The sequence below is a fragment of the Paenibacillus sp. 23TSA30-6 genome (genome assembly GCF_014858585.1).
GTDB lineage: Bacteria > Bacillota > Bacilli > Paenibacillales > Paenibacillaceae > Paenibacillus.
On the sequence record NZ_SLTL01000028.1, the window covers coordinates 1 to 57671 of the forward strand.

The 57671-nt window shown below is 43.8% G+C and carries 52 protein-coding genes, 3 tRNA genes and 3 pseudogenes (1 of these 58 running past the window's edge); 12 read left to right on the top strand and 46 right to left on the bottom strand.

Translation table 11 applies throughout. The features are described from left to right. Positions 1-257: 257 nt before the first annotated feature. The 11 genes from tkt to E0698_RS21015 form a co-directional block, all read right to left on the bottom strand. Positions 258-2270, bottom strand: coding sequence for a transketolase (gene tkt / locus E0698_RS20965; protein ID WP_192512842.1), 2013 nt, complete (start codon positions 2268-2270; stop codon positions 258-260). 54 nt (positions 2271-2324) lie between these two features. Beyond that, positions 2325-3683, bottom strand: a complete 1359-nt coding sequence (locus E0698_RS20970; RefSeq protein WP_192512808.1) for a PTS ascorbate transporter subunit IIC — start codon at positions 3681-3683, stop codon at positions 2325-2327. A 15-nt stretch (positions 3684-3698) separates the two neighbouring features. Beyond that, positions 3699-3980: a PTS sugar transporter subunit IIB gene (locus E0698_RS20975; protein WP_044647107.1), complete on the bottom strand. Its 282-nt coding sequence runs from the start codon at positions 3978-3980 to the stop codon at positions 3699-3701. Then, the gene (locus E0698_RS20980; protein ID WP_192512809.1) at positions 3977-6022 is read right to left on the bottom strand and encodes a BglG family transcription antiterminator; all 2046 of its coding nucleotides are present in this window, start codon (positions 6020-6022) and stop codon (positions 3977-3979) included. The genes E0698_RS20975 and E0698_RS20980 overlap by 4 nt, the downstream gene beginning before the upstream one ends. Before the next feature lie 417 nt (positions 6023-6439). Continuing rightward, positions 6440-7579 carry a 5-methyltetrahydropteroyltriglutamate--homocysteine S-methyltransferase gene (locus E0698_RS20985; protein ID WP_192512810.1) on the bottom strand — a complete coding sequence of 380 codons (1140 nt, stop codon included), beginning with the start codon at positions 7577-7579 and terminating at the stop codon, positions 6440-6442. A 123-nt stretch (positions 7580-7702) separates the two neighbouring features. After that, positions 7703-8605 carry a LysR family transcriptional regulator gene (locus E0698_RS20990; protein ID WP_192512811.1) on the bottom strand — a complete coding sequence of 301 codons (903 nt, stop codon included), beginning with the start codon at positions 8603-8605 and terminating at the stop codon, positions 7703-7705. A 178-nt stretch (positions 8606-8783) separates the two neighbouring features. Continuing rightward, positions 8784-10193 (bottom strand): glycoside hydrolase family 1 protein, encoded by a 1410-nt coding sequence (locus E0698_RS20995; RefSeq protein ID WP_192512812.1) that lies wholly within the window; start codon positions 10191-10193, stop codon positions 8784-8786. Between the two features lie 76 nt (positions 10194-10269). After that, positions 10270-12129: a beta-glucoside-specific PTS transporter subunit IIABC gene (locus E0698_RS21000; protein WP_192512813.1), complete on the bottom strand. Its 1860-nt coding sequence runs from the start codon at positions 12127-12129 to the stop codon at positions 10270-10272. 183 nt (positions 12130-12312) lie between these two features. Beyond that, on the bottom strand, positions 12313-13170 hold the full coding sequence (gene licT / locus E0698_RS21005) for a BglG family transcription antiterminator LicT (protein WP_192512814.1): 858 nt from the start codon (positions 13168-13170) through the stop codon (positions 12313-12315). A gap of 212 nt (positions 13171-13382) precedes the next feature. Beyond that, entirely contained in the window at positions 13383-13718 is a 336-nt protein-coding gene (locus tag E0698_RS21010; protein ID WP_192512815.1) for a carboxymuconolactone decarboxylase family protein, read from the bottom strand. A gap of 68 nt (positions 13719-13786) precedes the next feature. After that, positions 13787-14173 (bottom strand): tautomerase family protein, encoded by a 387-nt coding sequence (locus tag E0698_RS21015; RefSeq protein ID WP_134910385.1) that lies wholly within the window; start codon positions 14171-14173, stop codon positions 13787-13789. Positions 14174-14284: 111 nt separating this feature from the next. Here E0698_RS21015 and E0698_RS21020 point away from each other — a divergent pair, with 111 nt between their 5' ends. After that, positions 14285-15160, top strand: coding sequence for a LysR family transcriptional regulator (locus E0698_RS21020; protein WP_192512816.1), 876 nt, complete (start codon positions 14285-14287; stop codon positions 15158-15160). Between the two features lie 158 nt (positions 15161-15318). Here the strand turns inward: E0698_RS21020 and E0698_RS21025 are convergent, their stop codons facing one another. The 4 genes from E0698_RS21025 to E0698_RS21040 all read right to left on the bottom strand — a co-directional run bounded on the left by E0698_RS21025 (position 15319) and on the right by E0698_RS21040 (position 19958). After that, a complete protein-coding gene (locus E0698_RS21025; protein ID WP_192512817.1) occupies positions 15319-17247 on the bottom strand; it encodes a PTS fructose transporter subunit IIABC in 1929 nt (642 codons plus the stop codon). Between the two features lie 67 nt (positions 17248-17314). Then, positions 17315-18226 (bottom strand): 1-phosphofructokinase, encoded by a 912-nt coding sequence (pfkB, locus tag E0698_RS21030; protein ID WP_192512818.1) that lies wholly within the window; start codon positions 18224-18226, stop codon positions 17315-17317. 2 nt (positions 18227-18228) lie between these two features. Next, a complete protein-coding gene (locus tag E0698_RS21035; RefSeq protein WP_044647095.1) occupies positions 18229-18975 on the bottom strand; it encodes a DeoR/GlpR family DNA-binding transcription regulator in 747 nt (248 codons plus the stop codon). A gap of 311 nt (positions 18976-19286) precedes the next feature. Further along, positions 19287-19958: an O-methyltransferase gene (locus E0698_RS21040; protein WP_192512819.1), complete on the bottom strand. Its 672-nt coding sequence runs from the start codon at positions 19956-19958 to the stop codon at positions 19287-19289. Positions 19959-20120: 162 nt separating this feature from the next. On the opposite strand from E0698_RS21040, the gene E0698_RS21045 reads away from it, so the two are divergent. Together E0698_RS21045 and E0698_RS21050 are read left to right on the top strand one after the other, a co-directional pair. Beyond that, the gene (locus E0698_RS21045) at positions 20121-21260 is read left to right on the top strand and encodes an IS4 family transposase (RefSeq protein WP_192512820.1); all 1140 of its coding nucleotides are present in this window, start codon (positions 20121-20123) and stop codon (positions 21258-21260) included. An 81-nt stretch (positions 21261-21341) separates the two neighbouring features. Then, positions 21342-22292, top strand: coding sequence for a LysR family transcriptional regulator (locus tag E0698_RS21050; RefSeq protein ID WP_238354089.1), 951 nt, complete (start codon positions 21342-21344; stop codon positions 22290-22292). Here E0698_RS21050 and E0698_RS21055 read toward each other — a convergent pair. Next, positions 22205-23115 (bottom strand): annotated as a pseudogene (locus E0698_RS21055) (ankyrin repeat domain-containing protein). The gene E0698_RS21050 and the pseudogene E0698_RS21055 sit on opposite strands and share 88 nt — an antisense overlap. 127 nt (positions 23116-23242) lie before the next feature. On the opposite strand from E0698_RS21055, the pseudogene E0698_RS21060 reads away from it, so the two are divergent. After that, positions 23243-23536 (top strand): annotated as a pseudogene (locus E0698_RS21060) (DNA alkylation repair protein); the annotation flags it as partial. 121 nt (positions 23537-23657) lie between these two features. Next, positions 23658-24029, top strand: coding sequence for a DUF4183 domain-containing protein (locus E0698_RS21065; RefSeq protein WP_223264173.1), 372 nt, complete (start codon positions 23658-23660; stop codon positions 24027-24029). 124 nt (positions 24030-24153) lie between these two features. Here E0698_RS21065 and E0698_RS21070 read toward each other — a convergent pair whose 3' ends face one another. The 5 genes from E0698_RS21070 to lpdA all read right to left on the bottom strand — a co-directional run bounded on the left by E0698_RS21070 (position 24154) and on the right by lpdA (position 29518). Continuing rightward, positions 24154-25848 carry a methyl-accepting chemotaxis protein gene (locus E0698_RS21070; protein ID WP_192512821.1) on the bottom strand — a complete coding sequence of 565 codons (1695 nt, stop codon included), beginning with the start codon at positions 25846-25848 and terminating at the stop codon, positions 24154-24156. A 329-nt stretch (positions 25849-26177) separates the two neighbouring features. Then, a complete protein-coding gene (locus E0698_RS27100) occupies positions 26178-26831 on the bottom strand; it encodes an ABC transporter substrate-binding protein (RefSeq protein ID WP_238354090.1) in 654 nt (217 codons plus the stop codon). A gap of 95 nt (positions 26832-26926) precedes the next feature. Further along, positions 26927-27457 carry a helix-turn-helix domain-containing protein gene (locus E0698_RS27105; RefSeq protein ID WP_238354091.1) on the bottom strand — a complete coding sequence of 177 codons (531 nt, stop codon included), beginning with the start codon at positions 27455-27457 and terminating at the stop codon, positions 26927-26929. Positions 27458-27472: 15 nt separating this feature from the next. Beyond that, entirely contained in the window at positions 27473-28012 is a 540-nt protein-coding gene (locus E0698_RS27110) for a hypothetical protein (protein WP_238354092.1), read from the bottom strand. A gap of 120 nt (positions 28013-28132) precedes the next feature. After that, positions 28133-29518, bottom strand: a complete 1386-nt coding sequence (gene lpdA / locus E0698_RS21080) for a dihydrolipoyl dehydrogenase (RefSeq protein ID WP_192512822.1) — start codon at positions 29516-29518, stop codon at positions 28133-28135. Between the two features lie 196 nt (positions 29519-29714). Between lpdA and E0698_RS21085 the strand changes: the two genes are divergently transcribed. Next, positions 29715-30281, top strand: a complete 567-nt coding sequence (locus E0698_RS21085) for a TetR/AcrR family transcriptional regulator (protein WP_134910392.1) — start codon at positions 29715-29717, stop codon at positions 30279-30281. 144 nt (positions 30282-30425) lie between these two features. Here E0698_RS21085 and E0698_RS21090 read toward each other — a convergent pair whose 3' ends face one another. Beyond that, positions 30426-31304: a radical SAM/SPASM domain-containing protein gene (locus tag E0698_RS21090; protein ID WP_192512823.1), complete on the bottom strand. Its 879-nt coding sequence runs from the start codon at positions 31302-31304 to the stop codon at positions 30426-30428. Positions 31305-31503: 199 nt separating this feature from the next. Here E0698_RS21090 and E0698_RS21095 point away from each other — a divergent pair, with 199 nt between their 5' ends. From E0698_RS21095 to E0698_RS21105, 3 genes are read left to right on the top strand one after another with little or no spacing between them, the layout of a single operon-like run. Beyond that, a complete protein-coding gene (locus tag E0698_RS21095; RefSeq protein WP_192512824.1) occupies positions 31504-32259 on the top strand; it encodes a helix-turn-helix domain-containing protein in 756 nt (251 codons plus the stop codon). 17 nt (positions 32260-32276) lie between these two features. Further along, positions 32277-32927 (top strand): GNAT family N-acetyltransferase, encoded by a 651-nt coding sequence (locus E0698_RS21100; RefSeq protein ID WP_192512825.1) that lies wholly within the window; start codon positions 32277-32279, stop codon positions 32925-32927. Next, the gene (locus E0698_RS21105) at positions 32924-33928 is read left to right on the top strand and encodes an alpha/beta hydrolase family protein (RefSeq protein ID WP_134910396.1); all 1005 of its coding nucleotides are present in this window, start codon (positions 32924-32926) and stop codon (positions 33926-33928) included. The genes E0698_RS21100 and E0698_RS21105 overlap by 4 nt, the downstream gene beginning before the upstream one ends. Here E0698_RS21105 and E0698_RS21110 read toward each other — a convergent pair. The 11 genes from E0698_RS21110 to E0698_RS21160 all read right to left on the bottom strand — a co-directional run bounded on the left by E0698_RS21110 (position 33915) and on the right by E0698_RS21160 (position 45840). Continuing rightward, entirely contained in the window at positions 33915-34850 is a 936-nt protein-coding gene (locus E0698_RS21110) for a GNAT family N-acetyltransferase (RefSeq protein ID WP_192512826.1), read from the bottom strand. The two genes, E0698_RS21105 and E0698_RS21110, sit on opposite strands and share 14 nt — an antisense overlap. Before the next feature lie 146 nt (positions 34851-34996). Next, positions 34997-35263 (bottom strand): CD3324 family protein, encoded by a 267-nt coding sequence (locus tag E0698_RS21115; RefSeq protein ID WP_071640172.1) that lies wholly within the window; start codon positions 35261-35263, stop codon positions 34997-34999. A gap of 326 nt (positions 35264-35589) precedes the next feature. Continuing rightward, positions 35590-36441, bottom strand: coding sequence for a sugar phosphate isomerase/epimerase family protein (locus E0698_RS21120; protein WP_192512827.1), 852 nt, complete (start codon positions 36439-36441; stop codon positions 35590-35592). A gap of 92 nt (positions 36442-36533) precedes the next feature. Beyond that, positions 36534-38075 (bottom strand): MFS transporter, encoded by a 1542-nt coding sequence (locus E0698_RS21125; RefSeq protein ID WP_134910400.1) that lies wholly within the window; start codon positions 38073-38075, stop codon positions 36534-36536. Positions 38076-38102: 27 nt separating this feature from the next. Continuing rightward, the gene (gene bglB / locus E0698_RS21130) at positions 38103-39203 is read right to left on the bottom strand and encodes a beta-galactosidase BglB (protein ID WP_337916420.1); all 1101 of its coding nucleotides are present in this window, start codon (positions 39201-39203) and stop codon (positions 38103-38105) included. A 244-nt stretch (positions 39204-39447) separates the two neighbouring features. Beyond that, complete coding sequence (locus E0698_RS21135) at positions 39448-40737, bottom strand: ABC transporter substrate-binding protein (RefSeq protein WP_192512828.1); 1290 nt, start codon at positions 40735-40737, stop codon at positions 39448-39450. Between the two features lie 74 nt (positions 40738-40811). After that, positions 40812-42365 (bottom strand): response regulator, encoded by a 1554-nt coding sequence (locus E0698_RS21140; RefSeq protein ID WP_134910403.1) that lies wholly within the window; start codon positions 42363-42365, stop codon positions 40812-40814. Positions 42366-42369: 4 nt separating this feature from the next. Next, on the bottom strand, positions 42370-44043 hold the full coding sequence (locus E0698_RS21145; protein WP_238354093.1) for a cache domain-containing sensor histidine kinase: 1674 nt from the start codon (positions 44041-44043) through the stop codon (positions 42370-42372). 148 nt (positions 44044-44191) lie between these two features. Further along, positions 44192-44506 (bottom strand): L-rhamnose mutarotase, encoded by a 315-nt coding sequence (gene rhaM / locus E0698_RS21150; protein ID WP_007429712.1) that lies wholly within the window; start codon positions 44504-44506, stop codon positions 44192-44194. A 364-nt stretch (positions 44507-44870) separates the two neighbouring features. Beyond that, positions 44871-44949, bottom strand: a tRNA-Thr gene (locus E0698_RS21155). Between the two features lie 6 nt (positions 44950-44955). After that, complete coding sequence (locus E0698_RS21160; RefSeq protein WP_192512830.1) at positions 44956-45840, bottom strand: SDR family NAD(P)-dependent oxidoreductase; 885 nt, start codon at positions 45838-45840, stop codon at positions 44956-44958. 208 nt (positions 45841-46048) lie between these two features. Here E0698_RS21160 and E0698_RS21165 point away from each other — a divergent pair, with 208 nt between their 5' ends. Together E0698_RS21165 and E0698_RS27115 are read left to right on the top strand one after the other, a co-directional pair. Next, complete coding sequence (locus tag E0698_RS21165; RefSeq protein ID WP_134910407.1) at positions 46049-46510, top strand: MarR family winged helix-turn-helix transcriptional regulator; 462 nt, start codon at positions 46049-46051, stop codon at positions 46508-46510. 68 nt (positions 46511-46578) lie between these two features. Next, positions 46579-46725, top strand: a pseudogene (locus E0698_RS27115) (PD-(D/E)XK nuclease family transposase); the annotation flags it as partial. 232 nt (positions 46726-46957) lie between these two features. Here the strand turns inward: E0698_RS27115 and E0698_RS21170 are convergent. The 3 genes from E0698_RS21170 to nrdR form a co-directional block, all read right to left on the bottom strand. Continuing rightward, positions 46958-47030: transfer RNA gene (locus E0698_RS21170), tRNA-Lys, on the bottom strand. A gap of 11 nt (positions 47031-47041) precedes the next feature. Continuing rightward, positions 47042-47117, bottom strand: a tRNA-Ala gene (locus E0698_RS21175). A 123-nt stretch (positions 47118-47240) separates the two neighbouring features. Beyond that, positions 47241-47708, bottom strand: a complete 468-nt coding sequence (gene nrdR, locus E0698_RS21180; RefSeq protein WP_013309614.1) for a transcriptional regulator NrdR — start codon at positions 47706-47708, stop codon at positions 47241-47243. Between the two features lie 106 nt (positions 47709-47814). On the opposite strand from nrdR, the gene E0698_RS21185 reads away from it, so the two are divergent. Further along, positions 47815-48039 carry an alpha/beta-type small acid-soluble spore protein gene (locus tag E0698_RS21185; RefSeq protein ID WP_134910408.1) on the top strand — a complete coding sequence of 75 codons (225 nt, stop codon included), beginning with the start codon at positions 47815-47817 and terminating at the stop codon, positions 48037-48039. A 136-nt stretch (positions 48040-48175) separates the two neighbouring features. On the opposite strand, the gene E0698_RS21190 is transcribed toward E0698_RS21185, so the two are convergent. The 10 genes from E0698_RS21190 to pnpS all read right to left on the bottom strand — a co-directional run. Further along, complete coding sequence (locus E0698_RS21190) at positions 48176-48739, bottom strand: lytic transglycosylase domain-containing protein (RefSeq protein WP_134910409.1); 564 nt, start codon at positions 48737-48739, stop codon at positions 48176-48178. Continuing rightward, positions 48736-49332 (bottom strand): dephospho-CoA kinase, encoded by a 597-nt coding sequence (coaE, locus tag E0698_RS21195; protein ID WP_192512831.1) that lies wholly within the window; start codon positions 49330-49332, stop codon positions 48736-48738. The genes E0698_RS21190 and coaE overlap by 4 nt, the downstream gene beginning before the upstream one ends. An 11-nt stretch (positions 49333-49343) precedes the next feature. Then, the gene (gene ytaF, locus E0698_RS21200; RefSeq protein ID WP_149095386.1) at positions 49344-50036 is read right to left on the bottom strand and encodes a sporulation membrane protein YtaF; all 693 of its coding nucleotides are present in this window, start codon (positions 50034-50036) and stop codon (positions 49344-49346) included. A gap of 112 nt (positions 50037-50148) precedes the next feature. Continuing rightward, a complete protein-coding gene (gene mutM, locus E0698_RS21205) occupies positions 50149-50979 on the bottom strand; it encodes a DNA-formamidopyrimidine glycosylase (RefSeq protein ID WP_192512832.1) in 831 nt (276 codons plus the stop codon). Positions 50980-51050: 71 nt separating this feature from the next. Continuing rightward, complete coding sequence (gene polA, locus E0698_RS21210) at positions 51051-53705, bottom strand: DNA polymerase I (protein WP_192512833.1); 2655 nt, start codon at positions 53703-53705, stop codon at positions 51051-51053. Between the two features lie 177 nt (positions 53706-53882). Beyond that, complete coding sequence (gene phoU / locus E0698_RS21215; protein WP_192512834.1) at positions 53883-54542, bottom strand: phosphate signaling complex protein PhoU; 660 nt, start codon at positions 54540-54542, stop codon at positions 53883-53885. A gap of 40 nt (positions 54543-54582) precedes the next feature. Beyond that, the gene (pstB, locus tag E0698_RS21220) at positions 54583-55341 is read right to left on the bottom strand and encodes a phosphate ABC transporter ATP-binding protein PstB (protein ID WP_149095382.1); all 759 of its coding nucleotides are present in this window, start codon (positions 55339-55341) and stop codon (positions 54583-54585) included. A 127-nt stretch (positions 55342-55468) separates the two neighbouring features. Continuing rightward, a complete protein-coding gene (locus E0698_RS21225; protein WP_192512835.1) occupies positions 55469-56593 on the bottom strand; it encodes a methyl-accepting chemotaxis protein in 1125 nt (374 codons plus the stop codon). Between the two features lie 161 nt (positions 56594-56754). Next, entirely contained in the window at positions 56755-57486 is a 732-nt protein-coding gene (locus tag E0698_RS21230) for a response regulator transcription factor (protein WP_010349065.1), read from the bottom strand. Between the two features lie 128 nt (positions 57487-57614). Then, positions 57615-57671: the end of a two-component system histidine kinase PnpS gene (gene pnpS, locus E0698_RS21235; protein WP_192512836.1), read on the bottom strand. 1746 nt of this gene lie beyond the right edge of the window; only the last 57 of its 1803 coding nucleotides appear in the window; the start codon falls outside the window, past its right edge; its stop codon occupies positions 57615-57617.

Genomic DNA, 57671 nt, shown 5'->3' on the forward strand with positions numbered 1-57671 from the left:
TTGTGGTGAGTTACCCTTTATTACCCGATTTGGCGGTTGAAGTGAATTTGGTAGCTTATTAATTGCGTTCTATATAGCGAAAAATATTGTTAAAGAGATTTTAAACAATGAATAATGACACGCACGCATATGTGGTTCAGTTACATCGTGTAGAAACATATCAAAAAAGCCGCTCATCAGATTGATCTAATGAACGACTTTTTTTGCGTAACTGCTTAGTAGCGTGTTTGCACCTTTTCAGTGTTTCTAATTTCTTATCATTTCCTTAATTCAGCAAGTACCTCTTTCGCTAAAGCAACGATATTGGCTGCGTTAAAGCCAAAGGCTTCTACAACTTCAGTTCCTTTACCGGATGCGCCAAAACGATCAATGGCTAACATCTTTCCGTCCAGTCCGATATAGCGTTCCCAGCCAAAGCTTGCCCCCATTTCAATGCCGACGCGGGCACGTATTGCTTTGGGCAAGACTCTTTCTTTGTAAGCTTCGTTCTGCTGATCAAAAGCAGATGTGTTCGGCAAGCTTACGACAGATGCTGAAATGCCTTCGTTTTCCAAGATACTCTGTGCTTCGACAGCCAGCTTCACCTCTGAACCACTTGCGATTAACAGCAAATCTGGTACTTCTTTGGAAGCAGGCGCTAAAACATATCCGCCTTTTTTCACACCTTCCAACGCCTTTTCAGAGCTGCCTGCAAGGATCGGCAGAGCCTGACGTGTAAGGACAAGTGCTGTCGGTGTTGAAACTGATGAGATCGCCATATGCCAGGCAGCGATCACTTCATTGCCGTCTGCGGGACGGATTACATTTAAATTCGGCATCGCACGCAATCCTGCCAGTTGCTCGATCGGCTCATGGGTAGGTCCGTCTTCTCCTACGATAATGGAGTCATGGGTTAGTACGTAAATCACCGGAAGTTGCTGAATGGCCGCCAAGCGTATAGCTGCTTTTAAATAATCGGAAAATACAAAGAAAGTTCCTCCATAAATCTTTAATCCACCGTGCAGTGCTATGCCATTCATTTCAGCTGCCATCGCAAATTCACGTACACCAAACCAAATGTTACGTGCTGCTGGGGCTGATTTAGAAAAACGTTCATCTCCTGCAATTAATGTCTTATTGGAGCTCGCTAAGTCAGCTGAACCTCCAAAGAAATAAGGGACTCGCTGTGCAATCAAGTTCAAGATGTCGCTGCCGGTATCTCGTCCTGCTTTACTTGAGCTTGCTTCGTAATCAGCCAATGGTTTTTCCCAATCAACGGGCAGTGTATTGGTAAAGCTGTCATGAAACTGTTTAGCCAGTTCTGGATAACTTTCCGTATAATTCACCATTAGAGCCTGCCATTCAGCCTCGGCTTTGGCACCACGAGCTGCTACTTTTTCACGAAAAAGGGTATAAACTTCCTCTGATACGGTAAAAGCCGGTAGTTCCCATTGATAGCTCAATTTTGCCGCAGCCGTTCCTGCTTCTCCCAGAGGTGAACCATGAACTTTATGCGTACCGGCATGCGGTGAGCCATACCCGATCACAGTCTTCACTTCAATAATTGTAGGTTGTGTATGATTTTCTCGTGCCAAGTCAATCGCTGCAGTAATCTCGGTAAGATCATTACCCTCTGTAACCAGGATATGTTGCCACCCACTGGACTCAAACCGCTGTTTTATATTTTCTGAGAAAGAATGACTCAGTTCTCCATCCAGCGATATGTCATTGGAATCGTATAGCATGATTAATTTATCCAATTGCTCATGGCCGGCATGAGAGATCGCTTCATTAGCCACGCCCTCCATTAAATCACCATCTCCGCACAAACAATACGTGTAGTGATCCACAATCGGAAAGGACTCCTTATTATATAAACCTGCTAAATGCCGTTCTGCCAATGCCATGCCAACAGCCATCGCCACCCCTTGTCCCAAGGGTCCCGTCGTCGCTTCCACACCGTCGGTGTGTCCGACTTCTGGATGCCCGGGCGTTCGGGAACCTAACTGCCGGAATTTCTTCAAATCTTCAATCGTCACATCAAAACCGGATAAGTGAAGCAGACTGTAAAGGAGCATGGATCCATGGCCAGCAGACAGAACGAACCGATCCCGATTTTCCCATCGCGAATTTTTGGGATTTACAAGTAATGCCTGTGACCAAAGAGCATAAGCCATAGGTGCTGCACCTAAAGGTAATCCGGGATGCCCGGAGTTTGCTTCATCAATCGCGTCTAAAGATAATGCTCGGATGGCCATAACGGCTTGAAGGTCTTGCTGGTCAAATCTCATAAAGTTTGTCCTCTCTTCCTGATCCTCGTTTTTTATAGTGTTCATTTATATTGTTTATTGCGCACTGCTTTTCGGCTTTTTCAGGCTTACCAAAATCATAATAAGCAGCACCAAACCGATCCCGATCATCGTTATCGTTTTTCCACCCATCTGGTTTAGTGCGCTCAAGAACAGCCCCACTACACCAAAGTCGGAATCAGAGAAGGTTGCGTTGGCTAACCCGAGATCCCCTAAAACAGGTATTAATAGAATGGGCATGAAACTGATGAGCACTCCGTTCACAAATGCGCCTAAAATGGCGCCACGCACACCGCCCATGGTATTTCCAAACACTCCTGCTGCTGCTCCTGTGAAGAAGTGCGGGACAACCCCAGGTAAAATAACAATCCCGCCGGATAAAACCAGAATGAGCATGCTGACAATCCCCCCCACAAAACTGGAGAAAAAGCCTATCAGTACCGCGTTCGGAGCATAGGTATAAACAATGGGGACATCCAGCGCCGGTTTGGAATCCGGTACAATTTTCGAGGAAATCCCTTTAAATGCCGGTACAATTTCAGCCAAGACCAGACGTACACCCGACAAGATGATAAATACGCCTGCAGAAAACAACCCTGCCTGAAGTAGCGCAAATAAAATATAGTTTTTCCCGTTACTCAAGTGACTTTCGACATAAGCCGGACCTGCAAAAAGGGCTACAATGATGTAGAAGACCGCCATCGTTAACGCAATACTGACCGTACTGTCCCGCAGAAAGCCGAGTCCTTTAGGGAAATTGATTTGTTCAGTGGATACAATGTCTTTCTTGCCTTTCACTGCCATACCTACCAGCCCGCCAATAGCAAAGCCGACCGCGCCAGAATGCCCCAAAGCCACATTGTCATTGCCCGTTAATTTACGGACAAATGGCTGCACAACGGCTGGAGAAAGCGACATGAAAATACCTACAGTCAGCGCTCCAAAAAGGATAAGGGAGACGGATGTGAAACCACTCACTGATAAAATGATAGCAATCATACATGACATATATAGCGTAATATGACCTGTTAAAAAAATGTACTTAAATCGTGTAAAACGAGCAATCAGCAGGTTCACAATCATACCGAAAAACATAATCAGTGCAGTGGAGGAACCATACTTACTCACGGCAAGAGCCACAATAGCTTCATTATTTGGAACGATACCGCTTACATGAAACGCTGCTTTAAACATATCGCCAAAAGGTGCAAGAGCTTGCTGCAAAACACCTGCGCCTGCGCTGATGACAAGAAATCCTACAAACGTTTTGGTCGTTCCCTTCAGGATATCCGAGAGATTTTTCCGCTGAGCCAGCAACCCTACCAAGGCAATCAACGCAACTAGCACAGACGGCTCACTCAAAACGTTAATGAGTATATTCAAAGCTTTATTCATATGGGCCAATTCTCCTTACAATAGATTTTTATCTTGTAAGACTGCTGTTAGTTTTGTGCGTAATTCCTCGAGATCGATAATGTTTTCCAGAACGACCACATCACCCAGGCTCGCTCCGCCTTCAGCAATGTCTCTGGCAAGAAAAAACACATCTGCGCTCCCAGGCGTAGCGGAGCCCAGATCGGAATGATCTACTTCCACACCCTCTACACCCATCTCATTCAATAGCTGCTTAATATTCATTTCCACCATAAAGCTTGTTCCCAGACCAGAACCACAAACTGTTAAAATTTTCATTTTTTATCGTCTCCTTTTTTTTGCATCATGGCTATAATTTCGTCCGCTGTTGTAGCTTCTTTCAAACGGTTTAACGAATCGTCGTTGACCAGAAACGAAGTCAATTCCGTCAGCGCCTTTAAGTGCAACTTATTGTCAATCGCCGCTAGGCAAATAAACATATCAATCGCATGCTCCGGCTGATCAAGCAGCAACACCGGTTTTTTCACTCGCAACAGCGACATCCCCAATTTCTGCACACCTTGTTCCGGCCTTGCATGTGGGATAGCAATTCCTTTGCCGACATGAATAAAAGCACCGATTTCCAAAACTCTGTTAATCATTGCCTGTGTGTAGTCAGGCGTAATATAGTTCTGTTCCTCTAATGGTTTGGCTGCTAGTTGAATCGCTTCCTTCCAATCCAGGGGAGCATCCGTGAATCGAATTTTATCTACAGTTAAAAGCTCGGACAACATAGGGGAATGACTCCTTTCAATTGAACGCATCTGTCGTAAATGATTTGTTAAATCTGTATAAAGTGCTTTTTCGCTTTTAATCGTGGCATGTTTCCGTATGGTAGCCATTAATTCATCTATGGGCACCGCAGAAGGTACAGGCAGATCAAAATCAGCAGCAACAGCTTGTTGCAAATAATCTTCTTCTAATGCGGTTAATAATGGGCGAGTCAAGTAAACAGGTTTGGATGATTCCAAATAAATAGTAGAAAAAATCATGTCATAGCTATCCGGAGATATCTGTTTTAATTCCGCAACCGAATGTGATTCCGTAAAATGCACGCCCGGAAATAGCTGACACAATTGCGTCCGTAACATCATGGAGGAACTGATCCCGTTTGGACATACAATTGTAGCCCGGTATACTTTAGGTTCAGGTTCTAATCTGCGGACATGCCCTCCGAACAAAATGGTAAAGTATCCAACCTCTTCATCCGAGATCCACTCCCCTGTAAAATCAGACAATGGCTTCAACGCTTGCTTGACCAGTTTGAACAGGGCGTCATGTTCTGCTTTGATAGTGTCAATTAAAGGATTAGATAAAGGCACTTCACACATAATCCTAAAGTAAGCCGGTACCAAATGCTTGTACAAGATCGATTGCAAAATAGGTTTTTCTTTAAAGGGTACTAGGGTCAGGCGTTCTACTTCCCTGATAATTTCGTCAGATACATAACTCAGCTCTTCACTGGGATAAATATGGGGCACGCCCTGCGTAGCTGACAATAATTGAATCGTTAGATATACGATCTCCATCTCATGCACTTCATTAAACAAATAAGCGGATAATTTCTTGCCCATCAGAAAGAGTGGTTGTTGTTGTATTAACTCTGTTTGCTTAACGGGCAAAAACAGTGCATTACGCCCATAGCGGAATTGCAGAAACAACAGCTCATAAATAAGTTGATCCAGCCTGTTGCCCACAAAGACGACCTGATACTCATGAGCCATATCGGTTAATTGCTGCTTGATCGTTGTACTCGTATCTTCATATTTCCAACTATCCATCACCTGCTTGATACCCGGGCGTCCCATCGGCAGCTGTAATAGTGTCCCAATACATACCGATGCAAATCGCCGCTTGTGACGCTCTTCTCCCTCCAATTTAAAACCGTCCGTTCGGTTATAATCTAATTTGACACCTTCTCCCTGACAAAGCGCACGTAGCTTTTTGACATCTGCCAAGGCCGTATTCCTGCTTACCTGGAGCAAAGACTGATAATGAACGATCGAAATCGGCTCCCGCCGGATATACGTGTATAAATAAATCAAATACAGTCGTTCATTCTCTTGAAAAACCAGTTGCTTGCGACCAAGTGACAATTCCTCATTTTTCCAGTATTTCTTAACTCTTTCGTCAATCTTAAACCCCATTTCAATTACTTCAATCTTCGGTAAATCCAACTCAATTAGTCCGTCATTTAATTTATTCAGCGTATATTCAAACTGTCGAGGCGATAAATTCAATTGAAGTCTCAACTCCGGAATTGACAACTTCGGATAGTTAACCATCTGAGTTAGCAATTGCAATGACTTGTGGTCAAACATCTTATGAGCCTCCTTGTGCTTATTATAAATGAAAATTATGAGCCATATCATAGCTGTTGAATCCAATCTTTGTTGTGATGTTGGCAGGTGTATTGGACTGAAATGTCATCCTTTACTTACATGCGAAAGGCAAGAGGCTCCTGTAAAATCAATAGTGTGACTTGTAGAGGGGAAGGCAATAATTCTACAAAACAGGTATGCCCTCTACAGGGTGCGCTCAAACGCAAGAAATAAATGGGGATATGGATTATACACCAAGTCATGTGCTATCTGAGCGGAATAAAACTATGGGAATATTAATTAAGAAATGAAGCTAAGTCACACGCCAAAATAAAAAAACACGCCCCAAGTGGCGTGTTTTTTATGATAACGGGATCTTTAGTTTAAAGAACCTACCCAATCAATTCCCCTAAACCCTTACTTCCAAATCTCGTCCGCAATCTCTTTAATGAAAGCAAGCTTCTTCCACTGTTGCTCTTCCGTCAAGATATTGCCCTCTTCTGTCGAAGCGAAGCCGCATTGTGGGCTAAGGCAGATGTGGTTGATGTCCACGAATTGAGTTGCTTCTTTAATACGGTTAATGACCGTCTGCTTGTCTTCCAGCTCACCCGTTTTAGAGGAAACGAGGCCCAGTACGATCTGCTGCTGGCCTTTCAGATGCTTCAGCGGTGTGAAATCGCCTGCACGGTCGGTATCGAATTCGAGGTAGTAGCCGTCGATGTTGTCGATGCCGAACAGGGTTTCAGCAACCGGCTCGTAGCCGCCAGAGGATGCCCAGGTGGAATGGTAGTTACCACGGCATACGTGGGTTGTAACGACCAAATCGGCTGGAAGATCATTCACGGTTTCCTGATTCACGCGGGCGAACAGCTTTTTGGTATCTTCCACATTCTCACCCGCATGCTGTCTGGCTTCCCAATAGTTTTTATCGCAGAGCATGCCCCATGTGCAATCATCCAGCTGCAAGCTGCGGCAGCCCTCATTATAGAATGCTTGAATTACGGATTTGTAAGCTTTGGCGATATCCGTCACCAGCTCATCCAGATTGCTGTAATAGGTATCGGTTGTTTCTTTATTTTCTCCTCGCAGCAGCTCGGCCAGGAACTGTGCTGGTGCCGGAATGGTTTGACGTGCAATCGCATCCTCACCCGCTACTTGCTTCAGGAATTTGAAATCTTCAATGAAAGGGTGACGGGAGTGACCGATTTTACCAGTCAAGCGTGCGGTTTCCGCTCTTGTTTCCACGCCTTGGAATTGGTAACCGTTCGAAAGCTCTACCTTTTCCACGCCATCCAGGCCCCACATAAAATCAAGATGCCACCAAGAGCGTCTGAATTCACCGTCTGTCACGGCTTTAAGTCCTACGGATTTTTGCTTTTCTACCAGCTTGATAATTTCGTTGTCTTCAATCTTTCTCAATTCGTCCGCAGAAATTTCGTTATTTTGAAATTGAATTCTAGCGTCTTTGATCGCTTGCGGACGCAGAAAGCTGCCGACCATATCATGTCTGAAAGGGGTCACTTTTCGTTGGGATGCATTGTCAAGGATGCTGCTCATTAGGGTTATCTCCTTTTTCGCTTCTGTAGTGAAGTTCTTGTAAGAAAGATAACATACATTTTCAGTTATAATGTAACTCCAATAAACTATAGCTAGTTATAGCCTAAAGCTATACCAAACTTTTTACTCGCCTATCGCCTCATGCAGCGCTTCTACATAGACGGAAGCCAGCTTGGAGAGCGCAGCATTTTTATGACAAATCCATCCCACATTAATAGACTCCTCACATTCCAAAGGTACGGAAATAATTTCGTTACCGTTCAGATCCGCACTGATCACCCCGGTAGAAATGGTATACCCGTTCAGGCCAATCAGCAGATTGAAAAGGGTCGCCCGGTCATGGACACGAATGCTTTTCGGATGCGACAACGTACTGAGAATTTCCTCAGAAAAGTGAAAGGAATTGTACTCCCCTTGCTCAAAGGACAGATACGGATAAGGATGAAGCTGGTCAATGGTCACGATGGACTGCCGGGATAGCGGATTTTTGGCACTGATAAAAATATGCGGCTTGGCGATAAACAGGCTGTTAAATTGCAGATTTGCATCTTTTAGCAGCTTATTAATCACCTTGGCGTTAAATTCGTTGATATACAAAATTCCAATTTCGCTGCGCAAGCTTTTGACATCCTGTATAATTTCATGGGTTTTCGTCTCCCGCAAAGCCAGCTCATACTCATCCTGTCCATATTGATTCACCAGATTCACAAATGCATTTACAGCAAAAGCATAATGCTGCGTGGACACAGCAAAATGCTGTGGTGAAGGCTTGGCATCCAGGTAGCGACTTTCCAGCAGCTCCGCCTGTTCGACGACCTGACGCGCATAACCGAGAAACTCCACACCCTCCTTGGACAAAGAAATGCCTTTATTGGTGCGGTCAAAAATCGTGATATGAATTTCTTCCTCCAGATCCCGAATCGCGTTCGACAGACTGGGCTGGGAAATAAACAACCGCTTTGCCGCCTCATTCATGGAGCCACGATTGGCAACCTCGATGACATATTTTAATTGTTGTAAGGTCAATGCATGATGTCCTTTCCGTTTGTGTTTCTTCTATTATATAATACATAATCACACTTCTGGAAAAGGGATAATTGTTGCTTAAATGAAATCAGCCTCTCCCCTAAGGTTTAAAAAATATAAACACCTCCCTAAATGGAAATCTTCCATTTAGGGAGGTGCTCTAGTTACGATACTTTAATTAACGAATTTTACCATTCGTGGCGATCAGCTTTTGATACCAATAGAAGCTTTGTTTACGAATACGGCGCAAATCTTTGAGATCAAACTCCTCACGATCCACATAGATAAACCCGTAACGCTTGCTGGAGCCCTGATGGGTGCTAACAAGATCAATCGCAGACCATGGACAAAAGCCGAATACTTCTACACCGTCTGTAATAGCCAGTTGAATCTGCTCGATATGTTTGTTGAAAAAGTCAATCCGATAAGGATCATTCACTACATCGCCTTCTTCAAGCTTGTCAAAAGCGCCCAAACCATTCTCCGTCACGATGAGAGGCAAATGGTAGCGAGAATAAATTTGACGCAGCGTGGATCTAAAACCGACCGGATCAATCTCCCATCCAAACTCCGTCGTTTGCAGATTGGGATTCACCGAGCCTCTGTATGCTCCAGGCTCACCCACAATTTCATGCTGATCTCCTGTATGTGAAAAATCATTTCCGTCATCCAAGCTTTCTCCTACGGTTTGAGAGGTGTAATAATTAAAGGCGATAAAGTCCGGATTTCCCTTCGCTAATATGTCCATATCGCCCTCTTCAATGACAGGCTCATATCCTTTTTCGACCAAATAGCTCCAGGCAATGTGATTGTATCGACCAAATACCGCCATATCCAGATAGAGCCAGTTGCGAATGGCTGCATAGTTATCAGCCGCCAGTGTATCTTCTGGCTTGGAACTGGCTGGATAGATAACCCCGATATTCGGCGCTGGTCCAATTTTCGCGTCAGGTAGCATTTCATGGCACAATACCATCGCTTTCGCCTGCGCGACTAACATATGATGGTTTTGTTGGTACAGTACCTTTTGCGGATTTTCCAGACTTGTATCTAATGTGCCAATAGAACCGGGATGGAGAATCAGCATGTTCTGCTCATTAATGGTTAACCAATGTTTCACCCTGTCTCCAAAGTTCTCAAACAATGTTTTGGCATACTGTTCGAAGGCGTCAATCGTCTCCCTCTTCGACCATCCGCCTTGTTTTTCAAGAGCATAAGGCAGATCAAAATGATACATAGTAACAATCGGTTCAATACCATATTTAATGAGTTCGTTAATTAATGAGCTGTAAAACGCGATTCCCTTCTGATTAACTTCACCTGCGCCCTGTGGATAAATACGTGTCCAGGCAATAGAGAAACGGTACGCTTTAAAGCCCATTTCAGCCATCAATGCTACGTCTTCTTTGAACATATGGTAATGATCACTGGTTACCTTAAAATCAGTGACCCCTTCGACGTGATTAGCCATGTCAATGACAGAGGGTCCTTTTCCATCTTCGTCCCATGCACCCTCTACTTGATAAGCGGAAGTTGAACCTCCCCAGAAAAAATCTTCGGGAAATGCCTTCAATTGATTATGTTTCATGATATAGTCCCTCCAGTTATAGTTAGATCCTTCTGATGTTCACAATCCATGTATGTGATGGTGACGCTTTCCTGTATCACACAACCAAAGTTAACAATACTTCGTTTTTCTGAACCTGCTCCTGATTTGTCTCGAATACGTCCACTTTATTTTTAGTAAGTGTGACGATGACAGGCGTCACGATTTCGTATCCTGCTTCTATGATCTGTTCCCTATCAAATTGGATTAACAAATCGCCCTGTTTCACGCTGTCGCCCTCTTTAACCACTGGATTAAAATGCTTCCCTTTCAGCGCAACGGTGTTAATTCCGATATGAATTAATATCTCTGTACCCGCATTTGAAGTCAAGCCTATCGCGTGTCCTGTGGGGAACAGCGAGGTTACAACTCCATCTATCGGCGCTACGACCTCACCGACAGACGGTTCAATGGCTAACCCTTTTCCCATGGCCTCTGTAGAAAATGCAGAATCATTCACTTGGCTCAGTGGTGTAGTCTTGCCTGTGATCGGGCTGTATATCGTTTCTTTCTTGATGTCGACGGCCACGGGTTCTTCTGTTTTCACGGATTCATCCATTTCCGGGGCCTCCCCCTTAACCTTGCTTTCATACCCAAAAATAAGGGTTAGTACCGTTGCCGCCGCGAACGAGCATGCAATGGCGATAACATAAATTAAGGTTGGCGTATATACTGGAATAGCAAAAATATTGTGAAAAACATAAGCCGTCATTTTTACCCCAAAATGTCCATTTATGGCTCCGCCTAGAGCGCCTGCGATAATGACAATCGGAATGACACGTTTAAAACGAAGCACCAGACCATACACAATCGGCTCTGTCACACCAGCCAGCAATCCTGTAATACTCGTGGAACCGGCAAGAGTTCTAAGTGTTTTATCTTTTCTCGCCTTCAGGAAGATACCAAATGCGACACCAATTTGAGCAAATACAGCTGCTGCAGCCATCGCCTCAATCGGATCACCTCCAACACCGATATTTTGAATCGTGATGGGTGTAAAACCCCAGTGAAGTCCGAAGACGACCATAAAGGTCATAAAACCGCCAAGAACAATCCCTGACAAAATGCCACTTACACCGATTAACCATGTCACACCTGAAGAAATCCAATCTCCTACCCCTGTACCGAAAGGTCCGAAAGCCATCGCAGATAGCGGAACCATAATCATTAATGCCAGCATCGGAACTAAAAAAAGCTGTAGATCCTTAAGAAGGATCTTCTTCAAAAACTTATCCACCAACGCATATATGCTAATGGATATGAAAATCGGGAAAACACTGGCCGAGTAGTTCATCATGACCACCGGTATTCCTAAAAACGATACATCAGAGCCTTTGTCCATCAGCCCCGTAAAGTTAGGTTCCATGAGGGCCGCACCGATGACACCGGCTACATAAGGATTCGCCTTCAGCTTTATACCAAGCGTGATCCCAAGCAAAATCGGTAAGAAGTAAAACACAGCATTCCCCGCAGCGGACAGGATCAGATAGGTATCACTTGTCGCAGACATCCACCCCAGCAAGGTCAAAACCGTCAGGAGTGCTTTTATCATCCCCGAGCCCGCCATCGCCGGAATCAGCGGGGAGAAACTGCCGGAAATAACTTCAAAGATTGTAGATATGACCGATGTCTTCTTTCCGCTTGATTCACCAGCCGCAGGAGAGTCCGATCCAAAATCCCTGTTTTTCATGATCTCCGTATATACATAGGCAACGTGGCTCCCGATAACCACTTGAAACTGCCCTCCGCTTTCGACAACAGTAATGATGCCCTCATGCTTCTCTAGCGTTTCTCTTTCGGCTTTTCTTGAATCTTTCAGGTCAAATCTGAGCCGTGTAGCACAATGGACAAGCCCATTGATATTTTCTTCTCCTCCAACGAGACGTACGATGTCCTCGCCCATTTTCTTATGGTCCATGTTCATTCTCCTTCTGGGCAGATTGTCTGAAAACAAAAAAATACCTAAACGAAAGGCCTGTGTAATCAAAGAAAATGATCACTGCCATTCATTTAGGTATCGCCTGCTTAACCAGTAACAATCCTTATATTTAAGTTGTGAGCCTACTATAAATCACTTAGAAATCGTTTGCAAGCTTTTTTTCTAAGAAGTAACCATATCGTTTCTGGAGGTTACACGCTGTATATGAATCGTCAAGTACACTTTTTCGTCAATCGACATAGCACTTTCATGCTTTAATTCCAAATATTGATTGATTAATTGGGTGCATTGAAAAGCCTTCGTGTATTTATCTTTGACTTGGTCATACAAGAAATTATCCCCTGAAGCTAGTTGTGCTTGTTCATTGCTCAGCAATCGTTGGGCAAAGTACTGCAAATGAGTAATAAACCGGGAATAATTGAACGAAGTTTCATCCAGTGTAATCTGATAGTAATCGGTTACAATGTTGAAAATGTCATCAATGACCTCGGTAATCTCAACCGTTTGTTTCATTCCTTGACCGTCTTGTCTTGCATTTACAAAATGCATAGCAATAAAGCTTGCTTCATGCTCATCCATTTGGATGCCAAATTGAGCATGGATGATGTCCAATGCATTCATTCCGATCATAAATTCTTTTTTGTAAAATTTTTTAATTTGCCATAACAGTGAATTTTTAAGTCCCACGGATTTTCTGTACCGAGAGATGGCAAATTGAATATGGTCAATCAGAGAAATATAGATATTGTCACTAAAAATATCTCCCATTTCCTTTTTTGCGCTGCCTACAATTTCATCCGCCACCTTTAAATACTCTACAGATGTTTCCCCAATAAGATCTATTAATTTTTGTGGAATTTTATCGGACTTTAATACAAAGGTTTTTTCTATTTTTTCCTCATCGACCCTCTGACCATTTTTCTTTTTAAAGCCCAGACCATTCCCTATGACGACAAATTCATGACCCACCTGATTTTCGACTCGAATAACATTGTTGTTAAAAATTTGCCGGATGATCATTTATCTGCTCACCTCATTGATGTAATGACAAAGTTTGTAATAACAAAAAAACCAAATAACGACTAAATCAATTAGTCATTATTTGGGTATCGCCTGCTTACCAGTAACAATCCCGAAGGTTACTTGCCCCTTCATTCAATTACTTTTACTATAACGCTTTCAAACCAGAATAACAATACAATCATGATGAAAAAACCTTTTTAGGTTCATGCTTAACTCTCTTTTCCTCCCCGAAATACGTCTTTGGCGATTTGAATAGCTGAGGCGGCTCGGGGCCATCCTACATAAAAGGCAAGCTGTGTGATTACCTCGACCAGTTCTTCTTCCGATAATCCGTTATCCTTGGCCAAATTCAGATGATAGGGAAGCTGACCCCCATGCTCACCCGCTACCAACGCGGAAATGGTTATGAGACTCCGTTCTCTGAGAGATAGCTCGCTTCTTCTCCATACATCGCCAAAAAGAACGTTCTCCGTATAGTTCACAAAAGCGGGCGCAAAATCCCCAACCTTTTCCCGTACACTCGATGTGATTAATTTATGCTTCATTTTTTCAACACTTCCCTTCGTTCCTGATGTACGGTTATGCAGATCGTATGCAGATGTGCAGTTTCCAGCTATAAAATCATCTGGGCAAGCCCGTTGCCAAAGGACCAATCCTCTAATTCCGTTTCCACCAGTGTTACAAATACATCCTCCGGCCTGATCTTGCATTCGGTGGATAAGAGTTCGGCTACCCTTTGGTAGAAGCTCTTTTTTTGTTCCGTACTTCTGCCTGATCCGAGCGTAATTTGGATATAGAGCAGCTTGTCTGTTCTCGGTACCTGTAAATAATCCGGACTGTAATAAAACTCGCTCTGCTTATGAGCATGAAAAACCTGAAAATAATCTTTTGCCGGCACCTGAAAATGTTCGATCAAAGCGTCCATGATACAGCGGCTAATCCCAGGTAGCTCCTTCTCTGTGTATTGATCCTCCATGTAACCTACTCGTACAAATGGCATGTTCATCTCTCCTGTCCGTCTGGATAAGATGATTTTACCTCATCCTTTTTCATCTGTATAATTGAAAATAATCATAAATATATTCATTTTTACCGATGGAGATGAGTGTTCATGGATCTGAAAGAGCTAACCACGTTTCGTACCATTATTGAAGAAGGAACCTTCTCAAAGGCTGCCGCCAAATTAAACTACGCACAGTCTACAGTAACCAGCCAAGTTCAGAGACTGGAGAAGGAGCTGGGATTTCAGCTTTTTAAAAGAGGATGGGATGCGGAATTAACCGCTGCGGGTAAATGTTATGCAGAAGAGGTAGATGGACTTATTCAGCATTGGAATTATGTATTGGATCAGGCTAATTCTCTGAAAAAAGAGGAAATCGGCACCCTGCATATCGGGGTAATTGAAACGGTAGCGGCTACCGTGCTGCCCGAGGTTCTGCGTCAGTTTCGGGAGCATAAGCCGAATATGACGTGCCATTTTACAGTAGGAAACACGGATGCACTCGCAAATGCTTTGATGGATGGTAAGCTGGATTTTGCAATCTCTGGGGAACCTCACTCAATTCCTTCCCTGCACTTTGAACCTGTGTATCACGAACAGATTGCTTTTATCGTATCCCGTGATCATCCCTTTGCGGCCAAAAGCGAGCTTCATCTAGAAGACCTGTACGAATACCCGCTGATCGTTGGAGGGAAGAACTGCCTGTATCATATTCGGCTGGAAAAAGAGCTTTCGCGCTTTCCGTCGATGCCGTTTTTTTATATTGTCAGTCAAATCTCATCCATACCATCATTTGTAAAAGCAATTCCTTCGGTCGGAGTAATTCTATCGTCGTTACCTGTGTCGGAAGAGTTCATCACGATTCCACTACAGTTAACAGACCCGGCTATTCCCGTTGGACTATTACACAGCAGCCAGCACCAGCAATACATGTCTTCGGCGCGAAAGCTGCTGATGCAACTAGTTAAGGAGCTTTATATGCGATAGCTCCAATGCAAAAACTACTAATAAGCTATATGCGCAAGCCAACTTAGCATAAAGAAAAAGCCGCCAAACACTCAGAAATCTGGTGTTTAGCGGCTTTACTATTATGAAAACCAGAGGGAGTGTGTCCCTCTTCTTATTTCTTTATTTTGTGATGCCAGTTATTTCGCTTCGAGCGGTTTTTTCCACAGTCCCAGAATGAACGCGGAAATCACAGAGCCAATCGCCACTGCAAGCAAGAACAGCAAAGCATGATTGGCAAGAGCTGCTACAAAAATGCCGCCATGTGGAGCTGGGAGATTGATTTGCCAAAACTGCGTCAGACCACCAGCAATCGCTGAGCCTACAATACAAGAGGTTAGGACACGCAGAGGGTCAGCAGCTGCGAATGGAATTGCTCCTTCCGTAATGAAGGACAACCCGAGTACATAGTTCGTCAAGCCAGACTTGCGCTCTTGCTCAGTAAATTTATTTTTGAAGAACGTTGAAGCTAATGCGATCGCCAGCGGAGGTACCATACCGCCCGCCATAACAGCAGCCATCATAGCTCCGTTCGTGTTACCGCTGGAAGTAAAGACACCGATCGAAAATGCGTATGCCGCTTTGTTGAAAGGTCCACCCATGTCAATCGACATCATTCCACCCAGGATCAGACCCAGAATAACCGCATTACCTGTTCCTAAATTGTTCAGAACATTGACAAGCCACGTATTAATACCACCGAAAATCGGATCAAACAGGTAGAACATAATCGCGCCTGTAATTAGTAGTCCAAATACCGGGTATAACAAGATTGGCTTTAAGCCATCCAGCGTTTTCGGCAGACCTGCAAAAGCTTTACGCAGGAAGATAACCACATAACCAGCCAGGAAACCTGCTGCCAGACCGCCAAGGAAACCTGCATTGGAGTTTACAGCCATCAGACCACCAACCATACCTGGCATTAGTGCCGGGCGGTCTCCAATACTCATCGCGATAAATCCGGCCAGTATCGGAATCAGGAAGTGGAACGCACCTGTTCCGCCGCCAATCGTTTGTAACAGTTGGAAGAATACATTATCTTCTCCCGCTACCTGTTCAATCAAGAAGGAAATTGCTAGCAAAATCCCCCCGCCTACAACAAATGGCAGCATATGAGAAATACCATTCATTAAATCCTTATAAATTTTACTACCGACGCTGCCCTTCTCCGCTTTCGACTCTTCTGCGCTGCCATTACCTTCACTACGATAAATTGGCGCATCGCCGTTCAGCGCTTTGCGGATCAGTTCTTCGGATTTACGGATACCGTCACTTACCGGTCTTTGCAATACAGGCTTGCCGTCAAAGCGGGCCATTTCAACCTTCTTGTCGGCTGCGACGATTACACCTTTGGCACGACGAATTTCATCCGGGGTCAGTACGTTTTGCGCACCTTCCGAGCCGTTCGTTTCTACCCGGATATTTACACCCATCTCTTTCGCTTTCTTAATGAGAGCGTCTTCAGCCATAAACGTGTGCGCGATACCCGTAGGGCAAGCGGTAACCGCAACCACAAACTCGTCAGAATCCGGGTTGCCAACGATAACATCTGGCGTTTGCTGTGCCTTGGCAACTTCTTTCTTCGCCTCTTTTGCTTGCTTGGCTGCTTCTACTTCGGCCTGCTTGGTATCAAACAGCTCAGATACTTCATCCGGTGTTTGCGTATTCATAAGCTTACCGATGAAATCGGTATCAATTAATAACCGGGAAAGTGCCGCCAGTGTGCGAAGATGCGTATTTGCTGCTCCCTCTGGAGCTGCGATCATGAAAAATACGTTCGCTGGCTCTCCATCCAACGATTCGAAATCTACACCTTTACTGCTTTTTGCAAAAACGACAGTCGCTTCATTCACAGCTTTGGTCTTGGCATGCGGCATTGCAATGCCGCCGCCGATTCCGGTGCTGGATTCTGCTTCGCGTTTGTAAATCATTTCCTTGAACAATGCCCGGTCATTAATGCGCCCGCTGGCTTCAAGACTGGCGATGAGTTCCTCAATCGCTCCGTCTTTTGTCGTTGCCTGCAAGTCCATGATCATCGTTTCTTTAATCATCAGGTCTGTTATTCTCATTTTTCACACTCTCCTAAGTTCGATCAGCGTGTCGACACACGCATAATAAGCTCATGATGTAGCTGGATTACCATTTTGAAATCGTGACTTGCGGCCGTAATTGTTCAATTTTCTCTCTTGTAGCCAGATCATCGGAGAACGCAGTTGCGCTTCCGGATGCCACACCCGCACGGAATGCTTCGATCGGATCGCCATGAAGGGCCAGCGTACCCACAAATCCAGCAATCATGGAATCACCTGCGCCTACAGAATTTTTAACCGTTCCTGCCGGTACATTAGCGTGGTACACTTCATTTGCCGTAATGAGCAAAGCGCCTTCTCCTGCCATGGAAATCAGTACATTCTTAGCCCCTGCCTCCAGTAGCTTACGGCCGTAAGTGACAATCCCCTCCTTGGAGTTAATAGTAACGCCAAACAACTCAGCCAGCTCATGGTGATTCGGCTTGACGAGCAGCGGCTTATGAACCAGTGCCTTCATCAGCGCTTCACCTGTGGTGTCGATGACAAATTCAGCCCCGGTCTGCTGGCATACGCTAATCAACCGATCATAGAAGTCTCCCCCTAGTGACGGCGGGATGCTTCCAGACAAGACGACAATGTCATTTTTCTGGAGACTCGACAGCTTTTGCACTAGCCCATCTGCCTCTTGCTCATGTATAGCAGGTCCCAAGCCGTTGATTTCCGTCTCATCGCCATGCTTGAGCTTAATGTTGATCCGTGTATCATCTTCGATGATTACAAAATTAGTTTTAATGGATTCTTCCCGCAATGTATCGTTGATAAACCTGCCTGTGAATCCTCCGAGAAAACCAATCGCCGTGCTGTCTGCTCCCAACTGATTCAACACGCGCGATACATTAATCCCCTTGCCGCCCGGCAGTTTCAAATCACGTTTCATCCGGTTCAAATCACCTAGCTTCAAGTCGTCAACTTCCACGATATAATCAATGGAAGGGTTCAGCGTTACTGTATATATCATCGTTATCCCTCGATTATCTTAGTTTTCTGAGCAATGGATCGGCGTGATCGTTCAGGCACCGATTCTGTAATAAGGATAGCTTCCTTCAGTTCGAACAACTTGGCAAAGGTAACTTCACCAATCTTGCTGGAATCGGCCAACACATACGTTTTGCCTGATAGCTGATGGGCACGCCGTTTAATCAGCGCTTCTTCGGGATCAGGAGTCGTATACCCCATTTCCACATCTACCCCGTTCGTTCCTAAAAAGCACTTGTCGAACCGAAAATTGTCCATATTCTGCAGAGCAATACTCCCGATTACGGCCTTGGTATGAATTTTCATCATCCCTCCCAGTAGATAGCTTCTGATTCGTTTGCTTACCAGTGCTTCTACGTGGGATAGGCCATTTGTCACGACCGTCACGTCTTTAGCTTCAATGTAAGGAATCATCGCCATCGTTGTTGTTCCCGCATCCAGATAAATACATTCGCCATCCAAAATTTCTTTGGCGGCCATACGGGCGACTGCGTTTTTCTGTTGAACGTTTTTGAATGCTTTTTCTTCCATGCCAGGTTCCTGACTTTTCTGATTCAGCAAGGAAGCCCCGCCATGAATCCGCTTTAGCAACTGACGGGCTTCAAGATCGATTAAATCACGCCGAATCGTTGATTCAGAAGCGCCCAACAGATCGACCAATTCCTGCAACTTTACAACACCGCGTTCTTGTAAGCGCTGTATTATTAACTTGTATCTTTCTTCCGTCAGCATCTTCATTCCCCCAACTTGTTCATATCGTACCATAAACCTCACAAAAAACAATCATTTTTCTTCAAAAAGATTCAAAAAACTTCATTCCAACTTCATTTTTTTACAAAATGGTGAATTCCTGCTCCAATCATCATGATTACGTTTACATTTTAAAGAAAATTCATCTACTTTTATGTAAATTCATTCTTCTTACATAGGAATTCAGCAGTAAACGTTCAAAAACGTTCTGATGCTTCCATCAGCATCATTTTACCACAACAAAAAAGCTAAACACTCGGGTTGTCCCCCTGTGCTTAGCAGATTTTCGCCAATTAACCATTTACGATTCCGATCACGAAACCATCATAGCCTTTGCTCCCTACCGTCTGAATGGCTGTAGCTGTAATCCTCGTTTCTTCAGCCAGCAAGTCGTAGAACTTCCTTACCCCCTGTACACGAGGGTCCGTACTGAAGGCTTGAATGACTTCTCCTTCCCGGATGACGTTATCGCCAATAATCACCGTGCCAGGATGCGAAAAACGGAGTGCCCAAGCTAGATACGATGGATTATTCGGTTTATCTGCATCAATAAAGATAAGATCAAAGGGGGCAACGTGTTCTTCCTCCATCTGTGCTAACTGTTTCAACGCGTCTCCCTCACGAAGTTCGACCATTCCATCCAATTGGGCCAATGCTATGTTGGACCGGGCTGTTTCAGCATGAAGCGGATTGGCTTCCAGCGTAACAATTTTTCCGTCCTTCGGCAACGCCCTTCCCAGCCAGATTGTACTATATCCTCCCAAAGTACCGATCTCCAGCACGCGTTGTGCACCTTGCATTTGAGCAAAGATATTTAACAGTTTTCCCTGATTGGGTGATACATCATACGGAGGCAATCCCGCTTTTTGATTAGCAGCCAATACCTGTTCCAGAACAGCATCATGCGGAATGAGACGATCCGAAATATACTGGTCTACTTGATCCCATGTGTTCGTTTGATTCATTTGCTCCACTCTCCTTTGGATTAACTTACATTTTGATTGTAAATGAATTATTATTATAAAAATAATCACACCTGTTGATTAACCACTAAATGGTAGAAAAAGAGCCGTCAACTCGGTAAAATGTTTGTACCCCTACAAACTTAACCGAAAGGTGACGACTCCATGAAAAAGTCTATCACGATCCCATTCATCCTTCAATCTATTCTGACACCGGAAGAAGTGCAAAGCGTTGCCAAGGAAACAGACTATGAAGACAAAGCCCGTAAATTCACGGTAACCCACTTACTTCGATACTGGTGTGTAGCTGCCTTAGAACAATGGGACAGTTATCGTTCCGGTGTGGATCTTGCCGTTCGCAGTGGCTTACCTAAGGTTCATTATTCGTGTTTTTCCACCAAAGCGGCCGAAGTCCCCTTTGCTATATTTAAGGAGCTTTTTCATCGGGTCATTCACAAGTGTAGCCGAGAAACACGCCGAAAACTTACGTTTCCCAAAGAATTACTCCTCATCGATTCGACCACCATGACGGTGGGAAAAACACGACTACCCTGGGCTCCTTATCACGGGGAGCGTGCAGGTATTAAACTTCATGTCGCTTTACAAGCCCAAAATGGGCAACCCCTTCAGGTGGTCGAAACGCTGGGTTCCAAGCATGATGGCCCCATGAGTGAAGCGTTGGCTCAACCGGACTACATTTTGGTGATGGACCGTGCTTATGGGAAACTGGAGCGTCTGGATGACTTCAAAATCCAAGGACAATCCTTTGTCATTCGGCTTCGTGACAATGTCCATTTGGAAAAACCTCATGCACTATCCCGTCTCAAGCCATCGGATTCAACTATCCTTCGAGATATGACTTGCCAGCTAGGAACATCGCAGTGTCGTTCCAAGCAACGTCATCGTGTCGTCATATTTCGAGATTTTGAAGGTCGGGAAATTCGGGTGGTAACAGATTTAATGCAGGTCACGGCAGAACAAATCGCACAGATGTATAAAGCTCGGTGGCAGATCGAAGTCTTTTTCCGTTGGATCAAGCAACATTTGAATATTCCAACGTTATTTGGCACGACGGAAAATGCGGTCTATGGGCAACTATTCTGCGCTCTCATTGTCTATGTCCTGCTCAAATGGCTATTTGATGCTGCTCAAACAACGTGGCCCAAACATGCCATTCTTTCCTTTGCCCGATTTTCTCGTCTTTTTCTTCTGCAAAAACTACCAGTGGAATGGCTGATCCAGATTCAGCATGTTCTTCTTAAGCGTGTCTCTGCTTCTATAAATCAAATTACTTATTCTGGTTAATCAACAGACGTGAAAAATAATATATGTTTTTGCTCTATTTATAATCTGAATGTATGAATGATCGAAAAGGAGAGTTCTACAATGAACCTGCATGCGTTCCGTTTATTCCATGTGGTCGCCTCCACCGGAAGTGTGACACGAGCCTCTGAACTATTAAATATCAGCCAACCTGCTATTACCGCTCAAATTAAAAAATTTGAAAAAGAAATATCCCTCACACTGCTCATGCCGCTGGGAAGAGGAATTGCCTTGACCGATGCTGGTGAAAAGCTTGCTTTACTCGCTAAACGGCTCTTTGCCGTTGAACAGCAAATCGAACAATTCTCACAGGATTATCGTGATGGAACCCATGGGCATATCCGGCTGGCTGCTACTTATTTACCGGCTCATTTTCTAATTCCGACCTGGATTGCGAAGTTCAAGCAACAATATGAACACGTTGAAATGACGATTAACACAACCAATTCCAATGATGCATTGAAGCAGCTATTAAATATAGAAGTGGACTTTGCCGTCTATGGGGGACTACCGGAACAACACCCGGATACGATTGAGACAGAAGAATTGTTTCGTGATGAGCTATGGTTTGTCGTCGCACCGGATCACCGATACGCTAATCAGCAGGTCACTTTATTAGAGATGATGCATGAACCCTTTGTTATGCGTGAAAAGGGAAGCTCGACACGGGAGCGATTGTTTTCCTTATGTCGAACCTACAATGCTCCAGCTCCCCAGATCACCCTGAACTTCACGGGATTGCATGAGGCCATTACCGCAGTTATTGCCGGATACGGTGCGAACTTTGTGTCTTCGTTGGTCGTGCGCGAATATGTAGAACGCGGCGAGCTGTGCCGGGTATACGTCGAAGACATCCAGCTTCATAATTCAATCGCCATCTGTACCCGCAAAAATGAACCTCTATCTGCCGCTGCCCTGAACCTCATTCAGCTTATTCGCAGCAGCTCTTGCCGCCCCACCTTCATTTCGATGGTATCTACCAATGAGAAAAATTCAACAAATCCAATATCATAATCATTTTCAGGTACATTCACACGAAGCTGGTCACCCGTCAGGAAGGTCTCAAGGTCCTTAGGGAGCTTGTAGCTTTTTAAGGCATGTCGTTTATTTTCCAGGCTATGAAATTCCGGAGGCTCCACAGACTTTAAATACTCTGCCGTCTCCGTGTTTTTATTAGATATGGCAATCGTATATGCTCGTTCTCCGTCTTTTTCCGTCAGCGTCACATCAGCGCCTTGCTCGACCAGATACTTCACCATCGCAAAATTATTATCTCGGGCCGCTACGGTTAAAGGCGTGGCTTGATAAGGATATACCATATTAGGAGCATTGAAATTAATATCTACACCATGCTCCAACAGAAAAGCTACCGTTTTTGAGTCATGCTCACTAACCGCATTTCGCAGCGTTGCTCCACCATGCTGCTTGATATCCAGGCCAAGCTCATGAATAAGCGGGATATTCTTTTTATTACCGTAGTAAGCTTGTTCATAAACACCTGATTTCACATGATTTTTCCCGTTCAGCTTGGCACCATGGGCAACCACATAGCGCACGACCTCTTCTGTACCATAGCGAACAGCCGTCAGGAATGCCGGATTGCCTTTCACATTGAGTTGAACCCCCTGTTCCACCAGCAGCTTCAACACATCCAACTGCCCGGAGATAAGCGTAATATCCAATGGACTAACGTGGTATATTTGCTGAGTACGATGCCTTGTTCAATATCCCAGCCTTCGGTCAGCGCTTGACGTAAAGCAGATATATTGCCTTCAACGATATGCATTACAATCTCGGGAAGAATGTCAAAATTACCGATATCTTTTAATTTGACCATCATCAAGCCTTCTTTCTGTATGTATCTCGTAGCTATATCTCTATTTTATACCATCCCCTCTTTAACATAAAATCGCCCGATTCTCCAAGCGTCATACCCTTCTACTTTATAAACAAGTGAGCATTAGGAGGCCAAAGCTCGTCGTTTTGCCATCGAGTCGACTCGACCACAAGGTGTTTGGGCCAAGCATATTCCGGAATTAAAAGAACACCCGGAGCTGGCACTTCCACTTTTGGAAGTAGTCCAATCCGATCCTGCCAAATATGTTCAGGACTCTGTGGGCAATTGGCTGAATGATGCCAGTAAAACCAATCCCGAATGGGTGCTTCAAGTGTGTGCTGCGTGGCTGGAGACTTCGGATACGAAGGAAACCAAACGAATTGTCACCCGGGCCCAAAGAAGCTTGATAAAAAAGCAGTAATTAGAGACTCTTCCCCATCCAGATGATAGACATAAACTAAACTATGAGATATATCTGGAATATTAGGAATGGAGGAATTCCTATGTCTATTATTTGAATACGTCTGGAAGCAGACAGTATAGTGAGCGGAAATATTAATGTCACAACGAATATTAATTTCACTCCTGTTGTTAATCGTTATACAGCTACCGTAGTGCTGGGCAACATCGTGGGAGGAGTAACCACCATTCCGGCACAAAGCTTCACGAATGATAGCGGCGCTTCAGTTGCTGCCAACGGACTTACGGTTCCGACAAGCAGCGGCTACTACAATATATTCGTAGGTGGCACTTTGCAGCGAGGCGGATTAACGACGCTTACCGCTGCTAATTTAATTATAAATACAGGCTTGATTGTTGGTGCAACGGTAGTCCTGGAGGTGATTAATTTCAACACTAGCGCCTCCTCAACCTCTGTCAACAACGTCACAGTGACGACTACCATAAGTGACTGAGCTGACTCATCATAAAATAACCATAAAAAAACCGCCAAACACAGGGTTTCTCCTTGTATTTAGCGGTTTATTTCTCTGTGAACCAAATAATTTATCGGAAATGTATACACGTTCTGCACGAAACCTAAATCTTGAAGTTCTCCACCAAAACCTGCAGCTTCTCGGCCAGTGAGGAGAGGAGCGATGCGGAGGATTCCACTTCTTGCATGGCGGCAAGCTGTTGCTCCGAAGAGGTGGACAGGGACTCCGCCCCTTCAGCCGTATGATTAGAGACCGTAACGATATTCTGAATGGCTTCAACGAGCCCTTCGCAGATCAGCGCCAACTCCCGGACTGTGGCTGATATTTGCTCGCTTTGGGCAGACATATCGGATACGGAGACTTCGATCTCAGAGAAGGAGCGTCCGGCCCATATGATCAGCTCCTTGCCCTGCAGCATTTCGTCCGTGGAACGCTTCATAGTTTCTCCCGCCTTGTCGATTTGGGGGATAATCAGACTGACCAGCTCGCTGATTTGTCTGGCGGATATGGCCGAACGTTCGGCCAGCTTGCGGACGGAGCCGGCGACAACGGCAAAACCCTGGCCCTCTTCTCCGGCGCGCGCAGCTTCTATCGCCGCATTCAGCGACAGCAAGTTGGTCTCCTCGGCGATGCTGGCGATGGTGCCGACGATGTTCTCAATCTCCTTGGAATGACTGCTAAGCGTATCAATAATGCTTGAGAGATCACCGATGCTTTCGCTCACAACTCCCATTTGGGAGGTGGTGGAATGCATCGATTCCTGGCCAAGACGCGCTTTCTGAACATTATCGGCGGCCTTATTCATCGCGATGTCCGCATTGCCAGCAATATTGCTGATGAAGCGTGACATATCCTGAACGGCTTTATAGCTTCCTTCCAGGTTTTGCAGTTGGGTATGCGCCCCATCGGCCAGCTCAATCGTAACATTCACACTGTGCTCTCCAGCACGGTTCGTTGCCTGGGCGCTGGCAGACAGCTCCTGAGAGGAAGAAGCGACCAGCATGGAGGTGTGATTGACCTGAGTAATCAGGTTGCGCAGGTTCATTGTCATATCGTTGAAGTCGCGGGCCAGATTCCCGATTTCATCCTTGCTTTTGAAGAGAAGCGGTTCATGGGTAAGGTCGCCCTTTGTAATAGTGTTCACAGAGGTTGACAGCTTGGTAAGCGGACTTACCATACGGCGAATCAACAGGTAAGCGACAAGGATAGCCACGATGAAGATGGAGCCGCCAATAATGAAGGGCTGAACAATAATATCCAACGTCCGTTCCTGAATTAACGAGCCGTCAAAATTGATAGCCATCAGTGCAACAATGGGCTTGGTGGGATCATGGTCCTGATAAATGGGGCCATATCCGGTTTTGAGCGAGGTTACTTCATATGTATAAACCTTGGAGTATGCGGAATGCTTCATAGTAGTTATCATTTCCTTGTCTTCGTCCGTGAAGTAGAAGGAATCGCCAGCTTGATAGCCTCTTTGCTTGAAGTTGGCATCGGCGGCGAGAATTTTTCCATCCAGAGAGAGAATGAAAGCCTCTTTAAAAATAGGCTTATGTGCTACAATCCAGCCGATTCGGTCTTCAATGGCAGCAAGTTTGCTGTTATCTCCACTGACCAGAGCCGATATATCCGCAGGATCTATAAGGCCAGTCGTAATATTGGCGCAACCCACCAGCTCGATCCCAGCAGCTTCATCCACTTGATGGTAAGCGGTACGATATCCGAAGTATCCAATGGAGGAGCCTACGAGAAGCAGTATGATGAGCATCATCCAAGTTAATTTTGTTGCCAGCTTCATTATTTGAACCACCAATCCTGACTCTAATAAATTTTTGTGACAATCAGTTTTTCACTGCTACGATTATAGCCTATCAACACTTACTATAATATGGCATTCCGGTGTCGGAATATGTCGTTTTTTGTGAGAATAGTCACTGTTTTTTGTAAATGGGGACGTTGCAGCGAGCGGCAGTCATTAATGGCGCGGTGACGACAACAATAAGCGAATGAGGTGAGAGCTACGTTGAATAACGATAAAAAAACCGCTAAACACAGAGGTTTACCCTCGTTTTTAGCGGTTTTTTTTCTATGAATCAAATGTTTCATCGGTAACAGCTGTATTCAGCTTTATTTTTTAAGGGCTAATAAGAGATTAACTATGGTATCCAGTTGAAGCTCCAGCGAATAAGGATCTTCCATCACAAACTCATCCCCTTTATCGCTGAATGAGCCATACATATAAACCTGTCCTTTTTTTACAGCCGGAAGGCCTTTCCATAGCTCACTCTGCAGAATCTGATTGGCCCCTTCATCTTCTGAGCCATATACAAAGATGTGATCTCCCATATACTCAAGTAAAACCTCAAGCGAAATATTTTCAAATCCTTCTTTCATGTTCAGTGCTTTCTTTGTAGGTGGCAGCTTTAGCATCTGATAAATGGTCGGACTTCCGTAATTGCCGCCTTTCGCTGCCAAAACATATATCGATTTATTGGCGACTTGTACAATTGAAACCGTCTCTCCGTCGTTAACGATACCTTGAATTTTCGTTCTGGCCTCTGCAGCTTTCTTCTCATATTCAGTAATCCACTGCTCGGCTTCTTTCTGCTTGCCAAAGATTTCACTGATTCTGCGGAATTTATCCAGCGGCCCCGCTGTAGATTCGCCCTCCCAATATGGCAGGAACACAGTTGTTCCAACCTTTTGGTAGCTGTCGATGTTTTTTTCTATCGAACCTATAATTAAATCCGGTTGCAGAACCGTCAGTTTCTCCAGATTCATAGGGAATTCGCCGAGATCCTTGATTCAGGCCAACTTCTCTTTGGGATATCCCGATTTATCAATCCAAGCCTCATTCAGCATAAAGCTTCTGACTCCTACCGGAATAAATCCCAGTTCAAAAGATGACCCATATACTGATCAGATGCAACTCGTTTCGGGTTTGCAGGTACTTCTACATCTCCTTTTAGTGTCGATACTATTCTTGTTTTTGCTTGTACCGTTGCTTGTCCATCCTCATTGGATGATGTCGTTGTAGGTTTAGCCTCTATTTGCGAGCTTCCATTTGTATTTGTAGGAGCGGAACAAGCTCCCAGCATCAATGATAAACACAGCATAATCATCATGGCCGTTATTTTGACTCTTCCGTGCATAAATAAATCTCCCTCCGCGTTATACCGATATTGATAATCAATATCAGTATAACGTGTGAAAGGTGTCTGCTGAAGGGCATATGTTAGCAACGTTTGGGGCATATCCTGATCTTGCTTCCTGACATGATGCTGCCGTTCTTTTTTGAATCGTACAGGAGAAAGTCCCTTGTATTTCTTGAAGCTGCGGCTTAATGAATGAGCATCCGGATACCCCACACTCTCCGCAATTTCCTGTAAAGTGGCGTCCGTCTGCATTAAAAGCTGAACTGCTCAAATGGATTCAAGTGTCATAGATCGGCTGGAGTACTCACGAATATATGCTACAGCCTGCGATACAAGGTCGGGCTTAAGGGGGGCACTGCCCTGCCGATACAACTGCTGCAATAACTCATATACAAATTGATGAAATAAGGCTTTGACATGCAGTTTACCAAGTCCGGAAGCCTCGCGCCATTCTTGCTCCAACAGCTTCACTTTATCATACAGGGGCAGCGGATAATGAGGTGCGAAGGCATACTGATTCTGAAAAGGATTTTTCTTTTCCAGCAGTTGTGCAATCTCCTTGCGACTGGGTAAAGCCAACGTTGCCTTGTACAGAATGATGTAATATTCAAGCACATGAAAACGCTCCACCTTATGAATGCTGTCGTCCAGCAGCACTCGCGCACTTCCGCGCAGAGTAAACAAGAACGCACTAGCCGGAAGTCTATAGCTCCGCAACTCCTCCCCTTTACCCATTTTCTTATGACGAACATCCATCACTTGTATAAAAACATGATTCCAGAGCAAGATGTGATCATTTAATTTCATTGCTTTTGTCCAGCCCCCGATCCAAACCATCCACGTACCTGATCGCATTCACATTCAACTATAATACATTATAGTTGATAATTATTCTCACAGGCAATGAAGTGATTTTGTACGGAGCCTCTACTTTGTACTGTCCATTTTTCTGACCGCGTTCTCCGCAGCCTCCATGATTACTTCTCCCAGTGTAGGATGGGGATGAATGGTTAGAGCCAAATCTTCTATGGTTGCTCCCATCTCAATAGCCAGAGCAAGCTCCGAAATGAGCGTTGACGCTTCGACACCCACGATTTGCGCACCCAGCACGACTCCCGAGTCCTGTTTTGCTACGATTTTGATATACCCCTCTGCTGCTCTCAATGCCAATGCCCTGCCATTAATCGTAAAAGAAGCTCTGCCAATAACAATCGGTAAGGATTTTTCCTTTGCTTCTGTTTCACTTAGGCCCACACTAGCCAGCTCCGGTTCAGAAAAGACAACCAGCGGTATGGCTTTATAATCCACTTTAGCAGCCTGACCTGCAATCGCTTCTGCTGCGATCTTCGCTTCATAGGAAGCTTTATGGGCAAGCGCTGGACCCGCCGTAATATCTCCAATGGCAAAAATATGCGGAATAGCCGTTCTACACTGCTCGTCTGTCTCGATCAATCCCCTGCTCGTCACTGGCAAGCCAATACGCTCCAGTCCTAACCTGCCATCCGTATTCGGTTTTCTGCCTACAGTAACTAATACAAACTCTGCGGTGACATGATGCTGCTCCTGATCTTTTGAATAATGCAGCGTAATGGTATCCGCATTCTGTACGGCTTTCTCGGCTGTCGCCCCAGTTACGATGCTTACACCATCTGTTTTCAACTGCTTAACAACAGGGGCCACAAGGTCCTTCTCAAATCCCGGCAGTACCCGTTCCCCTCCCTCCAGAATCGTTACCTTTGTTCCAAATTTGGCATACATCTGTCCAAGCTCAACGCCGATATATCCACCGCCTATGACGACTAGACTGGTTGGAACCTCTGAAAGCGAAAGTGCCTCTGTAGAAGATAAAATACGCCCTCCGAACGGAAATGCATTCAACTCGATTGGACGGGAACCGGTTGCCAATATGGCATACTTAAAGGAAATCGTTTGTTCCGCTCCATGTTGCTTGATGATGGCGGTATGCTCTTCAACCAAGCTTGCCTCCCCTTCCAGAATGCTCACTCCTGCCGTTTTCATTAAATAGCCGACTCCGCCTGCCTGCTTAGTTACAACCCCCTGTTTGAAAGCTTGAGCATTCACGAATGACGCTGCTGCATCTGTCTGATTGAACTGCCTGAGTACCTCATAGCGATGTGCTTCGGCAATTAAAGCTTTAGATGGAATGCAGCCCACATGCGTGCAGACTCCACCTAGCTGACTGCGTTCGACAATCGCTGTCTTCATTCCAAGCTGAGAAGAACGCAATGCCGCCACATAACCTCCCGGACCTGATCCAATGACCAGTGTATCTACAGATTCAAGCTTGCTCATAACCAAATACCCCCTGTTAAAATAGCCTGATTTAAATATGATGATCATAATATATTATAGTCATCATATTTAAAATGCGTCAATAGTCGTGATCAACCATGCTGAAGTTGTCGTGGCAAGAAGACCAATTGACACGTTTTATTATGATGATTATAATATTTTGAAGTTAGCATTATGAAGCCGTGGAGTGATTACAATGCCTTATCCAAAAGGCCATAAGATGAAAGTGCGGAGTAAGATCGTTGAAAGTGCTGCCCAGGCTTTTCGCGCCAACGGTATCCACGATGTAAGTGTGCCTTTTATTATGAAAGGCGCCGGATTAACTCACGGCGGGTTTTATTCACACTTTGACAATAAAGAACAGCTAGTCGCCGAAGCCTGTCGCTATGCCGTCAGTAATACCCTTGCACTTCTTCAGAAGGCCGTTGACCAAGAAAAGCAAGATCCCAAAATTAATGTTGTCATCGACTACTATTTAAGCACCCATCACCGTGATCGAACAGAAATGGGCTGTATTATTCCTGCCCTTTCCGTAGAAATAGCCCGTTCTTCCGAAGAAATCCGGCAGATATTCACGCAGGAGCTGGAACGAATGATTACGTTTATCTCCAATTTGGCGGGAATGGATCTGTCCAAAGCTAGGGCATTGTTCAGCAGTATGGTCGGTTCTCTTGTGCTTGCACGTTCTGTTAATAATCCTGAACTGAGTGACAGCCTTCTCTCAGCAGGCAAACAACACGCCAAAGCGCTGGCTAACAGTTGAATGTGAACATGTTTCACGTACGCAAAAAAGCCGCTAAACACCAAGAAATCCTTGTTGTTTAGCGGCTTTTTCCTATGGATCTAAACTCCAAAACGGGGGTAGCGATCGGTCAGAGATTCGAAGTCTCCACCTGCCAAATCTCAGTTATGTTCCAAATCGTTTACGGTAACCGCATTTGCGGCACAGCTCTTCCACCGCTTCTCTCTTGGAGAATCCGAAGTACAGACGGTTTGCACGCTCCCCTTCCACAATGTCGGAAAAAGATTGTTCGTGCACGTTACCTAAATTAATGACACCTTCTCCATCAAGACAGCAAGGGACCACTGTTCCATCCACCAATACCGCCGCCTGGCTACGGAGTGCATGGCAAAAGCCTTTTCCGTCATCTTCCGGGGCGCTGAGGCTCGGCCATTCAAATTCATGATCCTGATTCAAATAAACGTTTGGTGCGATTTTGACCCCACTGCCCGGTATCACTTTTTCCTCAATCCGATAGTCCAGTCCAAACTCTTGCTCCAGTCGTTCAAGTGTTTCCCGGTTGCGCTGACGCTGCACATTAGTCAAATTATCTTCAGTCAAGTTCCAGAGACGGAACGAAATAATGACATTGTGTTTCACCGCTTCTCTTACAAACGTAAAAATATTGCCCAAATACCCTTCACGGTCTACCGAGCCTTCATGCCCATCGAAGCTGTGAAGCGAAAAATTCATCTGCCGTAGCGCGGGTTTACCCAACAGCTTATGTCCGGTTTTGGGTAGCAGAGTGCCGTTGGTGGTAATATTCACCTTCAAACCTTTTTCATGAGCGCTTTCCAGCAAAAGATCAATTTTCGGATGAAGCAGCGGCTCTCCTTTTACATGCAAATAAATGAAATCCGTATGCGGCTTGACCTGGTCAAGAACGTCGCGAAAAATTTCCGGATCAATAAATTTTTTAACACGCTGCGTCTGAGGGCAAAAGCTGCAAGCGAGATTACAGATACTTGTAATTTCAATATATACCTTTTTAAAAGTCTTCAACATGATTTCCCCATTCCAGCTACTATCCTGAACATCTGCTTATGCTCACTAATCTTATGATTATAACGGGTTATCACTGACAGGTAAATCATTTATGTTCGTTCATTTGCTCATCCTTTGCTGTCGTCAATTTGCTATTGACCTTAGGTCTGACCTAAGGTTTATAGTGAAGTTATTCAACTACCAGTAAGGAGTCCTGTCATTGAAAGAACACATTACGATCAGCCAGCTTGCTCAGCTCATGAATGTATCTGTACATCAACTGCGATATTTTGAAGAAAAGGGAATCCTATATCCATCACATACTGAAGAAAATCAATATCGGATGTACGGGCTTCATGAGATTTATCAGCTTTCGCATATTTTATTACTACGTAAATTAAATGTCCCTGTCGGTCAGATTCAAGAATGTATGACTTCCTATGCTGCCGATGATTATAACCAGCTTTTAGAGCAATCGTTGCAGAAGGTACAAGCTGAAATAGCTAACTTGAAGATGCATGAACAGTTTATTCACAAAATGTTTGAAGAACATAATAATCGGACCCAGCAGGGCGATGAGTATCAGGTCAAACGATTAGGTCCCCGTCATTTAAAGCTATGGTTTGCATTGGAGAATGGTCAAGAGCTCACTGCCGGAAACCTATTTAAACACCGCCCTGCCCCACCTCGATTATTTGAAAATGACCTGCATTACTTGTCTGATGCCGGACAGGTGAAGCTATGTTATGAAACGGCGGATGTGGCTGACTATATTCTGGAAGAAGGCAACTATCTTTATAAGCATCTTTCCGTCATTGAAGAACCTGAGATTGATTATGAAATCAAACAAATGGAACGATATGTAGCTCATCATCGATATAACTGCCAAAGCAAGATTGTTCTAGTAGAAAAATCTTATCTTTCGATGTTCGACAACAACAAGCTGCAATATGAAATTCAAGTTAAAGTAGAATAAATCTTGGAGGGCGTTACATGAGTGCAAAATCCTTTGACATTGTTGCATACCAGAAACAAGACCATGAAGCTGTTTGCAGTCTTTTAGTTGAATCGTTTAAAGCAAAATTCCAATCTCTTGTTACACTGGAGGATCAAGCTATACAGCAGTTGTTAATGAAGGTTTGGGTTCAGAATCCTTATTCTACATCTATGAAACAATTTGTAGCCAAAGAGAACGAAGATGTTGTCGGTGTTCTTTCCCTCAAATGGAAGGCCCCCTCCTCTTCACTTCCTAAAACAAACCCCATTTCTTTAGCTCCGCTCCTAAAACAGTTTGGTTGCTTCAATGTATTTAAATTTTTGACAGGTATGCACGCGCTGGAGTATACCCCCGCTGCAAATGAGTGTTACATTGATCATTTGGCGATTCGTTCAAGTCATCGTAACCGGGGAATAGGACGCCGTCTTCTAGCTTTCGCACAGCAATTTACGGTTGAATCTGGTTTTCATGCATTGACGCTCCATGTAGCGCATAAGAACCAAGGGGCTATCCGTTTGTATCACAAACTGGCGTTTGAAGTAGAACAATCCAAGTATAATGGGTTACGGCATTTTTGGTTCAAGGAGCCTGTATGGTATCTGATGAGTTGGAAAGAGAATCTGCATTCGAGGAGAGAACATCGTTGAAAAAAACATTCAAGCTTACTTTTGGTATTGCGGCAGCTCTGGCTGTTGCCTTGATACTAATTGTTCTATATCAAAATTCCTACAAGATGACAGAAGAAAAAATACAAATTAAGACACCTAAAGGGCTGTTAACAGGTACATTAGCTTTGCCTAAGAACTACTCGGGAAAGGTTGGATTGGTTGTTTTTGTCCATGGGGATGGTCCTATTAATGACACATATGATGATGGATACAAACCACTGTGGGAAAAGTTCGCTTCCAAGGGTTATGCCTCCCTGTCACTGAATAAGCCCGGTATTAACAGCGCTCCTGGCAATTGGCTCGACCAAAGCATGGAGGACCGCGCACAGGAGATCCGATATGCAATAGACTGGGCAAGAAGCTTACCTGTAGTTGATAAGCAAAAAATCGGCCTATGGGGAGCCAGTCAAGCAGGATGGGTCATTCCGAAGATCGTTAAAGAGGAGCACAATATTGCTTTCAGCATCCTTGTATCGCCTGCCGTGAACTGGATTTCCCAAGGACAATTTAATACCAGAAAAGAAATGGAACAAGAAGGAGCTACTCCGCAAGAAATTCAAAAGACATTGAACTACGATCAAGAAATTCTACAGTTACTGAAAAAACATGCTTCTTATGAAGAATATCTAAGCATAGCCGATCCTGACGATATGATTTCCAAAGAAAGATGGAGCTTTATAGGCAAAAATTTTCTGTCTGATTCCACCGAAGAATTAAGTCACTTCCATTCTCCTATACTCTTGGTTCTGGCTGGTAAAGATATTAATGTTGATGTAAAGGATACCGAGCGAGTATATCGCCAAAAAATACCTTCAGAGCTGCTGTCCGTGATTCATTTACCTGAAGCCGACCATTCCATGATGGATGAAAAAATCGCGCGTTCAAAATCTCTAACTTTTTTAACAGCCGTATTCGCCCCAAGAAAATTGGTGAATGACGAGTACCTGAAAATCCTTGCCGATTATGTCAGTCAGCGTTAAACAATGATGTTCTTTTTTGCCATACTTCTTTTGAATATGCTAATGAAAACCCCATCGAAAGATAAAAGGGCTGACCGGAACCCACAAAAATTCTTTCTGCACCTTTGTCCTTGACTCTTTTTATGGCTTCATAAATAACGGCTTTTCCAAGCCCCATTTTTCTATACTTAGGTATCGTACCTACCGGCTCCAGTATTCCTATTTTATTTAGCTCGTCGTACCAGAGAGTAGTGAAAGAAGCAACTTCATTGTTTTGATCCAGGATGACTACATCCAATTCCGGTATATAATCAGGGGCATTTCTCAATGATATATAACATCGTTCAGCGACATTATGATCTAGATAATCGCCCTTGTAATACCCAAATGCTCTTCCATGAGCAAACCCTTTTTCAAAATCCCCCACTTCATTCGCATCCGAAATTCTAAACCCTTTTGGTAATTCTACCTTTACATCATGGGGTACATTCATATAGGACGTCGTTTCTTTCCCATCCTGCAAGATATAACTTCTTTTTTTCAAAAGCTCCTTAAGTTGTTCTCCCTCCTCGTTTACGATTAAATCTAAAGTGGTTACTCCCTCATTGTGTAAAGCTAATTTCATTTCAGCATAATCTATTAATTCATTTAGAAATTCATTTGAAAAATCTCGATCTGCAAGCTGGAAATAGGCTTCACCTATGTTACCTTCTCCTTCCGGGTGAACAACAGCAACAATTTCTTTATGCTCATCCTCCCAAATCCCAACAGTCTCAGGCCACATTTCAAATGTATTGTGCATGATTTGTCCCCAATATCTACAAAAATTCCATCGATCTATAAACCAATTTTTGAGGTTGGGGCTACTTTTGAGGGAGTGTTTCAAAAAATCTCTAATCCTTAAAAAGTCATGCGTTTCGAATTTTTTCTGAGTATACTTCATTATTTACCTCCTGCTCTTCTGCAATGACCTTATTGTAAAGATTCTGGAAGTTTAGATATATGCCAAGTTCTTTTATCAAATGTTTGTAACGTTATACTTATAAGAGGACAACAAAAACCCACAGATCATCTCTGCGGGCACATTTTTTATTTTTTTGAATATACGATTTTCTTAATGCGGTCTACAGACAGTCCGTATTGTTCTGAGAGTTCGTCAATGGGCACCCTCTCGCTGAATCTTGCACGTATCTCTTCGTTCCGAATGAGATAATAAAGGGCTGCGCCTGAGCTTTCTCCCCATCTCCGACGCTCACTTGGACGACTTGGGATATAAATGAGTTCTCCTTGTATATACCGCTGAACTTCCTTAAGCAAATCATCAGGAAGTAGATCAGTTGCCTTCAAATAATTCATGTAGGGCTCGCTCCTTAAAATAAATTTTACATTTTAAGGGCAAAGCCTGCGTCTGCCAATAACTAATCCTTACAGGCGAAATATATTCGCTCCATACCAAGCTTCGCCTTGTTTATTCCGCAGGCTTTGCATGGAGCAGATTGAGTACGAAATCAATGATACGATACATCGTTCCCCCTCCTTTTTGACATCATATTGGTTTTCACTTAGTCCAGTTCAATGATTAGGAACTCAACTCATGTTATTGTAAAATGCGAACTGCGATGAAACAACGATCAAAGTTACACTCGCGAACAATGGGTTGCTAGTGCTACTTGCAGAGACGTTCAGTCAACATGGAAAGAAGCATATAACCCATTTATATAAGCAACGCTCTTGTCGATATCCTGTTCCTTTGTTTCTTCTAATAGAATATTTATATAAGGTTTCTTATCTTTTAATAATTTCAGTAGAAAATTATAGTTTAATATCCCTTTTCCAACAGGCACGAACTTTATCCCATTATCCTCAATAATTAAATCCTTTGCATGCATAATCACAATTCTGTCTCCAAAAAGATCAAATGCTTCTTGGAAAACAGATTCCTGGTTTTGATAATTATTCAGGGAAATAAAGTTAGCCGGGTCAAAGATGACTTGAAGATTATTAGACGGAACACTATCCAGCAATCTTCTCATCCGCTCCGGTGTATGAATAGGATGATTAATTCCTCCCTCAATTCCCACGATTACACCGAACTTTTCTGCTTCCGCTACAAGCTCTCTGACATTTTCCACTACATCCAAAAAAGGCTTTTCAGAAAAATTTTCTTCGGTATAGACAATCTCTGGGTTTACATTCCCAGACTCGGTGCCAACAATGCTGCAGCCAAAATCACGGGCAAACCGGATATGCTCCTTGAATCGATCCAATTCTTTTCTTCTTTGACTTGGGTCAGGGTGGATCATGTTGATGTAGCAACCTAAAACCGCTATTTGTACATCTTTTTTTCGAAAAATACTACTTATATAGTGAGCAATGCCAGGACTAAAACTTCCTAATTTTGTATTTATATCATTTAGCGATTTACTTACGGCTAACTGAACGGATGTAAGTCCTTTACTTGATATGATATTCACCGCTTCTTGTAAAGGAACGTTTTCAATATCATGTGCCCGGATTCCTAAATTTGCATTCATAACCGTCCTCCATTTATATAAAGCCGCATCACATGAAATCCATGTGATACGGCTTTATTGACTTGATCATTTCAATTCACCCATGTTCACACTTATACTATTACTTCATGTTTGGTTTCATGATTATCTTTATATTTTATAAGATTTTCATACCCCACAGTGTTATTTCCCCATGTTTTTTCATATTCCCAGCCTGTTAATTGTTCAAAAACTTTTCGAGCTTCCGGTGTAACCTCTTTTTTAGAGCCGCCATTTTTCAAGCGTTTAATTTCATCCATCAAAACAACATGATTTTCTTTAGTTAATTTGTAACGATAGGAGACAATCAAACCTCCCACCAAAAAGAAGAGCGTACCAAACAGCAAGATAGAAATAATAGTTGTTACAGCTGAAGCCGGTTGTGATGATTGTCCGGATACAAAGCCTGCTTCTTGCAGTGCAACACCTACTAAAAAGACTGCTAACGCCTGTGTCCCTTTTCTGATCAAACTCATTACACCGGCGAACACACCTTCACGTCTTTGACCAGTTAAAGCTTCATCTACATCTGGAATAAATGCGTAGTTGTTCCAGGGGATGTAGTTCAAACCACCGCGTCCCAACCCGCAAATTCCAATCATAGCAAACAATAAAACGGTGTTATTTAGCGTTCCAGTGACCTTTAATACGATAAATCCAATAACTCCTGCGATAAAGAGAGTAATTGCAGTTCTATACGCCGGGGCAGGATTCAATTTAATCGTTAAGGTAAGAGCAATCCATACACCAAAAAGCTGCATGACATACATAAAGGTTAATAAGTTGGATGCGGCAACGGCATTTTGCAGGAGAGCAAAAACAACAAAATAAGTAAATACGGCGTTGAATACATCCTGACTTAAATATCCACCCAAATACATACCCAGATGGTGGCGGAATGTTTTTACTCGTAAAGTCGAGAATAAATCCGCATAGATCTTATGAACATTTTGTAAAAAAGTTCTATTACCAATCACTTCCCCTTCAGGTATTTCTTCGAGAGGACGTTCCCATGTATTTCTGTAAAGCAGTGACAATACCACTATAAATATGACAGTGAAAATAATACCTGAGTACAGGAATGTAAGAGGATCATCCTTACCCAATGCTTCCACAAGACGGCCAGGAATAAATGCAGCGAATACAGCTGAAGCCTGAGCAACAAACATTCTTGCACCTGTAAACTTCGAACGTACTTTATAATCGTTACTCATTTCAGCGGCAAGTGTATCATAAGGAATTAAAATCATTGAGTACACAATTTCAAATAAGATATAGGTTAATAAGTAATACCAGTAAGAAAAACCGGAAACCCAAATTGCTGCATAGACAAGTACAAGTGGAATGGCGGCTAATATAAAGAATTTTCGTCTTCCAAAGCGTCGGCCAAGTTTTGTTTTATGAAAATTATCTGTAATATATCCCATAGTTGGCGCTGCAATCGCATCAACAATCCGAGCAATAGCGAAAATAGAACCTGCTTGAATGGCAGTTAGGCCACAAAAAGTTGTTAAAAAGAAAAGTAACCATGCTGCTGTCAATGCAAACGCGCCTGCCCCTAAGAAATCACCTAACCCATAGGACAAATAATTAATAAATTTGGGTTGTCTAACCACTTTATTCTCCTCCATTTTGGGGTTGTATTAGATATAAGAATGAAGATATTCGGATAGGCAAAGCACAGCAAGCGATTGTCCATAAGGCATGGTAGTCTGTCTGATTTCCTTGTAAAATTCTAAAGTATCTCCCATACCTGTTCCTACGGATACCCTTTGCAATGCTCCTTCTTTATTAATTTCATTGATAATTCCGCAAATAGCCTTGTGGGCTACTTCTTTATAGTCCTGGCTGATATACCGCTTATGAACGGATTTTAAAATTCCATATGCAAACCCAGCTGAAGCTGAGGCTTCCAAATAAGAGGTCTGGTCATTAATTAGTGTATGCCATAATCCGCTTACATCCTGATAGTTGGCAAGAGCTTCAATTTGCCTGTTCAATGTATCAATTAGGAATTCACGGAGAAAATCCCCCTTTTCCAATTCCAATATTTCAATAATCTCGGGAATCGCAATGGTAATCCAGCAATTTCCTCTTGCCCAAAGCGCTTCGGCATAATTATGGTTTTCTTCGAATGTCCAGCCGTGGAACCATAAGCCTGTCTTTTTGTCCGCTAAATATTTGATATGGATTAGAAACTGCTTTTTGGCTTCTTCCAGGTATTCAGGTTTGTTTAGCAGCTTACCGATTTTCGCCAAAGGCAGCACGGTCATCATCAAGGTATCGTCCCAAAGCTGATTTTTATTCTCCGGTCCATAGGTCATATGCTGTAACCCGTCTTCTTTTGTACGAGGCATATCATGCATTACCCATTCAGCCCAATCCTCCAAATAGGGCAGGTATGTCTGGTTTCCGGTATCCTCATATAAAAATGCCAATGTTAATAGCGGCGCCATCGTATTGACGTTTTTCGGCGGTGCACCTTCTTGGATCCTTGCATTGAACCATTCATTGATAATTTCCAAAGCTTTTTGGTCATTATTTAATTTACAATATTTGTACATTCCGTATAACCCTACACCCTGAGGCCAGTTCCAAACATTCCAGCTTTTATCATCCACAATTAACCCGTCAAAATTGAGTAAAAATTCACCGCTTTGGTCTTTGATTTCTGTGAGATTATTCATTAATAAATGAATACGATCAATGACCTCTTTCTTTTCGAAAGCTTTTACCTGCAACACAACAATCCCTCCAAATAATGATCTCTTTATCTTGATTTGTCACCGCTTACACTCATACTGTTATTGTATTGAAAGTGCTTTCTTGAAACTATAAAAAAAACAGTGGATTACGTTTAAAAAACATACTTGTTTCAATACATTGTTATATCTACGGGATAACTAACGCTGGTTGCCAACGCAAAAACACCTCCAAGGTTATCTCCATATCTGACGATACGGATGAATTCTCTTGAAGGTGTTTTGATTACTTATTTTTTCCTAAAATCCTTTCAGCTTGTTTTCTAAAGGACCTCGCTCCATCTTCCGAAGTAATTTTCTTAAATAAAATCTGTTCGGATATATTATCAAGCGCTTTCATTATTTCCGAATGGCCCAGTGGATCAATCGGATCCGTGGTGCGTACATTTTGAGACACTTTTTCAACATAATCAAAGATTTTGGTTTCAACCTCGGATAATTCTGGCTTGATTCCTTTGATAACCTTTGAAGATACCGGGACACCTCGATCACCTTTGATCAACTTATTTGCTTCCATATTATTTACAAAGAAATTAATGAACTTGGCCGCTTGTTCTTTTTGTTTTGAACTCTTAGGGATTGAAAAAAACATACTCGGTCTTAAAAATAAAGAAGTTTCGTTCGCGTACTCAGGAGGCAGTTTGATGGATAAGGGTGCTTTAGCCGATTCGGCAAATCCTGAATATTGATTGGACCAGTTCCAACTCATTGCTGCATTTCCTGTTACGATAAATTCATCATGAATTCCTGCTATATGTGCTTGAACGTCTGGAGTCGGGAATGCCTTTGCATCAACTAACCTAAGCTGCCTTTTAAAGTAATCAACAAATAATTGATCGTCTGAATAGCCAAGGCCTGTACCGTTTTCATTATAAAGACGAGAGCCTTGTGTGCTTAAATAGTAAGGGAAAAATACATCGGCAGGGTACATTCCATTTGTACCATACACGTCTACAGCATTTTGGACCTCGATTGCTATTTTTTCGAAGTCATCCCAAGTCCAGTTTTCATCTTCAATTTTAATACCGGCTTCTTTTAACAGATTATCATTTGTAATAACAGAAAGAACGTTTGATCCAAGTGTGAAGCCGTATAATTTACCTGCAATCCTTCCACCGGAAATGGCGTTTTCATCAATGGAGCGAATATCAATCGTCCCATTTTTTATATACGGAGTTAAATCATCCAGTCGACCTTTTTCACCATATTGAAACAGGTAAGCTCTATCCATTTGAATCACATCTGGCAATTGGCTAGCGGCAGCCATTGGAGCAAGCCTCTTCCAATAATCCTCCCAATTTGCATATTCCTCTACAATTTTTACATTTGGATTTGCATTCTCATACATTTGAATAACTTTCAAGGTATATTCATGTCTGGATTGGTCACCCCACCAGGCTACGCGCAGGGTCACTTTTTCACTTTCTTCTTCATTATTTCCTTTATTGTTTAAATCGCAAGCAGCGACTGAAAGGAGCATTATAAAAGCTAATAATACCAAGCCAAACTTTTTCAAGCTTTAACCTCCCTTTTGCGAGTGAGCTTATATTTTCGTTTTTTAGCTCTTAGCTGGCAAAACAAGCGGTGGATTCATGTAACTTTCCGGTATTCAGATGGTGTATAACCAGTATATTTTTTGAAAACCTGACTAAAGTATTGGGGGTTGTCACCAAAACCGATTATTTTGGCCAACGTTCCCACCTTCACATCGTCCATTTTTGAAATGTACTCCACTGCCTTTTCAATTCTTAATTTAGTAAGGCAGGTTGAGAATCTCTGGCCCGTTTCCTGTTTGAACAGTTTTCCCAGATAATCTGGATTCATATACAGAATGTCATTAGCTACCATTTTTAGTGATAAATCAGGATTACCTAGATTCTCGACTAAGATTTCTATTACTCTGCTAATTACGGAAGACTGTTTTGACTTGAAACGATTATAGTACTCATTGGTCATTTTTCTGGCTGTTGCTTCGATATAATCTTTCATCTGCTGGACAGTTTCCATCTCTAACAGTGCAGATGTTCCCATGAGGTAACCTTGCATGCGATCTGTATCTACCGTCTGTACAATTGCAATATAGAGCTGTATACAATGGGATTTTGTCAAGTCAATCCCCAGGCGTAAATCCGTCATTTTTTCAAAAATACTGGTAATTCCTTTGCATACATCCTGGATATGCCCGGATTTGATTTTTAGAACAAGTTGCTGCTCATCGATAATAAAATCATTGGGGACGGCTGTATTTGCCGGTAAAATATCTTTTCTCGTTATAATGCTTCCTTCCCCCAAATAAAAACGATGTTCCAAACACTCCATTGCCTCACGGTACAAGTTCCTGGCGTTTCGGAAATAGTCCCCTTCACTTATGGCAACAGTGGTATCTCTTTTGAAATATTGATAAATGATCTCTCTTATTTGTTTAATTTTTTGATGTAATTTTTCCGAGTCATGATCATCCTCGATAAGAAACAGTGCATATTCACCAATATTGGTAGTTACCAAGACAGAGTCAAGGATCTCAGCTCCAATATTTTTGATGGCAAACAAATGCTCATAAGAAGAATAACCTTCCATCATAAAAAGAACGATTCTTACCTGCTGATTATTTATTTCAAAATCAAAAAGCTGCTGATAGAATGATAAATCATTGTCTAAGTATCTTTTACTAGTTAAGAATTCAGTTAACAGATGTGCTTTGATATAGGGCTGAGCGTTTTGATATTTTTCCCGGAGCTCGCTAATAAAGGTTTCCTGAACCTTTTTTTCGTTTAGTTCATTAACGGTATCGTTAAGTGCAGCTGTAATTTTATCCTCATTGCATGGCTTTAACAAATAATTTTTAACATCATAGTGCATGGCGATTCTCGCGTATTCAAACTCACTGTATCCGGACAGTAGGATAAATTTTATAGAAGGATATTTCTTATGCGCCTTTGAAACAAGACTAAGTCCGTCCATACCAGGCATTTTGATATCACTGATAACAATATCAGGTTTTAGTTCAACAATTTTCTCATACGCATCGATCCCGTTTCTCGCCGTTGCTACAAGTTCCGTATCCAATGCTGCCCAATCGATCACATTGGAGATACCTTCGACAATAATCCTTTCGTCATCTACCAATAACACTTTATATGACATTCTATCACCCCGTTTGAACAGGTAAAACTACCGTAATTGCGGTCCCTTTTCCCGAAAGATTTTCAATTCTTAAACCATACTGTTCACCAGCATAAAGCTTGATCCTATCATCGATATTATTCAATCCTATTCCAGTACCTTTAGGATTTACTTTGCCTTCCTTTACTTTTTGAAGTATTAGGGGATCTATGCCAGGCCCGTTATCTTCTATCCGAATAAATAGCTTGTCCTCTTCCTGATAAACATGCAATTTAATAACTGACAAATAGACGGAAGGCTCAACTGCATGCTTGAACGAATTCTCCAGAAGCGGCTGCAATATTAATTTTGGAATCTTATATTTTGCAACATAGTAGGGGATGTCCATTTGAAAATCAATCCGGTCGTCAAACCGGTATTTTTGGATTGTTAAATAGCTTTTTAAAATGTCGAGTTCTTCTTCAAATGTAATAATATCCTGATTAAAATTTGTGGAGTACCTCATGAGATGACCAAGGGCTTCCACCATGCTTGAAATTTGCTCCTGTTTATTTGTTTTAGCCAACCAATTAACGGACTCCAGCGTATTGTATAAAAAGTGCGGGTTTATCTGAGCCTGCAGTGCTTTAAATTCAGTTTCCTTTATCAGCAGCTGCTTAGAAAAGTTCTCCTGGATCAACTCATCAATTCTTTGGATCATTGTTATAAAATTCCGATAAAGAATCCCTACCTCGCCTTCATTAATCATAGAGGGATTTAATAAATTTACTGCGTGAAAGTTCCCCTTTTGGACTTCCTGCATGGTAGATGCTAATTCTTGAATGGGATTCGTAAACTTTCTTAAAAATTTAAAACCAAGGGAAATAAGAAAAACGAACATTACCATAAAAACCAGCACCAAGGTATATTTCGCAGCAGTAATCTTGGAGAACATCATGTTAAATGGAATGATGCTCCAGTATGTCCAGTCTTTAAAATCGGTTGTAATATGGCTGACAAAGGTTCTTTCCCCATTAATGTATTCAATACTATAGCCCTGATCATTTTTTGCATTGAAATGATATTCTTTAAAATCATCTATTCCTTTTTCCGAATAAAAAACCTCATCCTCTTTTGTAATCACAATATTTCCTGCTATTTCTCCGTGAGGTTTTGGTAAACCGCTTACAATCTTGTCTAAATTAACACGAACAAGCAGCTTGCCGATGGTTTCAAAGTTTAAGTTCTCATAAGACTGGATAAGGCGAACAGAAATTAAATCCCCATTATAGCCTTCCAGCTCCATCCAATGGTTTTTGCCATCATCCTTATCCGCCTGACTAAGAGCAAGTTCCTTATCTTTATTCTTTATTGGTTTGCTGCTATCCCCGGCTAAAAACTCCCTTCCTGCTGAATCATACAGATAAATGGAATGAACGTAATTTGCCGGATCTACATATTTCTCCAATTCATCTCCAATTTTCTGTTCAAGACGATAGAAATCATAGCCTTTTACATTTCCTTGAAGTTCTAATAAATTTTTTTGAATATACGGGTCGACTGCTATGTTATAACTGACTTCTTCCACTCTTTCAAGCTTCTCTTCTACGTTGTTGGATGACATCATCAGCACTTGTGAGGATTTTGCATAGATTTGCTCATCATAGAGGGAAAAAGCATATTGAAGACCTCCTAATACAAATACTAGCGTTGTCATCATAATCAATGTAATCGTTAAGAAAAGCTTTACGTTTAGCTTTGAATTTATATAAATATTTGCAAAGTAAAACCATATCTTCTTCATGAAAATTAAACAGCTCCCTCAGTTGGGGAATGATGCAAATTCGGATTTAGACGTTTTATAATTATTATTCCAAATAAAATACTTCCTTTAAATTTCTTGACACAGGACTGTTATCAGGATTTGTCTCCATTAAAGGCTCCATATAAGCCCACCATTTTTGGCAAATATCTGTTTGAGCAATTTGTTCCCATTTTTCTTCATCTTCAATTTCTAAGAAAGCAAATAAGCTCCCCGTTTCTTCATCAAGAAATATTGAATAGTTGTGTGCACCGTGCCTTTTTAGCACTTCAGCCATTTCCGGCCAAAGTTTGTCATGACGGCGCTTATACTCTTCATAATAATCAGGAAAAACATGCATAATACTCGCTTTTCTAATCACTTTTCAACACTCCAGACTTTAAAAACAATTTTGTCTTTAGCAGTATTTTAGGATGAATTTGTTTATCTTTCTTATTTATCTAAATTACACTAAAATACGATAGATGCCCTATGACGCAATTCACTAAAATATTGTTTTTCACATCTTTTCATTGAACTACTCTTCATTTACGAAATACATGTAGCTATGTGATTTCTCAATCTAGTGGATCTGCATGGATGAGCAAAGAATAAATACTAAGCGTTATGATACCGCTTGAGTTTCGTTCTGCAATGCGGGCATTGCCGCCATTTACACTGTGAAAATAAATCCCATACTTGATCAACGACAAAAAAACGGCATTTCTGCCGTTTTTTCTAAAGGATGGACTCTCAGGGACACGAACCCAGGACCAATTGATTGAGAGTCAACTGCTCACAGTCCTCAGTTTACCGCTGTAATCCATAAAATCAGGTCATATTGTTAAGAAGACCTCTTTGTTGTAGTAATTCTTTCGTACAATTCCACAGTTTATTTTGCATAGCAATATCTCCACCGGGGTCTACAGGTACAATTAAATGTCCGGTTCCGACATTAAAATACCCTCCTGTAACTGCCTGGTACTGTGGATCCAGAATTAAACGAGTCATAATATCAGCTCCTCTGCGTGGATCACCAATATGAAAAAAATTCAAAAAACGCTCAAGCATTGATGCAAACCAGAGCTCACGTCCGAGACCTGTAACATTAAACCCTGGATTCAGAGCGTTAGCACTGATCCCCGTTCCAGTCCATTGACGTGCCAGTTCACCAGTAAACATAATGTTATACAGCTTGGTTTTCCCATATATTGCAGATGAGCCTCTAGAAGTAAAAGGAGCTATATTGGTCAAATCCTCAGGGAGCTTAAGCTCGCCATGATTGCGTGAAGCCTCAGAAGCAACATTTACAATTCTGGCGCTTCCTGCATTTTTCAAGGAACGCTGTAAGGCGTGCGTCAATAACCACGGTGCTAAATAATTCACAGCTATCATTTCTGCAAATCCCTCAGAGGTTACCCGTTGTTCGAATGCATGCAGTCCTGCATTATTCAAAAGCACATCTATTTTGGGGTATGCAGTTGAAATCTCGTTCCCCATACGTCTGACATCTTTCATTAAGGATAGGTCCCCGAAAAAAAAGTCTACTTTTGTTGAGGGCACCATATCTTTTATAATTTTTTTAGTAGCTTCAGCGCGATCCTTGCTCCTGGCTGTCATGACAAGATGAGTACCACGTTTAGCCAATTCAATCGCAACGAGTTGCCCCAGACCACTCGTTCCGCCAGTTATTACAACAATCGGATTAGCCGTCATCGTGATTCTCCTTTGTGCTGAATAGTCATTGTCAATGTCAATGTAATTGGCCGTTCATTGCTTTACTCCGTTAGACCCGTCTCAAGTTTTGACATGCAGCTGACGCAGCCATATACTTGATATAAATCAACTATATTATTTTAGTTGATATATGTCAAGTAATTGACTTGAATTATTTAATTTATCAATTAAGGTTAGGTGAAATAGGATGAATGATGATCGACACAAAAATACACCAAGAGGACAACTGGAACTGGAACTCGGCGAGCAAATCAATGCCCTCATAAGCGCCTCACATGCGCTAAATGTCAAAACTGCAGCACGTTTCGATCCTTCAATACAACCTGCGGGTTTCCATATTATCCGTTGGCTGTACTCATATGGCCCAACAAGCGCCACTACGCTGGCGGAATCAACAGCTATGGATCGCAGTTCGGTTAGCCGACTCGTCAAACAACTTGAGCTTTTGAGTTATGTGAAAAGGGAAACCTCCCCTGATGATCGTCGAGGAATACTTCTATCCCTCACTGAGCTTGGACAACAAAAGACGATTGATGCTCTAAAAGAGAAAGAATTTGTATTTTACGAACACATTTCAAGATGGGACGATGAACAACTTGAAAATTTTATCGGAATGCTCAGGGACTTTAACGGATTTGATCACAAGTAACAGCTCCATTGATCATGAGTGTTAAGGAATGTGATGTTTAACTTCAAGAAGGGAGTCTATCTTCTTATAAGGCAAATTGGAAGGTGCTTAAGATGAGTGAACCCACATTGAAGAAGGCGATGGATATACTGGAGTTTCTAAGCCAAGATCGGGAAGCGCGGCGTTTGTACGAGGAACGGCAAAAATTTCTGCATGACGAGGCTTCTGCTCTTGAATAGGCTACGGAAAATCCCTCAAGCCAATTCAAATGTACTGTAAAAGTTGAATGACCGCCTTTTAAAAAGCTGAAGTAAAACTAAAACAAACGCCGTGCCCTCATTCAAGAGAACATGGCGTTTGCTTTTCATTAAGAAAGTAGGGCCTTCTGTGACCAAAAGTGTGATCACAAGGGAAAGCAGAGCTGAATTCAAAACAAAAAAACGGCATTTCTGCCGTTTTTCTAAAGGATGGACTCTCAGGGACTCGAACCCTGGACCAATTGATTAAGAGTCAACTGCTCTACCAACTGAGCTAAGAGTCCATATTAAAATTTGGTGGAGCCTAGGGGGATCGAACCCCTGACCTCATCGCTGCCAGCGATGCGCTCTCCCAGCTGAGCTAAGGCCCCGTTTTATGTAATTTCAACATCTGTTTGAAGCGACTCCTATATCATATAAAATTTTCACCCCTGTGTCAATACTTTTATAAAAAAATATAACCTTCTCACCATAAACCAAGACACAGTCAGCGATCAGTCGCTGGCTGTATCTTTGGATAACAGTGTTTTCAGTTCTTTCATAAACATGTTGATGTCTTTAAACTGCCGATAGACGGACGCAAAGCGTACATAGGCCACTTCATCAACAGGATAGAGCTGTTCCATGACCAGCTCGCCGATCTGCTGGCTGTCCACCTCTGTAGCGGCTGTGTTACGAATGGCGTTTTCCACCTGAGATACGATCATATCCAGTTGCTCTACGGATACGGGACGCTTCTCGCAAGCCCTAATGAGACCGCGCAGCATTTTATCACGGCTGAACTCTTCACGGCTGCCATCCTTTTTAATGACCATGAGCGGGGTCTCCTCCACCATTTCAAAGGTGGTAAAACGCCTAGCACATTGCTCGCATTCGCGACGGCGACGGATGGACTTGTTGTCATTCGCAGGCCGCGAGTCCAGTACCTTTGTTCCATTGTAGGCACAGTACGGGCATTTCATAAATTCATCACTTCCTTTTTCCAATAAATTCTCTATACTTTTTTCGTAATAATTTTGTCAAAACGGTTCATAATATGTTTACCAAGTCGCGAGGAGGTGAACAACAATGGCACAAGGAAACAATGGCAACTCCAACAACCTGGTAGTCAGCAGATCCACCGGCGCTCTGGAGCAAATGAAATTTGAAATCGCTCAAGAGCTGGGTATCAGCATTCCTCAAGATGGATACCAAGGTAACATGACTTCCTATGAGAACGGTTCGATCGGGGGCTACATCACAAAACGCCTCGTAACGATCGCCGAACAACAATTGGCAGGTCAATACCAATAATCGCGGTAATAATGCAAAAATAACAAGAAAAAGTGTACGGATGGGCTGCTAAAAACAGCCTGTCCTGCGCTTTTTTCATTTTAATGCCATCAGGCTCATTGTGTCATGACATATTTACACGCAGCCTCGCCATCCATTAAAACTGATTATAAATTTTCGTGTATTGCCTGTAGTAGTAAATAACCCGCTGTACATAATGTCGCGTCTCGCCAAAAGGGATTTGCTTGATGGATTCTTCTTTCCCATCCCATACGCCCTTGTCGAGCCACTCCTGCACTTTACCGGGGCCTGCGTTGTAAGCCGCAACGGTAGCTACCGGATTATCCTTAAATTTCACCGACAGGTTATGCACATACCAGGTTCCAAGTTCAATGTTGGTACCCGGCTCGTGCTTGACGCTATCCAGCGGAACCTTTTGGATCTGGGCGCTGTCCATAATCCAATTCGCAGTATCGGGCATGATTTGCATGAGTCCCAGTGCACCCTTGTGCGACTGCTTGCTGGTCTTAAAGTTCGTCTCAACACGGATAATGGACGCCACCAAAAACGGGTCCACTTCATACGTCTGCGAATATTGCCGAATCTCATCCTTATATTGAATCGGATAGAACCACGACATCCAGTTTGAATTAAAAAACAGAATCAAGACAAACCCGACAAACAAAGTCAGCAGGACTCTTTTTTTGCGCAAAATATTCATGCAAGTCCCTTTCGCTGCCAGAATTGATCAATTTGCAGTTTTGTTTCGGCCTGTGTTCCGCTATTGTCGATGACAATATCGGCCAGGCTTCTTTTGTGTTCAATATCCATTTGCGAAGACAACCGAAGTCCTGCTTGTTCCTCGGTCAATCCGTCTCTGAGTATCAGACGCTGGAGCTGCACATCCCGTGGTACGTATACCACCATAATTTCATCGTACAAGCTCTCTAATCCGGACTCATACAGTAGCGGGATATCTGCCAGAACGAGCTTGTCCGGATGTTCCCGCTCGTAAGATTCCATACGCGTGCGCATTTCCTCACGAATCGCGGGATGTGTAATATCATTAAGCGCCTGCCGCTGGACAGGGTCCCCAAATACAATCTCGCCCAGCTTTTTGCGGTGCAGAGTTCCGTCACTGTTCATCACAGCTTGTCCAAAATGCTGTATGACCGCCGCCAGCACCGGATGCCCCGGAAGCATCACTTCCCGGGCAATGGCATCTGCGTCGATCAGCAGCGCACCCTTGGCGACTAGTAGAGCCGACACGGTGCTTTTACCGGTAGCAATACCTCCGGTTAATCCGATATTCATGCTCTTTCACCTCATAACAGCTTCAATATGCCCATCATAATCAGTAATAATGCCGGTAACACACCCAGCGCTTTCATAAATCGAAATGCCGACAGACAGAAACCTGCTTTCATACCCGCAATCAAAAATGTTCCGCTGAATAACGCAATAGCCAGCGCGGTAGCAAGTGGCTGGAAGCCCAGCATAGCTGCTCCCAATCCCGCACCGAACGCATCAACCGATAAAGCGATACCTAACCAAACCGCCTCCATAGCGGAGATACTGCCCGAACGGTCCATATCCGCAGCAGACGGACTTCGGAGAATCCGAATAACAAGACCCCATTTGCGGAATTCCAACGAAAATACGGTCCGTTCCTCTTGTACTTCTTCAGATTTCTCCCCTGCCAGAACATTACTGTTCTCAGGATCGGGCTCATCAATCAGATCCTCCTTGCGATGCAAAGATTGATACAAAGAGTAGCAACCAATTCCAATCAGGATAACAGCGCCAAAAACGGTCGTATATACAGGAGACAGAACCTGGGACAACAATGCGCCTAGCTGCATGGATATGCCGATGACCAAACCTGAACATACTGAAATGATGACAATGGATAGCAGTGGAATTTTCATTTTGCGCAGCCCATACGTAACACCGACTCCAAAACTGTCCAGACTTAGTGCAAATGCCAACAGCAGCAGGGCCCCCCAATGATTAGCCACTCCAATTCCCTCCCATTGCGAAGGCAGGGCCTTAAAGCAGCCGGAACCCTTCGCAGTATTGGTACTTGGAATCAATATATGAGAGGTATGGGCTTTGGGTGACTGTACCTGCTTAGCGCAGAGGCTGGCAGACCGGACAATGATGTGTACCACGTCCGGCTACGACGGATTTTTCGATCAATGTACCACAGTTAACACAAGGCTTAACGCTGCGTCCGTAGATTTGCAATTGATGCTGGAAGTCGCCCGATTGGCCTTGTCCGTTGACGAACGATTTGATGGACGAGCCTCCGACCAAAATCGACGCGCTCAGTGTGGAGATAATAGCTTCGTGCAGCACACGAAACTGGTTGTCATCCAAACTTTTAGCCGGCTGTGCCGGATGTATACCCGCCTTAAACAACGACTCATCCACATAAATATTCCCGATGCCCACGACATATGACTGGTTTAACAACGCCGCCTTGATCGAAGTCGAACGGGTCCCCACAGCTGCGCGAAGTGCCTCCGGTGTAAAGGACTCGTCCATAGGCTCCAAACCGAGCTTGTTCAGCGGCTTCTCCAGTAAATCCTGTCCTTCCGTAAATAAATGCATCGTGCCAAATTGGCGAACATCCTGATAGCGTAATTCCGTACCATCCGTAAAATGAAAGATAACGTGAGTATGCTTTTCCACAGGATCATTTTGCGAATACAGGCCGTATCGCCCTTCCATTCTGAGATGGGAAACGAGTACCAGCCCATCCAGCAGAATCCGCAAAAACTTCCCGCGTCTCTCCACTCCTGTAATCCGATGATCAGCCAGTTCCATAGCAAAAGCGTGTATATCATCAGGCCGCTGAATGATGCGCGGCAGATTCACAGTCACATGATCTATATGTTTATCGACGATAAGCTCGTTTAACGTTCGTTTAATCGTTTCTACTTCCGGTAATTCCGGCATGATGTCTTCACCTCATCCTATATTATAACGGAAGCAGCGTTAAAATGGGACTATCTGCTCATTGAAATAACTTATTTCGCTTCATACCAATTGCTTCCATAGCTAACTTCCGCTTTAAGCGGTACGGACAGCTTCAGCGCCGCTTCCATCGTAGCCGGGACAAGCTCTTTCATCGTTTCCATTTCCTCCGGCGGAACTTCGAAAACAAGCTCATCATGTACTTGAAGCAGCATACGGCTGCGAAGATTACGTTCGCGAAGCGCCGCGTCCATCTGTACCATCGCCAGCTTGATAATATCGGCTGCGGTACCCTGAATCGGCGTATTCATTGCGGTACGCTCCGCAAACGAACGCAGGTTGAAGTTGCTGGCATTAATCTCCGGCAAATAACGTCTGCGTTCCAGCAGCGTTTTTACGTATCCGTCCCGCTTCGCATCCTTCACAATATCATCCATGTAACGGCGGACGCCCTGGAACACGTCAAAATACTGGTCAATAAAGCGAGCCGCTTCCTTGCGCGTAATATTCAGGTTTTGCGACAAACCGTAATCACTGATCCCGTAGACAATCCCGAAGTTAACCGCCTTGGCAGAACGCCGCATGTTAGAATCTACGTCTTCCGCAGGGATGCCGAACACATCGGACGCGGTCTTCGTATGAATGTCCATATCGTGCACAAAGGCTTCCTTCAAGCGCTCATCATCCGAAATATCAGCCAGCACTCGCAGCTCGATCTGCGAGTAGTCCGCCGCCAGAATAGACCAGCCCGGCTCGGAAGGCACAAATACCTTGCGAATTTTACGTCCCTCTTCCAGACGAATCGGAATATTTTGCAAATTCGGAAACTGGCTGCTCAAGCGTCCTGTAGCCGCAACCGTCTGCCGGAAATACGTATGCAGCTTGCCCGTTTTATCTGAAATTTCCTTAAGTAATCCTTCCACATACGTGGATTGGAGTTTCGCAATCGTACGATACTGCAAAATGTTTTGCACAATATCATGATATGGGGCGAGCTTTTCCAGTACCTCAGCATCGGTGGAGTACCCGGTTTTCGTCTTTTTGATAACAGGAAGGCCCAGCTTATCGAACAAAATTTCACCTAGCTGCTTGGGCGAATTCAGATTGAACTCTACACCTGCAATGATGTAAATCTCGCGCACCAGCGTTTCAATCTGGGCTTCAAATTCTTTACCCAAAGCGCGCAGTTCTTCCACATTCACCAAAATGCCCTGCTTCTCCATATCCGCCAGAATCCGGGACAACGGCATCTCCAGCTCATGGAACAGCTTGTGCATTTCCGTTTTTTCCAGCTCGGCCTGCTGTACAGGCACCAGCGCTTCAATCACCGCCGCCTTGCGTGCCACATGATCGGACAGCACATCCACGTCAGGTACTTTATATTTAGCGCCTTTGCCGAATACTTCATCGTCCGGACGAATCGAGGACAAGCCATGCTTGGCTGCCAATCCGCTCAGTGACTGGTTTGCATCCGTCGGGTCCAGCAAATATCCGGCCAACTGTACATCGAACTCCGCCCCGGCAAATTCAATCCCGTGCCAATGCAAGGCTAAATCCGTACGGTGCAAATCATGCCCCCGCTTTTTGCGCTCAGCATCGGCGAGCCATTCACGGACAGGCTTGGCTGCATCAGTTTGTAATACATCCAAGGTCATAAAAAACTGTCGCCCCGCTCCGCCAAAGACCAAACCCACAATTTCAGCATGATGCGGATTGTCGCCATGGGTCTCTACATGTAGCAGATCGACGGTATCCAGTACATTTACCAGCTCGCTAATCCGCTGTTCGTCCAATACGGTCACGTCAGCCGCAGCTTCCTCTACGTCTATTCCAGCACTGCCAACCTCGCCCGAAAAGGATAAACGCTCTAGCAAGGACTTGAACTCCAGCTTCGCCAGCGCAGGTCCCGCCGTTTCAGCTTGCAGCCCACCGAAGACGACATCCTCCAGTTGCTTGTCCAGCGTTACATCCCGATAGATGGTCGCCAAATCCTTGCTCATCCGTGCATTATCTGCATGCGTTTCGACGCGCTCTTTCATTTTGCCTTTCAGCTCATCTGTATGCGCCAGCACCTCTTCCACCGATCCATACTGGTGCAGCAGCTTGAGCGCTGTCTTTTCCCCCACACCCGGAATCCCGGGAATGTTGTCTGATGTATCGCCCATCAGACCCTTGAGGTCGATAATTTGCAACGGCTTCAAGCCGTAACGCTCCTGAATCTGTTCAGGTCCGTATGTCTCCACCTCGGTAACCCCTTTGCGGGTCAAGCCGACAGTGACGTTGTCCGAAGCCAACTGAAGCATATCCTTATCTCCGGTAACCACCAGCACGTTAAGACCAGCTTCGTCCGCGGTTTTAGACAGGGTTCCAATGATATCGTCCGCCTCATAGCCATCCAGCTCAAACTGGGCAATGCCAAAGGCGGTCAGCAGCTCTTTCAGCAGCGGGAATTGTTGTGACAGCTCCGGTGGTGTTTTCTCCCGTCCACCCTTGTAATCCTCGTATCCTTTATGGCGAAACGTTATTTTTCCGGCATCAAAGGCAACCAGTATATGCGTCGGCTTGTGCTCCTCCAAAAGCCGTAGCAACATTGTTGTAAATCCGTACACTGCGTTCGTCTGCTGTCCGCTCGAATTCGTTAACGGCGGCATAGCGAAAAACGCCCGGTAAATGATACTGTTGCCATCTATAAGCATGAGTTTATCCATTTAGCACCTCGCAAGTTCATCAATGCATTCGAAAGGTTCTTTCGTTTTACGCATTCCTTTTCCTATCTTAACATAAAGGCTCCTTTTTCAGAAAAAAACGGCTGTTTCCTAGCCAGATTCGCCTTTTGCACAAAGACAAGTCTGGGTCAGAAACAACCGCTATATACTTAAAAAGCCCTACTGGTTCAAATCCGGCCGCTCCCCTGTCACGAGATATACGGTGCTTTCACCGATATTCGTTGCATGGTCACCAATCCGCTCAATATATCGTCCAACGAGCAGTTGCAGCATGCCTTGTGGAGCTTCCTCAGGCTTTTCTACCATAAACACATAAAGATTGCTGATCATATGGCTATACATGGAATCTACACGATCATCCTCTTTGGCCATTTTATAAGCCAAATCTGTATTTTCATCCAAATAGGATGTAATGGCGTCGTCAATCATCTCTTTAACAATCGAAGCCATCTGTGGAATATCCACCAGCGGCTTGATGACCTGCTGCCCTTCCAGACGCAGCGTGACCTTGGCAATATCGAGTGCCAAATCCCCCATCCTTTCCAGATCACTGGAAATTTTAAAAGCAACAATGATCCGGCGTAAATCCTTGGCTACCGGCTGCTGGGTAATAATGAGCTTGGAACCCATATCGAGAATGTTCTCTTCCAGCGCATTGAGGGATGCATCATTTTTGACCACCTGCTGGGCCAATTCCGTATTTTTGGTCTGCAAACATTCGATGGCCTGATCGAGTGCCTTCGATACATGTGCACCCATTTCGCGCAGTACGGCTCTCAGCTCATCTAATCCTTCATCAAAACCTTTTCTGCGTATCATTTCGAAGTCACCCCTCCTGGCATTACTAATCTGGTTGGCTTTAGCCGAATCGGCCGGAAATATAATCTTCCGTACGGGAATCTTGCGGCGTGGAAAACATCGTCTCTGTATCCGCCGCCTCTACCACGACACCGTTCAAGAAAAACGCAGTTCGACCGGACACACGAGCCGCCTGATGCATGTTATGCGTCACCATGACAATCGTATACCTGTCGCGCAGCTCTTGAACCAGTTCTTCAATCTTCATCGTGGAGATCGGGTCCAGCGCTGACGTTGCCTCATCCATGAGCAGAATATCCGGCTGCACAGCAAGCGCCCGGGCAATACACAGACGCTGCTGCTGTCCACCGGACAAGCTCAGGGCTGAACGCTTGAGAAAGTCCTTAACCTCTTCCCAGAGTGCCGCCTGCCGCAAGCTTTGCTCAACAAGTTCATCCAGCTTGTCCTTTTGCCGGACTCCGTGCAGACGCGGGCCGTACGCCACGTTATCATAAATAGATTTAGGAAACGGATTAGGCTGTTGAAAAACCATTCCCACCTGCTTGCGCAGGGCTTCTACTTCCATCGTATCGCCATATATATCCTGACCTGCGATACTCACCGTTCCTTCAATACGCGTTCCTGGGATCATATCGTTCATCCGATTCAGCGTACGCAGCAAGGTAGATTTACCGCAGCCGGACGGCCCGATGAAGGCTGTTACCGTTTTTTCAGGAATATCCAGGTTTATATGTTTCAGCGCTTGAAAATTTTCATAATACAAGTTCAGCTTATCAATCCGAATAACGGAATCATTCATTGATTTATGATCTCCTTCGTGTTGCAGTTATGGTCCTCAAGCATTGCACCTGATTTGCACAATATGAAGATTATATAAGCTGTGTGTAAATTCAGTGTGGTGGATTTGTTAACGGTATGTAAAATGATCAGGAATTCAGCATAAGCTCCAGCTCCTGTGCAATCCGAGCTGCATTCAAAGCCGCTTCCTCTGCGGAACGGGACATTTCGTTGTTTTTGGTCTCAATTTCAGCAACGGCCTGCAACAGTTGGGTAAACGTTTGGGTTCCAGCGGATATATACCGGGAGCCGCTATTAATCTGCTGCATGCTCGTATCCGTCAGATCGGCAGTGTCACGCAGCATTTGTTCAATATCTGTAAGCAAGCTTGTAATCTGTGCGGAAAAGGCTTTCGTCTGAAGTGACATATTCCGCACCTCCTGAGACACGATCTGGAAGCCACGCCCATGTTCGCCGGCATGTGCTGCTTCAATTGAAGCGTTGATCGCCAGCAGTCCACTTTGATCCGCAAGTGCGCGGATGGAGGAAGCCATGCTTGCAATGTCATTCAGCGATTGGGTTAGCGCTGTAATCTGCTCATGCTGGCGCTTCATTTGCTCTGTGACTGCACGATAGGAAAGCAGAACATCTTCCAGTTCTATTTTGCCACGACGTGATAATTCACTCATCGAACGGGTTAGACGCACACTGTCACCGGCCTCTTTAGCGGCATCCAGCACAGTTGTCTGAATCCGATGGGCACCATCATAGCTATGCCGAACCACGTTACTCCGATGCTCGTCCGCTTCTCTTTGCATTCGCTGAACAACCGTCAGGATATCACGAATCGTCAGCACGCCAAGTAACCTCGTCCCCTCCTTAATTAACAAACAATCGTAAAATTGTTGATCTTCGCGTAGCATCGCCTGCTCTACAATGTCCGATGCCGGGCTTTCCAGATCCACAATTAATGTATCGGGGTCGGCAAATATCGCCGCAGGCTTGTCATAAAACAGAGCCGCAGCAAACCTGCCCGTAAAATGTCGGTTATACGCATCTCTCATAATAATGCCCAACGGAAGGCCATTTTTATCAACGACTATGACACAAGGAATGTCTTTTTGCGTTTTCATAAGTGCTAACAGTTCTTTACAAGACATATCCGTACCAATGATCGGAACCTCCCGGCACGGCACGTAGGTGGTAATCGGCTTGTTGGATTCACGTTCAATCACGGCGGTGGAACTCGGCTGGGTCTTTGGTTCCGTTATCATCGTTCTGAAGTCCCCTTTTTTAACTACTTGGAGTGACGGGAACATCATATCGGTCATTTGTTGATTGTAACGTCTGTTTATGTTAACGAAACGTAAAATCACAAAATGTACACAAAAATCGTCGAATACAAAAATCAAACACAAAGAAAAACGCTCCTCATTTATAGCAAATGAGAAGCGCTTCTTTTTTTATTAACAACCAGCTTGTATCCAACTCCGCGAATCGAATCAATATGAACCGAATCGGGGTCCAGCTCCAGCTTCTTGCGCAATGAGCTAACATGCACATCCACCGTCCGTTGACCGCCGATATAGTCAAAGCCCCAGACCGCGTTCATCAGATCGTCGCGAGTCAATACCACGCCTGGCTTACGGGACAAGTAGAGAAGCACCTCAAATTCCTTCGGTCTTAAGCTTATGGATTGTCCTCCGAGAATCACTTCATATTTTTCAGGATAAATCTCCAGCTCGCCTAATTGAATTTTGGAGCCGTCTTTCTGATCGGACAGCACGCCTTCATCCCCCCCGGAAGTACGACGCAGTACCGCCGTTACGCGGGCCAGCAGCTCGGAAACACCGAAAGGCTTCGTAATATAATCATCTGCTCCTGATTTCAATCCTTGGACAACCTCGGCTTCGCCGTTTTTGGCCGTTAAAATAATGATGGGTGTTGTCAGTCCCTGATGGCGTAGTCTGCTCAAAATATCCAGTCCGTTCATACCGGGCAGCATCAAATCCAGCAGGATCAAATCGTAGGACTCTCTGGAGGCTTTTTCAAACCCTGCACTGCCATGATCCTCCGTATCTACTTCAAACCCCTCTTGTATCAAATTGTAGGATAGCAATCTGGCAAGCGTTGGTTCATCCTCAATAACCAGCAAGCGTTGTCCCATAAATAAATTCATCTCCTGTTTACCTTTTAAAGGCGCATTGGTCAAAATTCCAAAATCTTTTCCAAACTCATGCGACACCCGTATATTTTATCACGACATTGTTAACAGAATGTAAAAACCGATCTAGTTCATTCTTCCTGTTGCAACAACGGCAATTCGATTGTAAATGTGGTGCCCAAACCAAG

What these genes read in the sequence shown, in the direction of transcription:
- E0698_RS20975 (WP_044647107.1), bottom strand. Translation starts at nt 3,980, where the DNA reads ATGAAAATTTTAACAGTTTGTGGTTCTGGTCTGGGAACAAGCTTTATG.
- polA (WP_192512833.1), bottom strand. Translation starts at nt 53,705, where the DNA reads ATGGATAAACTCATGCTTATAGATGGCAACAGTATCATTTACCGGGCG.
- E0698_RS21100 (WP_192512825.1), top strand. Translation starts at nt 32,277, where the DNA reads ATGAGTGCAAAATCCTTTGACATTGTTGCATACCAGAAACAAGACCAT.
- E0698_RS21110 (WP_192512826.1), bottom strand. Translation starts at nt 34,850, where the DNA reads ATGAAGTATACTCAGAAAAAATTCGAAACGCATGACTTTTTAAGGATT.
- E0698_RS20995 (WP_192512812.1), bottom strand. Translation starts at nt 10,193, where the DNA reads ATGAAACATAATCAATTGAAGGCATTTCCCGAAGATTTTTTCTGGGGA.
- E0698_RS27100 (WP_238354090.1), bottom strand. Translation starts at nt 26,831, where the DNA reads ATGAATCTGGAGAAACTGACGGTTCTGCAACCGGATTTAATTATAGGT.
- E0698_RS21190 (WP_134910409.1), bottom strand. Translation starts at nt 48,739, where the DNA reads ATGAATATTTTGCGCAAAAAAAGAGTCCTGCTGACTTTGTTTGTCGGG.
- E0698_RS21225 (WP_192512835.1), bottom strand. Translation starts at nt 56,593, where the DNA reads ATGATAACGGAACCAAAGACCCAGCCGAGTTCCACCGCCGTGATTGAA.
- E0698_RS20970 (WP_192512808.1), bottom strand. Translation starts at nt 3,683, where the DNA reads ATGAATAAAGCTTTGAATATACTCATTAACGTTTTGAGTGAGCCGTCT.
- E0698_RS21230 (WP_010349065.1), bottom strand. Translation starts at nt 57,486, where the DNA reads ATGGGACAACGCTTGCTGGTTATTGAGGATGAACCAACGCTTGCCAGA.
- E0698_RS21140 (WP_134910403.1), bottom strand. Translation starts at nt 42,365, where the DNA reads ATGTCATATAAAGTGTTATTGGTAGATGACGAAAGGATTATTGTCGAA.
- E0698_RS20985 (WP_192512810.1), bottom strand. Translation starts at nt 7,579, where the DNA reads ATGAGCAGCATCCTTGACAATGCATCCCAACGAAAAGTGACCCCTTTC.
- E0698_RS21090 (WP_192512823.1), bottom strand. Translation starts at nt 31,304, where the DNA reads ATGTTGAAGACTTTTAAAAAGGTATATATTGAAATTACAAGTATCTGT.
- E0698_RS21115 (WP_071640172.1), bottom strand. Translation starts at nt 35,263, where the DNA reads ATGAATTATTTGAAGGCAACTGATCTACTTCCTGATGATTTGCTTAAG.
- E0698_RS21085 (WP_134910392.1), top strand. Translation starts at nt 29,715, where the DNA reads ATGCCTTATCCAAAAGGCCATAAGATGAAAGTGCGGAGTAAGATCGTT.
- E0698_RS20980 (WP_192512809.1), bottom strand. Translation starts at nt 6,022, where the DNA reads ATGTTTGACCACAAGTCATTGCAATTGCTAACTCAGATGGTTAACTAT.
- E0698_RS21120 (WP_192512827.1), bottom strand. Translation starts at nt 36,441, where the DNA reads ATGAATGCAAATTTAGGAATCCGGGCACATGATATTGAAAACGTTCCT.
- phoU (WP_192512834.1), bottom strand. Translation starts at nt 54,542, where the DNA reads ATGATACGCAGAAAAGGTTTTGATGAAGGATTAGATGAGCTGAGAGCC.
- E0698_RS21160 (WP_192512830.1), bottom strand. Translation starts at nt 45,840, where the DNA reads ATGACGGCTAATCCGATTGTTGTAATAACTGGCGGAACGAGTGGTCTG.
- pstB (WP_149095382.1), bottom strand. Translation starts at nt 55,341, where the DNA reads ATGAATGATTCCGTTATTCGGATTGATAAGCTGAACTTGTATTATGAA.
- mutM (WP_192512832.1), bottom strand. Translation starts at nt 50,979, where the DNA reads ATGCCGGAATTACCGGAAGTAGAAACGATTAAACGAACGTTAAACGAG.
- E0698_RS27105 (WP_238354091.1), bottom strand. Translation starts at nt 27,457, where the DNA reads ATGCAGACGGACGCCACTTTACAGGAAATTGCGGAGAGTGTGGGGTAT.
- E0698_RS21165 (WP_134910407.1), top strand. Translation starts at nt 46,049, where the DNA reads ATGAATGATGATCGACACAAAAATACACCAAGAGGACAACTGGAACTG.
- E0698_RS21015 (WP_134910385.1), bottom strand. Translation starts at nt 14,173, where the DNA reads ATGCCATTTGTACGAGTAGGTTACATGGAGGATCAATACACAGAGAAG.
- E0698_RS21045 (WP_192512820.1), top strand. Translation starts at nt 20,121, where the DNA reads ATGAAAAAGTCTATCACGATCCCATTCATCCTTCAATCTATTCTGACA.
- tkt (WP_192512842.1), bottom strand. Translation starts at nt 2,270, where the DNA reads ATGAGATTTGACCAGCAAGACCTTCAAGCCGTTATGGCCATCCGAGCA.
- E0698_RS27110 (WP_238354092.1), bottom strand. Translation starts at nt 28,012, where the DNA reads ATGAAATTAAATGATCACATCTTGCTCTGGAATCATGTTTTTATACAA.
- coaE (WP_192512831.1), bottom strand. Translation starts at nt 49,332, where the DNA reads ATGAATATCGGATTAACCGGAGGTATTGCTACCGGTAAAAGCACCGTG.
- E0698_RS21010 (WP_192512815.1), bottom strand. Translation starts at nt 13,718, where the DNA reads ATGAAGCATAAATTAATCACATCGAGTGTACGGGAAAAGGTTGGGGAT.
- pfkB (WP_192512818.1), bottom strand. Translation starts at nt 18,226, where the DNA reads ATGATATATACAGTAACGCTGAACCCTTCCATTGATTATATCGTGGAA.
- nrdR (WP_013309614.1), bottom strand. Translation starts at nt 47,708, where the DNA reads ATGAAATGCCCGTACTGTGCCTACAATGGAACAAAGGTACTGGACTCG.
- licT (WP_192512814.1), bottom strand. Translation starts at nt 13,170, where the DNA reads ATGATCATCCGGCAAATTTTTAACAACAATGTTATTCGAGTCGAAAAT.
- E0698_RS21050 (WP_238354089.1), top strand. Translation starts at nt 21,342, where the DNA reads ATGAACCTGCATGCGTTCCGTTTATTCCATGTGGTCGCCTCCACCGGA.
- E0698_RS21185 (WP_134910408.1), top strand. Translation starts at nt 47,815, where the DNA reads ATGGCACAAGGAAACAATGGCAACTCCAACAACCTGGTAGTCAGCAGA.
- E0698_RS21025 (WP_192512817.1), bottom strand. Translation starts at nt 17,247, where the DNA reads ATGAGAATAACAGACCTGATGATTAAAGAAACGATGATCATGGACTTG.
- E0698_RS21035 (WP_044647095.1), bottom strand. Translation starts at nt 18,975, where the DNA reads ATGCTGACGGAAGAAAGATACAAGTTAATAATACAGCGCTTACAAGAA.
- E0698_RS21000 (WP_192512813.1), bottom strand. Translation starts at nt 12,129, where the DNA reads ATGGACCATAAGAAAATGGGCGAGGACATCGTACGTCTCGTTGGAGGA.
- lpdA (WP_192512822.1), bottom strand. Translation starts at nt 29,518, where the DNA reads ATGAGCAAGCTTGAATCTGTAGATACACTGGTCATTGGATCAGGTCCG.
- E0698_RS21020 (WP_192512816.1), top strand. Translation starts at nt 14,285, where the DNA reads ATGGATCTGAAAGAGCTAACCACGTTTCGTACCATTATTGAAGAAGGA.
- E0698_RS21040 (WP_192512819.1), bottom strand. Translation starts at nt 19,958, where the DNA reads ATGAATCAAACGAACACATGGGATCAAGTAGACCAGTATATTTCGGAT.
- E0698_RS21145 (WP_238354093.1), bottom strand. Translation starts at nt 44,043, where the DNA reads ATGATGACAACGCTAGTATTTGTATTAGGAGGTCTTCAATATGCTTTT.
- E0698_RS21070 (WP_192512821.1), bottom strand. Translation starts at nt 25,848, where the DNA reads ATGAAGCTGGCAACAAAATTAACTTGGATGATGCTCATCATACTGCTT.